Origin of the sequence: Nocardia rhamnosiphila NBRC 108938 (assembly GCF_000720425.1) — a bacterium.
Lineage (GTDB): Bacteria > Actinomycetota > Actinomycetes > Mycobacteriales > Mycobacteriaceae > Nocardia > Nocardia rhamnosiphila.
On the sequence record NZ_JOAJ01000002.1, the window covers coordinates 171801 to 228383 of the forward strand.

The following is a 56583-nucleotide window of genomic DNA, read 5'->3' on the forward strand; positions in this document are numbered from 1 at the left end:
GAGTGTTCGAAACCCGCGTACCCGGATCCACCGCCTTCAACCAGCCCTCCACAGCGGCCCGTCCGCGATCGGACGGCGGCGGCCACGGCCGGCCCGGCCACGACGATGCACCCGCTCGTCCGGAGCCGCGCACACCGGTCCGGTGTGGTCCGGCCGGATCGCGGCACGCACCGTCGACTGCCCGGCACCGAGCATTCGCGACCGGGGCACCGGCGCTGGGAACATCGCCGGTCACCACGGCGGTCGTTCCGGTAGTGTCCGCGCTTCCTGTCGTTGCCCGAACCGCCGAATGTGAGGTTGCTCTTCCAGATGACGAATACCGACGACGACCGGGCACGGCGCGAATTCGCCTTGCAGGTGTTCGGGCATATGCGCGCGGCAGGTATCACCGATGTCTCCTACGACACCGACGAATTCGCCGTCCGATACGACGGCGGCGACGCTGTCCTGCATCTCGCGAACCTCTTCACGGAGACGCGCGACCGATCGCCGGAGGAAACGCGGGAGTGGCTGGCCCGCATCGTGCCCGCGCTCGTGACGCCCGCGGCCCCACCCGAGAGCTGGGAAGAGGTACGCCCGCTGTTGCGGCCGGTCCTGCGGCCGTCGACCTACGCACTGGAGGACGAGGGTTCGCGGATACGGCGCCCGCTCTTCCCGTTCGTGGACGAGTTGCTGGCCATCGACTACCCGGATGTCATCGGCTTCCCCGACGAGACGAAGCTCGCCGAATGGGGAGTGTCGGCGGACGAAGCGTTGACGGTGGCCCGGGAGAACCTGGCCGCGATGGTGCCGGTGGCGGAACTACCCGGCGACGGCATCGTGAAGATAGCGGTCGACGAAGCCGACTACCTGTCGTCGTGGATCCTCGTGCCGGATTGGCTGCTCGTCTCGACGACGAACTTCGAGTATCCGCCGGTCGCGTTCATCCCGGATCAGCAGAGCCTGCTGCTCGTTCCCGGCGATCCGGAGTTGCTGTCCGAGGCCTTCGAAGCGGTCGAACAGGAGTACCGGGAGGCGGCACGGCCGCTCTCGCCCCAGGGGTACACCCTCGACGAGTCCGGCCTGGTGATTCCCCTGGACCGGGTGACCACCGCGAACGACGCCGAAGTCGCCCGGGCCCGCGCGGTGCTGGCCGGGGCGGAATACCACGCCCAGCAGCAATGGCTCGAGGAGCGCTATCGCGACGACCTGGAGGCGATCTACGTGAGCAGCCTGATGGTGGCCGAACGCGAGGACGGTATCCATACCGTCACGGTCTGGGGGGAGGGTGTCGACGCCGCCCTGCCGGTGGCCGATTTGCTCGCGTTCGCCACCGACGACGAACGGACCATCATGGTGCCGTTCGACACCGCCGTCGATCTCACCGGAATCACCCCGATGCCCGGTATTCACCCGCCGCGCTTCCGCACCGGCGGATGGCCCGATCCCGCGGTGTTCGAGCGTCTCACGGAGGCCGCGGTCGCGTTCTGACCGCGGCGAAACGACGGCGGTGGCCGCGGGATCGGTCCGGCGACCGCTCACTCATTCCCGGAGTTCGGAACGGATCACGTTCTTCAATACCTTGCCGACTTTCGAGCGCGGTAGATCCGGCCAGATCTCCACCTGCTTGGGCGCTTTGACGCTGCCGATGCGCTGCTTGACGAACGAGATCAGTTCGTCGGTGGTCACCGTGTGCCCCGGCCGTAGGCGCACCACCGCGGTGACCCGTTCACCCCATTTCTCGTCGGGCAGGCCCACCACCGCGCTCTCGGCCACCGCGGCGTGCGCGAGGACGGCCTGCTCGACCTCGGCGGAGTAGACATTGAATCCACCGGTGATGATCATGTCCTTGGCGCGGTCGACGACGAAAAGGAAATTGTCCTCGTCCAGATAACCGATATCGCCGGTATGGTGCCAGCCATACGCGCTGACTTCCGCTGTCGCGGCGGGGTTCTCGTGGTAACCGTCCATCACCAGCGGACCCCGCACCACGATCTCGCCGCGCTCGCCGGGCGGCAGCAGCGTGCCCCGCTCGTCCACGATGGCGACCGTCGTCAGTGGCGTGGGCCGGCCGGCCGAGGCGAGACGCTCGGTGGCGACCGAGCCGTCGGGCCGGAAATGATCGGCCGGTGCGAGGGTGGCGATCATATTCGGTGCCTCGGTCTGGCCGAACAACTGTCCCAGGACCGGGCCGATACGCGCCAGTGCCTCTTCGAGCCGGGTCGGCGATATCGGTGCGGCGCCGTACCACAGGCACCGCAGCGACGAGAGATCGGTGGTATCGAGATCGGGGTGATCGAGCAGGCCGTAGATCACCGTCGGTGGCAGGAACGCGTGCGTGATCCGGTGTCGCGCGGCGAGGGCGAGGAACTGCCCGATATCGGGCGCCGGCATGATGACGATCTCACCGCCGAGGCCGAGGATCGGGAAGGTGAGCACGCCCGCCGAATGAGTGAGCGGCGCGAGAGCGAGGTAGCGCGGGCGATCGCCGAACGGATAGCTCATCAGCGCCAGCGCGGTCGAGGTCATCATATTGAGCTCGGTCAGCCGCACCCCCTTCGGCCGGCCGGTGGTCCCGCCGGTTCCGGCGAGCATGCACAGCCCGTCCGCCGGGCGCCGGCGCATATCGGGTTGGGCGCGGTGTGCGGCGAGCCACGTATCGAACGCGATCGCGCCCTCGGTGTCGCCGTCCAGGCAGACCAGCCACTCCAGCCGCGGTAGGTGATCGCGGATCCGGGCCACCAGGCCGGCGAAGCTCTTCTGGAAGAAGAGCAGCCGGCAGCCGAACAGCTCGAAGAGCCGACGGTTCTCCTCGGCCTCGTTGCGCGGGTTGACCGGGCACCACACCGCACCGGCGCGCGATATACCGAAGACGCAGGTCAGGGCGAGCGGATCGTTGGCCGACAGGACCGCGACCCGGTCCCCGGCCGCGATCCCGGTGTGCTGCAGGGCGCCGGCGACGGCCACCGAATCGTCATATACCTCGCCGTAGGTGCGGGTTGTTCCGCCGGAGGTGAGGCAGGGGGCCTCGCGGCCGAGCGAGGCCCCCTTGTCGAGATAGTCCGCGAGTCGCATCGACGGCCTCAGCGGTGCACCGTGACGATGGGATCGAGGACGAGCCCGAACGCGCGCAGCGTGCCGAGCAGTTCCCGATGCCCGAATGCCTGGCAGCTCGAGGCGAACCCGGTCACCCGCGGGATCTGCTGTAGCAGGGCGGCCGCGGCGTGGGCGTTGAGCAGCGCGGTCTGCTTGTAGTTGCAGTTGCCGTGGATCAGGCAGTGTGCCCGGCCCAACGGCCCGGAGGCGTACACCGAGTCGAGCGAGGTGTTGATCCGCGGATTCTCCCGCGGCGGCATCTCGCTACGGATGGCGGCGGACTGTTCGTCGATGATGCGGTACTTCTCCGCCTCCGACTTACCGTCCATCTGTGCCAGGGCCGCCGCCACCAGTTGGGGTACACCGAGCATCAGCGGGCGGTTCATGACGCCGCCGAGGGCGCGCACATTCGCGACCCGCGGATCGTTCTTGAACCACACCGGATGCGAGGTACCGCCCCACGGCAGCGCCAGGCCCAGTTCGTGCTGACCGGGCACTACCACCTGGTAGAGCCCTTCGTCCACCGGCCACTCCACGTACTCGTTCTGCTCGAGGTAGTAGGCCTCGGCGAACGCGGCATTGGTGAGAATCGTATTGGTGGAGGCGACGGTCGGGTGTCCCTTCCAGAACACCTCGATATCGAGGGTGTCCAGGCCGGGGTTCTCCAAGCAGATATTGGCCGCGATCTCACCGATCGTGTACATCTGCGCCAGGCCCGGAGTGAGCAACAGTCCGCGAGCGGCGAACTCGGCGCCGTAGCGCTCCTGGGCGTCGATCATCCAGTTCTGCTCACCGTTGGTATCGGTGTAGTGCGCGCCGATCTCGAGGCACGCCTCGACCACCGGATGTCCGTACCGGGCGAACGGACCGACCGTGTTGAGCACGACCCGCGCGCCCCGGAACGCGTCGGCCAGGGCGGTACTCGTGTGCTCGACCTCGGCGATCTCGTGGTCCACGGTGTCGATACCGGGTACCGCGTCGACCGCCGCTTTCAGCCGCGCGTGGTCGCGGCCCGCGGCCAGGAAGGGAATACCGTACTCGCGCAGGTATTCACAGATCAGCCGGCCGGTGTAGCCGGACGCGCCGTAGACGACGACCTGTTTGTCGGTAGGCATGGTGGTGTTCTCTCCTCGTCATCGGATGGAAGGTGGGCGGTGGGCCGAACGGGGCTGCCGCTACATGCCCATTCCCCCGTCGACCGGCAGTCCGGCACCGGTGATGAATTTCGCCGCGTCGGAGGCGAGGAATACGACCGCGTCGGCCATATCGTCGACCTGGCCCAGCCTGCCCAGCGGCGTGAGTTCGGCGACCGCCTGAGCCGCCGCCTCCGGGGAGGGGAACAATCCCAGCTCGGCGCAGTCGACCGCGAGTTTGTTCCCCATCGCGGTGGGGGTCAGGGCGGGATAGATCGAGTTGACGCGCACGCCGTAGCCGAGCTTCCCCGATTCCGCGGCGGCCACCCTGGTCAGCCGGTCGATACCCGATTTGGTGGCGGAATAGACGCTGATTCCGGGAAACGCGATCGTCGCGGCGACCGAAGCGATGTTCACCACGGCCCCGCCCCGCCCGGCGGTCCCGCCCGGCCGCATGGCCCGGAACGCGTGTTTGATCCCGAGCGCGGTGCCGAGCAGATTGACATCGAGCATGGTGCGGGCCTGGTCGGGATCCAGATCGGCCAGCAGGCTGGTGACCTCCACGCCCGCGTTGTTGACCACGATGTCCAGCCCGCCCAGCGCGCCGACGGTGGTGGTCACCGCGCGTTCCCACGCACCGTCGTCGGTGACATCCAGCGAGACGAATTCGGCCCGGCTCCCCTGCGCTTGCAGTTTTTCGACCATCGTGCGGCCGCCGTCGGCGTCGATATCGGCGATCGCCACCGCCGCGCCGGCCTCGGTCAGCGCTTGGGCCATCCCCGCACCCAGGCCGCGCGCACCTCCGGTGACCAGCGCAGCCCGTCCGCCCAGGTCGTAACTCGTCATATCCGTTCCTCTCTCGAAAGCAGCCGACACTGTGATCTGAGCCACAAAACCGATGTGGTGTGTCGCATGACACAGTAGGGCGATATCTTGACAGTCGTCAAGAAAAATCTTGACAGTCGTCCAAAGATCGGAAGTCGTCGTACGCTTACACTCAGGAGAAGCCGGGCAGGTGAGATCCGAACCGAGAAGAATGCAAACGAGTGACACAGGCCGCTGATCCCAGATCCCGCATAGACGAACGCGCTCGCGACAAATTCGCGGCGAAGCGCACCGAGCTGGCGCTGGCCACCCTGCACACGCTCGCCGAGCGTGGCTACGCCCATACGAGCCTGCGGGAGATCGCGCAGAACTCCGAATACTCCCACGGTGTCCTGCACTACTATTTCCGCGACAAGATCGACCTGCTCGTCCATGCCGTCCGGCAGTACGAGGCGGTCTGCGTGACCCGCTACGACGATGTCATCGCCGCCGCGCGCGACGCCGACGAGCTGCGCGCCGAATTCATCGCCACCTTCTCGGCCACGCTGGTGGCCGACGCGGCCATCCACCGGCTCTGGTACGACCTGCGCAACCAGAGCCTGTTCGACGATTCGTTCCGCGCAGACGTACTCGAGATCGAGGCCCGCCGCGAGGACATGATCTGGCGGGTCGTCTCCCGCTACTGCGAACACCGGGGCAGCGTCCCCACCTTCACGCCCGCCGTCGCGTACACGACCATCGACGGGATCTTCCAGCGCGCGCTGCTGCACCGGCTGGCCGGGCGTACCGACGGCACCGAAACCGTTCGCGATCAGCTGGATTCGGTATTCGAACTGCTAGGCGCGGCACAGTAGCGAGACCGGATCGGCGCCGAGCGTGCCGCTACATCAGCGCGAGCAGGTCCTCGATCCGGTCGAGCTGGCCGGCGACATCCTCGAAATGCACCGAGAGATAGGCACCGTCGACATAGTGACTCAGGCCCACCAGGCGATCCCGGCATTCCGACGGTGTACCGATCACCGCGAACCTGTCGAGCAGATAGGTCTCGATATCCGGCCGGTCGGCGAACATCGTGGCATTACTGGTGTTCCCGGCTTTCCCGTGGGCGGCGTAGTCGTAGTGCCGATACCGCTCGGTGAGGACATCCTGGAACTGCGCGGGCACGTTCTTACCGGCGAAGGTCGACGCGAACGCGAAATGCGACGCGCTGACCGCCCGCGGGACGAAGGCACGCCGGAGCCGCTCCACCTCGTCGCCGGTGCGCCCGACCGCGAGGCGCACGGAGGCCCAGATCTCGATCCGCCCGCGATCGGCGGCCCGTTCCGCCCCCGCCGCGCGGGCGAGCTCGCCGAGCGCGCGCGGATCGGTCCCGACCCCGGCGATGACCCCGTCGGCGACCCGGCCCGCCATCCGCGCGGCCGCCGGACCGCTCGCCGCGACCAGCGTAGGTACCGCGGGGACGGCGGCCCGGAAGGCGACCAGGTCCTGTTCGAAGTCGCGTAGGGCGGCGGGTTCGAGCCCGAACGTGCGGACAGCGGAATCACCGCGCCCCATCCCGAGCCGGAATCGTCCCGGATGGGCGGAGTCGAACGTGCGCGCGGCACCGGCGTGGACCGACCAGTGCCTGGTCACCGGGTTGGTGACACTGGTCGACACTGTGAGCGTGGAGGTGGCCGCCAGCGCGTCACCGCAGGCGGCGTACAACTCGCCGTAGTTCGGTGAATCACCGATACCGAGTCCCCAGATTCCCAGCGCTTCCGCGCGACGCGCGACCGCGCGGGTCAGTTCCGGCCGCAGCGGAAGCCAATTGATGCAGAGCCGCATGAGCGCTCCTCCAGCTCGACGAGGTGAGTGTCCGGCGCACCTTTTATTCGCCCGCGCCGGGCTCGGCCGGACGCACCGGCGACCGGGGGCCGATGATCGACGCCGCGTCGGCGACCAGCCTGTCCATGAGATCGGCGACCGTCGGAATGTCGTGGATCAGCGCCTGGGACAGGCCCACCGTCCAGATACCGGCCTCGAGGTCGCCGGTTTCGAAAACCCGGCGGCCGCGACTTCCGGCGACGAGTTCACGGACCGCGTCGAACCGCGGCCGCTCGCCGAGCCGGCGCACCACCTCGGCGCTGACCGTGTTCCGCGCTACCCGGGCGGTATTGCGCAGCGGCCGGAAGATGAGTTCGGTGTCCCGTTCGGTACCCGCGACGATGCGTTGTTTGACCCTCTCGTGGGCGGGCGCCTCGCGGGTGCACAGGAACCGGGTCCCCATATTGACCCCGTGCGCACCCAGGGCGAGCGCGGCGGCCAGGCCCCGGCCGTCGGCGAATCCGCCCGAGGCGACGAACGGGATATCCAGCAGGTCGGCGGCACGCGGCACCAGCACGAGGCCGGGTACATCCTCTTCGCCGGGATGACCGGCGCATTCGAACCCGTCGATGCTGAGGGCGTGCACCCCGCGCGCCCGGGCGCTGAGCGCGTGGCGCAGCGTCGTGCATTTGTGCAGCACCCGGACGCCGGCGTCGAGCAGGACGTCGAGTACGTCGGCGGGCAGGCTGCCCGCGGTTTCCACGATATCGATACCGGCGGCGACGATCGCGCGGGCGATGCCCGGATAGTCCGGCGGTGAGATCGCGGGCAGCATGGTGATGTTCACGCCGAACGGGCGGCTCGTCATCTCCCGGCACCGATCTATCTCGCGGCGCAGCGCGTCGGTATCCGGTTGTGTCATCGCGGTGAGGAAGCCCAGTCCGCCGGCTTCGGCGACCGCCGCGGTGAGTTCGGCCCGGCCGATCCACTGCATACCGCCCTGCACGATCGGGTGATCGATACCGAACAACGCGGTGAACGGGGTCGGCAGCGGGGGCCGCGGGCGATCCGGCTCGCTCACAGCTGCCACCTGCCGCTGAAGGTTACGGCCGTACCCGCGGTGAACGCGGCCTTGGCGGCGGGCGCGTCGGTCGCGAAATTGACGAGCTGAGCGACATTCTCGGCGGCGACGGCCTCCCGGAACGTGCGCTGATGGGCGTGGTCGAGCAGCGCCTTGTCCAGCCGCAGGGCCACCGGCGGCGCCGCGGCGAGTTCCCGGGTCAACCGGGCCACCATGTCGTCCATTTCGCCGTCGCCGACCAGCCAGGTCACCAGGCCGAATTCGTATGCTTCGCCCGCGCTGAGCATTTCCGCGAAATAGGCCAGCCGCTTCGCCGTGTGCAGGCCGACGAGCCGTGGGAGCAGCCACGATGCTCCGGTATCGAGTGACAGGCCGCGGCGCGCGAAGATCTGCGAGAAGCGGGACCGGCGGGTCGCGACGACGAAGTCCGCGCACAGCGCCAGACTCCAGCCCGCTCCGACCGCCACCCCGTCGACCGCGGCCAGCACCGGTATGGGCAGTTCGTGCAGGGCGATGAGCGGGCCGGTGATGCGATCCATGCGGTCGAGCGGATGCCGCTCCCCGCCGGCACCGGAGCCCAGATCGGCACCGGCACAGAAATCACCGCCGGCACCGGTCACCACCAGGACCCGCGCCTCGGACGCGGCCACCGCCGCCACCGCCGCGCCGAGTTCGGACCAGTGGTCCGGCGTCAGCGCGTTCTTGGTCGCGGGGCGGTCGAGCGTGAGGGTCGCGACCCCGTTCTCGACCGCGAGTCGTACAGGGGCATCCGGCGGCGGGGCTGTCATGCCCGGAATTCAAATCGCGCGCGCCCCATCGGGCAAAGACTCGTTTTCGAAGGGACCTATCGGCGATCCCTATGCCCGCCGACGGCGGCCGGTATCCGGCGGCCACACCCGGACTGCCGCGGCGGGAGGGCTCCGGTGTGACCCTTGACATATCCGCACCCAGCCCCGATGATTGCCGTCAGCAGAAGTTGATTTCGCTGAGTCGAATTTTGGAGCGAATGTGTCCGATACGCACACCGTCACCGACGGCCCGCCCGAAAGGCCGGGAACCCACCCCGAACAGGCGCGGACAGCCGACAAGATCCGGATCGAAGGCCTCGACTACCGCTACCGCCCCCGCGGCCGCGACGAGGTCGTGGCGCTCGCGGACGTGGATCTGACCGTGCGGCGCGGCGAATTCCTCTCCGTGGTCGGTCCGTCGGGTTGTGGGAAATCGACTCTGCTGCGGGTGATCGCGGGGCTGCAGCAGCCGAGCGCGGGCCGCGTCCGCCTACACCAGGAGAATCCGGCGAGACCGCTGGTCGCGCCGGTGTTCCAGGAGTACAGCATCTTTCCCTGGCGCACCGTCGAGGACAATGTGCGCCTCGGCCTGGACGCGGCCGGCGTCGAACGCCGGACGGCCCGGGACCGCGTACACGGCTGGCTGGAGCGGGTCGGGCTCCGCGGCTTCGAGAAGGCCTTCCCCGGGAACCTGTCGGGCGGGATGAAGCAGCGGGTGGCCCTCGCGCGGGCCTTCGTGGTGGAACCGGAGATCCTGCTCATGGACGAGCCCTTCGCTGCCCTGGACGCGCAGTTGCGCAAGGTGCTGCAGGAGGAGTTGATCTCGATCGTCCGCGAACACCGGTACACGGTCTTCTTCGTCACGCACAACCTGGACGAGGCGATCCTGCTCTCCGACCGGATCGCCCTGATGTCGGCCCGGCCCGGACGGATCCAGCAGCTCATCGACGTTCCCTTCGGGCACCCGCGTAAGCCCGAACTGCGCCAGGACCCCGAGTTCGTCCGGCTGGAGGAGGACCTGTGGTCCAGGTTGCGCGGTGAGGTGCACGTCGCGACAGGAGGAACCCGATGACCGACCGTACGGCGCAACCGGACACCGATACGCAGGACCGATGGATCGAGCGCGTACCGGAGAACCGGACCCGCTCGGCGAACGAGCAGGCACGACGGGACCTGGTCCTGCGCATTCTGCTCGGACTCCTCCTGCCGGTCGGGGTCCTGATCGCCTGGGAACTCTCGGCCCGGGCCGGGTGGATCGACGCCCGCTTCTTCAGCCACCCCACCGCGGTGGCGAACAAGGCATTCGCCGACGCCACCTCCGGGATGCTGTGGAGTGAACTGCGGGTCACCGTGGGCCGGCTCCTGACCGGCTACGTACTCGGCACACTCGCCGGGATCGTGGTGGGCCTGGCCATGAGCCAATCCCGGGTGCTGCGCTGGATGCTCGAACCGATCGTGCGCGGTCTGTACGTCATTCCCAAACTGGCGCTGCTCCCACTGTTTCTGCTGGTCTTCGGCCTCGGCGAGATGCCCAAACTCGTGTTCATCGGGCTCGGCACCTTCTATATCGTCGCCTTCACCACGCTCTCGGCCGCCATGATGATTCCCACGGCCTACCACGAGGTGACCAGGTCCTACGGGCTCTCCCGCGCCCAGCGGTTCCGCTGGATGATCATTCCCACCTGCCTGCCGCAGATCGTCTCCAGTCTCAAACTCGCCTCGGGCATCTCGATGCTGCTCGTCATCGCCGTCGAATTCGTCAACGCCAACAACGGACTGGGCTACTACACCTGGCATGCCTGGCAGGTGTTCGTCCCGGACCGGATGTACGTCGGGGTCGTCACGATCTCACTGCTGGGCGTCCTGTTCAGCGCCGTGATCGGGCTGATCGGCGGGCGGCTGGTCCGCTGGGCCGACGACGAATACGGCGGGCAGCGCTGAGGAACGCCACCGGCTCGAACCGATCCGGCCGGCTCCGCACATCCGCCTCCTCACCACGAAGGACCAAGTCCATGAGCACTACAGACACCCGCCCCCGCAGTGCCACCGACGACGCGCCGGACGAACTCCACCGTGCCGCTGGGAAAGTCGCCGGACTGCCCGGCCGGGGCGTCGACCCGCGTCGTACCCGGGAGGGTCGCCGATGACCGAACTCCGGACCGTGGTCGTCGTCGACGGCGTGCGGACCCCGATGGGCCGCGGGAAACCGGGCGGGGCCCTGAGCGGGCTGCATCCGGTCGACATGCTGGCGCAGACGCTGACCCATCTCGTCGACCGGTCCGCCCTCGACCCCGGCAGCGTCGGTGATGTGATCGTCGGCTGCGTGAGCCAGGCGGGCGAACAATCCGCGACCCCGGGCCGGATGGCCTGGCTCGCCGCCGGCTACCCCGTCCATGTGCCCGCGACCACGGTCGAGCGCAAATGCGGGTCGGGCCAGCAGGCGATCGAGTTCGCCGTCCAGGGGATCGCCTCGGGCCGGCACGAGATCGTCATCGCCGCCGGGGTCGAATCGATGAGCCGGGTACCGATGGGTATCGCCCGGCTCGACCAGGACCCCTGGGGCCCGTCCGTACGAGCGCGGTTCCCGGATCTCGTCCCCCAGGGTGTCGCCGCCGAACGTATCGCTCAGCGCTGGTCGCTGTCCCGGCGAGATCAGGACGAGTTCGCCGCCGCGTCGCATCGGCGGGCACACCGGGCCGCGGTGGACGGCGGGTTCGGCACCGAGATCGTGCCGCTCACCCTCCCCGACGGCAGCACGGTGACCGCGGACGAGACCATCCGGCCGGCCACCACTGCAGAAGGGCTCGCCGCGCTTCGGCCCGCCTTCCGCAGTACCGACTACGACCGGCTGCTCCCGGACCACGAATGGTCGGTGACCGCGGGGAACTCCTCACAGCTCACCGACGGCGCCGCCGCCGTACTGCTCATGGACGAGCGGAAAGCCGTGGAGCTGGGGCTGCGGGCCCGGGCCCGGGTGCTCGGGTCGACGGTCTGCGGCGACGACCCCGAAATGATGCTGACCGCACCGATTCCGGCCACCACCCGCCTGTTCGAACGCACCGGCGTCACCCTCGCGGATCTGGACGCCTACGAGGTCAACGAGGCCTTCGCGACCGTTCCGCTGGCCTGGGCCCGGGCCTTCGACGCCGATCCCGAGCGGTTGAATCCGCGCGGGGGCGCCATCGCGCTCGGTCACCCGCTCGGCGCCTCGGGCTGCCGCCTCTTCGTGACCCTGCTGAACCACCTGGAGCAGACCGGCGGCGCCCTCGGGCTCCAGACGATGTGCGAGGCGGGCGGTCTCGCCAACGCCACGCTTCTCGAACGTCTCTGATCACCATCACCACCGCCGCTCCGGCGAGAGGACACCTATGAACATCTCCGACAGCTCCGCCCTGGTCACCGGGGCGGCCTCCGGCCTCGGCCGCGCCACCGCCCGCCGCCTCCTCGACGCGGGCGCCCGGGTGGTGCTGGTCGACCTGCCCACCAGCGCCGGCGCCGCGGTGGCCGAGGAACTGGGCGTGGGCGCCTCGTTCCATCCCGCCGATGTCACCGACGACGCGCAAGTGGCGGCCGCCGTATCCGCCGCCGAGGAGCGCGCGCCGCTCCGCGCCCTCGTCCACTGCGCCGGACGCGGCGGGCCGGTGCGGGTGATCGAGCGCGACGGCGGCCCCGGCTCGATGGACACCTTCGAAACCGTGGTGCGCACCAATCTGTTCGGTACGTTCAATGTGCTGCGGCACGCCGCCGTCGCCATGGCCCGCCACGACGACGAGGACGGCGAACGCGGGGTGTGCGTCCTGACGGCATCGGTGGCGGCGTGGGAGGGCCAGATCGGGCAACTCCCCTACGCGGCATCCAAAGCCGGCGTGGTGGGGATGACCATCGTCGCGGCGCGTGACCTGGCCCGCCATCACATTCGCGTGTGCACGATCGCGCCCGGCCTCTTCGACACCCCGATCCTCGCCCGTGTTCCGGACGATGTCCGCGAGCGGCTGGCCGCGTCGGTTCCGCATCCGGCGCGGCTGGGCGACCCGGTCGAATTCGCCGATCTCGCCGCGCACATCATCGGCAATCCGATGCTCAACGGCGAAACCATCCGGCTGGACGGCGCCATCCGAATGGCCCCGCGCTGACGCGGCCCCCGTGCCGACCTTCTCACCTCCGCTTTCCGAAAGGCCAGTGACAATGACCCTCGACGCCGTGCAGGCCGCCGACGATGTGATGTTCGACCCGACACGGGATGTATGGGAGCCGGCGCTGCTCGACCCCGAGATCTCCTGGGACGGTATGTGGGCGGAACTGACCCCGCGGCAGCGGGAGATCCGGGAGACCGCCCGCCGGGTCGCGGTGGAGGAACTGCGTCCGCGCGCCCATCGCTGGGACGAGTCCGAGCAGTTCCCCCGGGAGACCTTCGAGGCCGTCTGCGAAGCCGGACTCATCGGCCTCACCGTGCCGCGGGAATTCGGTGGTCAGGGCGAGGGCCTGCTCGAAGGGTGCATAGTCGTCGAGGAACTGGCGCGGGCCTGCCTGTCCACCGCCATGGCGGTACAGCCGTTCCTCAACGGCCCCTGGCGGGCGATCAATGTGCTCGGCAGCGACGAGCTACGGGGCCGGCTGCTACCCGGGGTGGCCACCGGCACGAACCATTTCGCCATCGCGATGAGCGAACCGGCGGCGGGCAGCGCGGGCACCGATCTCCGGACGACCCTCACCCCGGACGGCGACGGATTCCGGCTCACCGGTACCAAATGCTGGATCACCGGTGGCCGGGAGGCGCACACCACGATCGTGTTCTGCCGGCTGGCCGGTAGTGCCGGCCCGTACGGGATCGGCGCGGTCGTGGTCCAGGGCCGGCCCGACGGGATGAGCGATTTCGTGGTGGATCCCAAGATGGGTATCCGCGGCGTGGGCGAATGCCTGGTGCGTTTCGAGAATGTGCGTATCGAACCGGAGAACGTCCTGTTGTGGCCGCACCTCGATTCGAAAGAGGGTGCGGGCGTCCTGGTCAACCAGTTCAATCCGGAACGCTGCGGTAATGCCGCGATGTGCACCGGTCTCGGCCAGGCCGCCCTCGACGCCAGCGTCGGGCATCTGAACGCCCGGCAGCAGTTCGGGCGTTCGCTGGCGAGTTTCCAGGGATTGCAGTGGAAGATCGCCGATATGGCGATGGACGTCCACGTCTCCCGCATGCTGCTCTGGCGTGCCGCCCGGACCGGAACCGACGGCTTCCCCGACCAGACCGCGACGCTGATGGCCAAACTGCACAGCAGCGAGATGGTGCAGCGGGTGACCAACGAGGCGATCCAGATCCACGGCGCCCGCGGCTATTCGCGCCGGTGGCCGATCGAACGGTATTTCCGGGACGGGCGCGGGCTCTCGATCGGTGGCGGCACCGCCGAGGTGATGCGCAATGTGCTCGGCGCCCAGGTGCTGGGCGTGAGCGGCAGCCAGCGGCACAAATGAGCGCCATGGGCACCGGCTACGCCGAACGGGACGTCTACGGCGGCGACCATACCGATTTCGCCGGGAGTGTCGCGGGATTCCTCCGGCAGGAGGTGACCCCGCGGGTCGCCGAATTCGAGCGGGCCGGGATGGTGCCGCGGGAGATCTACCGGGCCGCCGGCCGGCTCGGTCTCGTCGGCCTGCAGATCCCCGAGGAGTTCGGCGGGGGCGGGCAGCAGGGGTTCCTGTTCAACTGCGTGGTCACCGAGCAGGTCGCCTATCAGCGGGCGACCATGGGGTCGCTGCGCGTCCATACCGATGTGGTGACGCCCTACCTCCTCACTCTCGCCACCCCGGATCAGCGGCGACGGTGGCTACCGGGGATGGCTGCCGGTGATCTCATGACCTCCATCGCGATGACCGAACCGGGTGCCGGATCGGATCTCGCCGGTATCGGGACGAGTCTGCGCCGGCGGCGCGGTGACTGGGTGCTCAACGGGTCCAAAACCTTCATCACCGGCGGCGCCCAGTCCGATCTGATCCTCGTCGTCGCCCGTTCCGAGGAGGCGGCCGACCGCCGGCACGGGCTCACGCTGGCCGTCGTCGAGGCCACCATGCCCGGGTTCACCCGGGGCGCGCCGCTCGAGAAACTGGGCCTCAGGGCCCAGGACACCACCGAACTGTTCTTCGACGACATCACCGTGCCGGCGGAGAACATCCTGGGCGAGCCCGGGCAGGCATTCGGGTACCTGTCGGCCCATCTGGCCCAGGAGCGACTGTCGATCGCGGTGAACTCGCAAGCGCAAGCCGTCGCGGCACTGGAGCTGACCTGCGCCTATGTACGCGAACGCCGGGTTTTCGGGAGCGTGCTCGGCGGTTTCCAGAACACGAAATTCGTCCTGGCCGAGCTCGCCACGCAGATCGGCGCCGGCCAGGCGCTGGTGGATCGGGCGATGCGGCGGCACGAGGCGGGTCGCCTGACACCCGCCGAGGCGGCGCAGGTCAAACTCTTCTGTACCGAACTGCACGGCCGGGTGGTCGACGCGTGCCTGCAGTTGCACGGCGGCTACGGCTACACCTGGGAGCAGGACATCTGCCGGATGTACGCCGACGCCCGGGTGGCCCGCATCTACGGCGGCACCTCCGAGGTGATGAAGGCCATCGTGGCGCGAACGCTGGACCTGGCCCCCCGCTGATCCGCGCCGCCACGCGGGTTCTTCCGGATACCCGCGCGGCGGCGTTACGTCGGACATTCAGCGCGGCGGCGTTACGTCAAGCTTCCAGCGCGGCGCTGCGCGTCCGGGTGCCACCCAGGCGTCGGGTCATCGCGTCCGCCTCGCGTACAACCGCTTCGACGGCACGCTCCTGCAGCGCCTCGGCCCGGCCCGCCGGTACCGAGACACCCAGCGCACCCACCACCTGGCCCGAGGCATCGAAGACCGGTGCGGCCGCCGCCCACAGGTCCCGCCACTGCATCCCGGCGCCGCTCGCGTAGCCGTGGGCCCGGATATCCGCCAGCTGCGCGACGATATCCCCTTCCTCGGCGACCTCGCCGGTGGCCCGCTGTTCCGCGAGCGCCGTCGCGACCTGCTCGTCGGTCAGCCACGCCAGTACGGCGTGGCCGGTGACCGTGGACAGCAGACCGTAGCGGCGGCCGAGCCGGACGTGCGCACGGACCGGCTTGGTGGGCTCGGAGTGCGCCGCGTAGGTGATGGTGCCCTGTTCGTGGACGGCGTACACGGAGGTTTCGTCGAGTTCCGTCGTCAGGATGTCGGTGTGTTCCCGTGCCAGGGCCGAAACGCCCACCGAGGCGTTGACCGCGCACCCGAGACTCCAGACCAGCATGGTGCCCCGCCACGTGCGGTCCGGCAGCTGGGTGACATAGCCCTCTTCGGCCATCAGGCGCAGGATGCGCAGCAGAGTGGGCGGGGCCAGGTCGAGCTGATCACCGAGCGCCTTGAGGGACTGCGGCCCCTTGGCGCACACCGCCTCGAGGACGCGCAGCGTCCTGGCGATCGATCCTTCTGCCACCGCACACACCCCACTGCTCTCGGCCGGATTCCGTCGCCGCATCGTAGCAAGATTCCGCCAGACTGAATAATATTCAGGTGAGCGGAGCCAACTGGGTGCGCAGTGCTTCGGCGACCTCGCCCCGGTGATGGGCCGCGGACCCGAACAACGCCGCACCGGCAATACAGCGTTTGAAATAGTGGTGCAGATCGTATTCCCAGGTGAAACCGATACCGCCGTGCAACTGGAAGGCCCGGGCGGCACATTCTTCGGCGGCCTCCGAGATGAATCCCTTCGCCGTGGAGACGAGCAGTTCGGCCGAGGTATCCCGCTCACCGCCCGCCGGCGCATCCGCCAACTCCAAGAGCAGAGCCCGGCTGGACTCGACCCGGGCGAGCATCTCCGCGCAGGCGTGTTTGACCGCCTGCCGCGACGCGATCGGCTGACCGAACTGCACCCGCTGCCCCGCGTAGGCGACGGTCGTATCGAGCAGCCAGGACATCGCGCCGACAAGCCCCGCGCAGTGGATCGCGGTACCCAGGTGCCGCACCCGCGCCAGCGCGGCCGTCAGGGCGTCCCCCGCGAGCGGGAGCACGCGCGCCGCGGCGCCGGTGAACTCCAATGCGCTCATCGGCTGGGTGGCGTCGAGGGTCACCAGTGCCGTGGGCGTCGCGTCCGCGACGCGCAGCACCACCGCGCGCGGATCGGCGCCGGTGATCGCCACCACCGTGCGGGATATATCGGCGTCGGGCACGAACGGCAGCCGGCCGTCCACCCGGGAGTCCCGCAGGCACAGCCGTGATGCGGCGAAGGTGCCCCGCGCACTGAAGAAACCGAAGGTCGGCGCGTCCTCGTCGCCGGATGAACCGCCCAGCGCCGAGATCGCCGCCCGGCCCACCGTGCGCGCCAGATACGGAACGGGCGCCGCGAAACGCCCCAGCGCTTCGGCGATCAGGCAGGCGGTGAGCACATCGCCGTCGTCCAGCGGTTCGAGCACCCCGACGGCTTCGAGATCACGCCACAGATCCTCTTGCGGCGCCCGCGATCCCGGCCCCGCCCGCAGGCCGCGCAGCGGATCGTGTGTGCGCAGAATCGCCTCCACACTGGCGACGAACTCGTACTGTTCGGCCGACGGTAGTCTCATGTGCCCGCTCCCGAGGAGTCGATGAAGGAACGCCAGGACCCGGTCCGGCCGGGGTCGGTGCCGCGGGGCATTCCCAATGCCCGCTCGGCGATCTGATCGCGCAGGATCTCGGAGGTGCCGCCGGCCACCGTTTTCGGCTGGACGCGCAGAAACGCCCAGATGTCCTGGGCGGCCCCGCGATCGCCGGGCACGTGCGCCAGCAGCGGGAGCCCGCCGAACTCCAGGAACGCGCGCTGCAACCGTTTGGTGTGCTCGGCCTGCATGACCTTGTTGTAGGGGGTGCCACCGGCCACCGGGGGCAGTCCCGCCGCGCGGTGCAGCGCGTGCCGGCGGTTGTTGCACGCGATCACCCGCGCTTCCATCCACAGCCGCGCGATGGTGTCCGCCTCGACCGCCGAGGAGTCCGGCAGAAATTCGGTGACGAGTTCTTCGATGGTGCGGCCGACCATCGACCCCGGGGTCGCCGCGCCCGCCCCGGACCCGGCCATCCGCTCCAACTGCAGGACGGCGCGCACGATCTCCCAGCCCTGCCCGGCCACGCCGAGCCGGTACCGGTCCGATACCACCACCTCGTCGAGCTCGACCTCGAAGAACTCGGCGTCACCGGTCATCTGCCGGATCGGCCGGATCGTGACACCCGGCGCGGCCATATCGATCAGGAAACAGGTCAGGCCCGCGAGTTTGGGCACCTCCGCGTCGGTGCGGGCGACCGCGAGGCCCCATTCGGCCCGGTCGGCGCGACTCGTCCAGATCTTGCGCCCGGTCACCGTCCACGAGTTGTCGCCACGCCGGGCCCGGGTGCGGACCGCCGCGAGGTCCGATCCGGCGTCCGGCTCCGAGAACAGCTGACACCACAGTGTTTCGTTGCGCGCGATCGGCGGCAACAGTTCCTGCGCGACCTCCGCGCTCGCGTATTTCAGGATGGCCGGGCCCACCCAGCCGGTCCCGATGGCGCTTTCGACGGTGCCGACCCGCCAGCGGGCCAATTCCCGCCGGATATCCACTGTCTCATCGGGGGTGAGCGCCCGGCCGCCGTACTCCCGCGGCCATTCGGGCACCAGCCAGCCCTCGCGCGCGACCCGCCGCACCAGTTCGGCGATGTCGGCGGTCTCCGTGGCGGCGAGGATTTCGGCGAGCCGCTCGCGGTCGCCGGCCTCCACGGCCGCCGTCCATGCGCCGGGCAGCGTCCGGGTCAGGGCCGCGCGCAACTCGTCCACGGCGCTCATCGGACCACCCGCGCGTCCAGGGCCACGGGTCTGCCGTCGTGCCAGCCCAGCGGGTTGCATTCGACCAGGGCGGCACCCGTGCGCGCAGCAAGGCCGGCGAGCCGGGTGGCGACCCGGGCCAGCGCCGGCGCCACCTCGTCGTAACGACCGGGCACCCGGGCGAAGAGCACCTCGTCGAGCCGCTCGGCGAGGTGCTCTTCGCCGAGGAAGACGGGCAGGGCGACGGTGCGGTTCAGCAGTTCGATATGCGCGCCACCCAGTCCGGCGGAGACCACCGGACCCCACCGGGGATCCTGGCGGATACCGACGAAGAGTTCCAGGGAACACCGCAGTTGCCGCGCGACGATGACCGTGCCGCTGCCGGCGAGCAGTTCTTCCGCGGTCCGCCGCACCGTCGGCCGATCGATATCGAGCGCCACCCCGCCCGCGCGGGCCTTGTGCACTCCGGCCGCCACATCGGATTTGAGCACGACGGGCCAGCCGAGCTCCGTGCCGATCCGTTCGGCCGCCTCCGGGGTGTGCGCCGGTTGCCACGGCGCGACCTCCACCCCCGCCTCCGCGACGAGACGCAAACTGTCGGAAGCGCGCGGTTCGTCCGGCAGGGCCGGGCGCGCGGGAGCGGGCCGAAGGAGCCGGGGACGTGTCCACGGCCCGGTGTCGTGCCCGGTCGCGGCCGACAGTGCCCGGCAGGCCGTATCGAGGTCCGGAAGGACGACGTGACCGTTCTCGATGAGCGGGCGCACCGTGCGCGGTTCCCGGTCCAGGGTGGCCAGCACTGTCGGGATCGCGGCACCGGCCACCGCGCCCACCGCCGCGGCCTGGTTCTCCCGTCCCACGACGAGCACGGCGTCGACCTCACCCGAGGCGCGCAGGATGTGGCACACCCGGCCCAGGGTCTCGTCGTCGCCGATGGTCTGGGCGGTGACGTCGACCGGGTTGGCCGTCGACGCGATGGCGGGAAGGTGCTGCGCCAGCTCCTGCCGGGTGGCCGGACTCAGCGCCGGCACGCTCGTCCCGGCCGCACCGAGTATGTCCGAGGCGACGACCCCCGCCCCGCCGGAGCCGGTGACGATCCCGATCCGTCGACCGCGCACCGGCCCGAGCAGGGCGAGGCCGAGCGCGCTGACGACGAGGTCGCGGTCCGAACCCACCAGGACGGCGCCGTAGGCGCGGAACACTTCGCTCGTCACCGCCGCGTCGGCGCTCACCGCCGCGGTATGCGAAGCCGCCGCGGTCGCACCGGCGGCGGAGAGCCCGCCCAGCAGGCAGACCACTGGGACACCGGCGTCGCGCGCGTCCGCCAGCAGCGCCTCGAGCGCGTACGTATCGCGCAGACCCTCCAGATAGAGCATCAGCACCCGGGGCCGCGCCGCCGCGAGTACACCCCGGGCCAGGGTGCACGCATCGAGTTGTGCCTCGTTCCCGGTGCCGGCGAACCCGTCGAGATGGAACCCGTACCGGGCCGCCGCGCTCACCACCCGGGCACCGAAAGCGCCGCTCTGTGACACCAGGAACGCCCCGCTACCGTGCCGGCAGTCCACCAGGGTGTCGAACGCCTGGGCAAAGGTCAGTACCGCCCGCGCCGGCGCGTAGTACAGCCCGACGGTATTGGGCCCTATGAGGATCGTGCCGCGCGACGTACGCGGCGCGGTGGCACCGACCTCCTCGAATCCCGAGCTGTACACCACGGCGAACCGGGCCAGGCCGTCGACGGAGTCCAGCACCGCGGGTACGGCGGCGGCCGGAACACTGATCAGTGCCACATCGACCTCCTCCCGCAGCGGTTCGTCCGCGGAAGGGGTCACGACGGCGCCGGAGAATCCCGCGTCCCGGAGATGCGCCAGGGTCCGGCTGCCGAGGCCGGTCGGCTTCGACGTCGCGCCGACGACCGCGATCGACCGGGGGGACAGCAGCCGGGTCAGGTCGGGTACGTCGGGCGCGGCGGCGGGCGGCACCGCGCCGGCGGCGGTGCTCATCGCAGATCCGCCGGCAGGGTGGTGTGCTTGGTGGTCTGCCACTGCGGGGCCCTCTTCTCCTTGAACGCCGCGATACCGCGCAGGGTCTCGCCGAGTGTCCGTACCCAGTTCAGGGCGCGGCGCTCGTGGTTGTAGGCGTGCAGCCGATCCTCGGTCTCCAGGAACTCGTACATCAACTGCTTGGTCACGGTCAGCGACGCGGGCGCGCACCGCTGCGCCATCTCTTCGGCGAGGGCGAGTGCGTGGTCGAGGACGTCGCCGGCCGGTACGCAATGCGTGGCCAGCCCCAGCCGGGTGAACTCGGTGCCGTCGACGGTCCGGCCGGTCAGCAGGAGATCCATCGCCACCCCGAATCCGGCCAGGCGCGGCAACAGCCACATCGAACCCCGGTCCGGGATGATGCCGACGCGGTTGAACGAGAAGGCCAGCCGGGCGGTCGCGGCCACGACGCGGATATCGGCCTGCATGGCCCAGGTCAGGCTGACCCCGATGGCGTCACCGTTGAGCGCGGCGATGATAGGAGTCCGCAGCCGCCAGGGGGCCTGGTCCGGCCGGGACAGCGACTCCACCGCGTGCGCGTCGACATCGCGCCAGTCCAGGCCCAGGTCGGCGCCGACGCCGAAATGCGCCCCGCGGCCGGTGACGACGACGGCGGCGATACCGGGATCGGCGTCGAAGTCGACCAGCGCCTGTTGCAGCTGGTTGGCCATCAGCGGCGTATAGGAATTGCGGCGATCGGGACGGTCCAGGTAGGCGATGCCGGTCCGCCCCCTGGTCTCGACGGTGACGTGACGCTCGGTCATAGGTCCTCCGGGAACGTAATCGGGCTTGCCAGACCACTGTCGTCCCGCGCGGACCGTTCGGGCAAAGACGTAGTTTCGGGAGCATCCATCGGCGAAACCTATGGCGGGTTACCGTGACGGTATGGATCTCCGGTCGCTCCGCTATTTCCTGGCGGTCGTCGAACACGGCGGCGTGACCAAAGGCGCTGCGGCGCTGTACATCAGCCAGCCGTCGCTGTCACAGACGATCCGCCGGCTGGAAGCGGAGGCCGGGGTACGGTTGCTCGACCGGTCCGGCCCGGCGGCGGTCCCGACAACCGCCGGACTGGAGATGGCCGAGGTGGCCCGCCGTGTCCTCGCGGAACTCGACAACGCCCGGGAGCGGGTGCACCGGGTCACGAACCTGTCCGTCGGCCGGCTCGTGGTCACCACGGCATCGACATTGTCGGTGTATCCGCTCACGCCGATCGTGGCCGCGCTGCGACGCCGGCATCCCGGCCTCGAGGTCCATGTGCGCAATGCCGGTACCGGACCCAGCGTGCTCGACAGTATCCAGCGCAACACCGCGGAGATCGGCGTCCTCGATCTTCCCCTGGAAGACCCCCGCTGGGCGGTGCGCCCGCTACCCCGCGAAGAAGTCGTCCTCGTGACCGCGGCGCACGGCCGGGACGGCGAATCCGTCGCGCGCGAGAGCCTGGGCGCGTTCGACCTCGGGGTGGCGACGGTGGATCTGGACACCTCCTCCGAACTGGGGGCCCTGCTCGCGGCCACGGCGTCACGCGCCCGGGTACGCACCGCCCACCGCCAGTTGCTCTGGGAGGTCGTCGCGGCGGGCGTGGTGTCGACGGTGATGGGCCGGCGCAGCGCCGGCCAGGTGCTGCCGGGTGCGGCCGTGCGGCCGCTGGAACCGCCGCTGTGGCGGACCCCGGGCCTGGTGTGGCGCCCGGGCGCCCTCTCACCCGCGGGCGAGGCGCTGCTGGCCGCCGCGGCCGACGTATTCGACCGCGGTGTCGATGAATGACCGGGCGACCGAGCTGAGCTGATCCGGGTCGAAAACCAGCCCCATCTCCTCACGGAACCGGGGGGCCAATCGCCGGACGTGCGCACCGCCCGCGCGCGCGGTCCGCGCGAGCGCCGGGCCGACGATCGTCGCGCCGACTCCCCCGAGCATGAGCGAGGTCCGCGCCTCGCGCTGCTCCACCACCGCGGCGACCTCCAGCGGCTGCCGGGCCGTCTCCCGCTCGAAGTCGGAGCGGCGGCCGGGCGGAACGAGCACCATCGGAACGGCGGTGAGATCGGCGAGGTCGAGGACACGGTCCGGCGGGGTCTCGGCGCCCGGCGGAAAGGCCACGTGCAGATCCCCGGGCCCCAGGGGCAGCACCCGAAGGGCGCCGGCCGGGGCGACCGCGAGCGGCACGCGGGTACAGACGATTTCGATGGACCCGCCGGTCAGTGCCTCGACGACCTCTTCCTCCCGGGCGAGATCGTGGACGTGCACCCCGGCCCCCGTGGTATCGGTGAGCCACTGCGCGATCAACTCGGCCAGGGGCCCGCTCACCGCGGTCGAGAGTGCGGCGATCTCCAGCCGTCCCGACACCCGCCGGCCCGGGTCCGCCGCTACCTCGATCGACTGGTCGCATTCGCGCACGATCCGGCGGGCCGGGCCGACCAGCGCATGCCCGGCCGGGGTCGGGACCATACCCCGGCCGACCCGATGGAACAGCCGGGCGCCCAACTCCCGTTCGAGGCCGCGCACGGCCGTCGAGACACTCGACTGCCCCACGCCCAAGCGCGCCGCGGCGGCCATGGTGCTACCACCGTCGCGGACCGCGAGGAAATACCTCAGCTGATAGAGCTCCACACCCGGACCGTAGCCCAGCTCATCGGCCCGACCAGCGCGGTGCGCGTTTCTCCGCGAAGGCCCGCGCACCCTCCTGCGCGTCCGCCGAGGCGAATACCTCGTCGACATGGGGCCGCTGCCGCGCGAACCGCTCGGTGTGCGGCCAGCCGCGCGACTCCACCAGAATCCGCTTGCTGGTGGCCACGGCGAGGGGCCCGTTGGCCGCGATCCGGCCCGCGAGATCCAGCGCCGCGTCCCGCGCGCCGCCGGCCTCGGTGAGCCGGTTCACGAACCCCAGCGCGTACAGGCGGGCCGCGTCGATCGGTTCCCCGGTGAGCGCCAGCTCCGCGGCGATCACCTCAGGCAGCCGGTCGGGGAGCCGCAGCAGTCCGCCCGCCGCGGCGACGAGTCCGCGGGTGACCTCCGGAATCCCGAATCTCGCGGTCTCGGCCGCCACCACCAGGTCGCAGGCGAGGACGAGTTCGAAACCCCCGGCCAGGGCCCAGCCCTCCACTGCCGCGATCAGCGGTTTCCGCGGCGGCGCCTCGGTCAGTCCGCCGAAGCCGCGACCGGGAACGCTCGGACGTTCGCCGCGCAGGAAGCCCTTGAGGTCCATTCCCGCGCAGAAGCTGTCGCCGGCGCCGGTCAGTACCGCGGCGGCGAGATCCGCACTCGCGTCCAACCGGTCCAGTTCCGCCGCGATCCGCTCGGCCATCGCCCGGGTCACGGCGTTCTTCGCCGCGGGCCGGTTCAGGGTCAGCACGAGGACACCGCCGACCACTGTGGCAACGACCTCCGACTCCGCATCCTGGTTCATTCGACGGTCCCTTCCGCGGTGGCGACCGCCTGGCAATCGGTATAGACATCGAGGGCGTAGGCGCCGCCGCTGCGGCCGAGACCGCTGGCTCCCAGCCCGCCGAAGGGCAGGTCGGGGTGGCGGGCGACGGTATTGATACCGACCTGGGCCGAGCGCAGCCGTCCGGCGATCCGCTCGGCCGCCGGACGGTCGCGGGTGAAGACATAATTGGACAGGCCGAAGCGGGTGGCGTTGGCCGCGGCGACGGCCTCCTCGTCGTCGGCCGTTCGCATCACGCAGAGCAGCGGCCCGAACGCTTCCTCCTGCATCGCGGTGTGCTGCGGTGCGCATTCGGTGAGCAGGGTGGCGGGGTGGAACCACCCCCGTTCCGGGGCGCCCGGGGCCTGTGCCACTGTGGATCCTTCGGCGCGCGCCGCGGCCACCAGCCCCGCCACGTGCCGGCGTTGCCGGTCGCTGATCAGCGGGGTGATATCGGTGGTGGGTTCGGCCGGATCGCCGTAGCGCAGCGCGGTCAGCCGGTTCGTCAGGAGCGCCACGAGTTCGTCGTGGACACGGTGGTCCACCAGGATCCGCGCCGTGGTCAGGCAGACCTGTCCCGCCTGGACCGTCCAGGTCCGGGTCGCGCTGCGCACGACCGCGTCGAGATCCGCGTCGGCGCGCACGATCATGGCGCCCTTGCCGCCGAGTTCGAGCAGCAGCCGTTTCGTACTCGGCGCCGCGGAGCGATAGATCTGTTCCCCCACCGCGGTACTGCCGGTGAAGCTGACGGCCCCGACATCCGGGTTGTCCACCAGTGCCGCACCCGCCCGCGCATCAGCACCGGTCACGAGATTCACGGCTCCCGCAGGGGCGCCCTGCGCACGCAGGGCGCCGGCCAGGGCAAGAGCCAGGCGATGCACGAGAAGAGGGTCTTGGGGGGCGGGTTTCATCACGACGGCATTTCCCGCGAACAGCGCGGGCGCCACCTTGCCGATCATGGCGAGCAGCGGGAAATTGTACGGAGAGATACAGGCGACGACGCCGACCGGGATGCGCCGGACACTGCCCGTCAGGCCGGCCGCCGGAGGTGGGCCGGCCATGGCCAGCGTCCGCTCGTCGCGGCGCGCCCACGCGCGCAACCGGGCGACGGCCGCGTCCACCTGGAGGTCCGCGGCGACCGCGCAGGGGGCACCGGTATCCCGGATCGCAAGGTCGACCAGTAGATCACGCTCCCGCTCGAGCGTCTCGGCGGCGGTATCGAGCACCGCGCGCCGTCGTTCCAGCGGTGCCGCCGCCCACGCGGGCTGCGCCGCACGGGCCGCCTCGACCGCCGCGTCCGCCTCCGCGACACCGCAATCGGCGATCTCGGCGAGGGTCGCCTCCGTATACGGGTTGTCGATCGTATACGTCCCGGCGGTGGTGACCGCGTCCCCACCCACCAGCGCGGCGACAACGCCGGTACTCGAATCACTCATCGCCGTCCCTCACCTCCATCTCGACGAATCCCCGGTCGAGTCCACCCGCCTGCAGGTCGTCGACCAGTTCTCCGAGATCGCGCAATGGCAGAATCTTGCTGACCAGCGGAGAGAGATCTATCTCGCCCTCGTGTACCCGCCGGGCCAGCCGCGGCAGCGCGGTGGCCGGGTCCACCGAGCCCATCCGGCACCCCAGCAATGCCTTGTCGTGGAACAGCGCCCGGGGCCGGATACCGGCGACCGCGGCGGCGTCGGGAAGCCCGACGATCACACAGCGGCCACCCCATGCCAGCGATTCCACCGCGGCCGCCAGGATCTCCGGCCGCCCGACGCATTCGATGGCGGCCTCGAAGCCGTCGGCCGCCACGGCCGCGGCGGCGTCCCTGATCTCTGCGGCGTCGCCGATCACCGCGAAGTCGGTGGCGCCGCACCGCCGTGCGACCGCCTCCTTGGCCGGGTTCCGGTCGACGACCAGGATCCGCTCGGCGCCGGCGGCCCGGGCCGCGATGACCGCGTTCAATCCGATACCACCCGCTCCGGTCACCAGGACCCGATCCCCCGGGGCCACCCGCGCCCGTTCCTCGACGGCGCCGAAGCCGGTCACCGAGGCGCACCCGAGCATGGCCGCGATCGGCGCGTCGATCGGGGCCGTAATCGGCACCGCCTGGCGTTCGGCGACGACCGTGCGGGCCGCGAAGGCGCCGGTGCGGACGAATTGGTGGACCGGGCGGCCGCGCCAGGTGAACGGCGCGGCGGCCGGGGTGCCCGAGACCCGGCACACCGTCGGCCGGCCGGCCCGGCAGGCCCGGCACACACCGCAGCTACGCAGGACCGACAGCACGACACGAGCCCCGAGAGGTAGCGACGCACCCGGCCCCACGGCGCTCACCACTCCGACGGCCTCATGGCCGAGAACCACCGGCAGCGGCTGCTCGATCACGCCGTCGACGGGGTTCAGATCGCTGTGGCACAGACCCGCGGTGTCGATATCGACCGCCACCTCGCCGCGCTGCGGCGCGCGTACCTCGAGGTCGTCGATATGCCGGAAAGCCCGGCCGTCCCACAATGCCGCTCGTACCTCGGTCACTGCCACGTCCTGGTTCTCAACACACAGCGGAGGCTAACACAGAGATTCAGTTCAGTGGAATACGAATATGCTCAGTGGAATTTTTCCGCCCTGAGGTCTTGACATCGAGTGAGTGGCGTCACATTGTTACCTTCAGCGGAATCGAATTCCGCCGGTGCAAATCAGCGTGGCGGCCGCCCGCGGCACGTGGTTTCGAAGGAGTCCCGAGGTGAAGAAGCGAGCTCTACGCCGTGTGCTCACCGGCGCCGCCGGCGCCGTCCTGGTCTGCGGCGTCCTCGCCGGATGTGCCACCCCCACCGGAAGCACAGCCGGTGACAGCACGCCGGCAGACGCCATGTGCCCGACCCCGGACACCGCCGGAAAGATCACCATCTCGATGAGCTCGCCGCTCGCGGTTTTCGCACCGCTGCTCCTCGCTCTGGAAACCGACGCGTTCGCCGGCACGGGCCTGGAAGTGACGACCGAACCGCTCAAAAGCGCCGAAGCCATCCCGCTGGTCGCCCGCGGCGAACTCGACGCGCAGATCTCCTCGCTGTCGGCCGCGCATTTCAACACCGTCGACTCCGGGGTGGCCATCAAATGGATCGCACCGATGGACCTGCAACAGGAGATCCCGCAGGGGCAACCCGTCGCCGGTTACTGGGCCCGCGCCGACCTCGTCGGATCCGCGACCGACCCGGATCTCGCGGCGCTGCGGGGCGCCCGGGTCAGTACACCGACCGGCGGTGGCGGTATCAGCGGCCTGATCCTCGACAATGCCCTGTCGACAGTGGGGCTCGGGATCGAGGATGTGAACCTCACCGCGCCGCTCGTCGGGCCCGACGCGCTGACCGGGCTCATCAACGGATCGGTCGACCTCGCGTGGGTCTCCGCGCCTCTCGAAGTCCAGGCGGCCCAGCACCCCGAACTCGTCCCCGTGGCCGGATACGAACCCGGCGTGACCGGTACATCCATTCTCGCCGGCCCCGGACTGCTCGACCGGCCCGAGGTCACGGTCAAATTCCTGCAGGTGCTGCGGAAAGTCACCGAGCGGTACCTGAGCGGCGACTACCGCAAGAACCCCGAGACGGTGGCACTACTGGCCGCGGCACAGGAAACCGACGAGAACACGATCCGCAACGCCGCCCCGCTCACCTTCGATCCCGAGTTCGGGATGGATGGGGCCGCGCAGTTCGCCGAAACGTTCCAGGAATTCTCCATGACCCGTGGCGAACTCGAATACGCGGAGCCGCTCGATATCAACCGGCTCGTCGACACCCGCTTCTCCGAAGCACTGCAGATCTGCGCGGATACCGTCGGATGAGTGCCGGCGAGCATCCCGCGGCCGTCTGCGGCGCGTCCGCACGGTGGTGCGGAGTTCCAAAGGCGCCCCTCGGCGCCGGATCCCGGGCGTGAAGCGCGGCCACAAAATGCCGGGCACACCGTGTCGCTCGATGAGGGGGCTACCCGGTGTGCCCGGTCCGCGGCCGGAGGAGGCACCGCGACAGACGCGTTACTCCGCGGCGGCGAGTCGCACGGTGAGCGGTGTGGCCATGGTGAAACCTGCGGGTGCGTGGGCGATTGCACGCGAAGGCGGGATCTCGGACCCGATTCCGTCGGCGAAACGCCGATCCAGATGCCTGCGGCTCCAGCCACATTCGTCCACGGGCGCGGCGATCGGAACCCTCCCGCGCGTGCAACGCACGCCCGGCAGTCGTTCCTCGCTCACCATCCGACTGTAGAGCCGCGGATTCCCGCCCGCTCGGGCACTTACACTCGCCATCATGAGTAGCTGGGTACTTCCCGCCTTCCTGGGGTTGGGACTCGCGGCCGCCTGCGGGTTCCGCGCTTTCCTGCCGTTGCTGGTACTCAGCGCTGCCACGCATTTCGGTGTGCTCGGCCTGGATCTCAACGAGTCCTTCGCCTGGATCGGCTCGACCGGGGCGCTGCTCGCGTTGTCGGTCGCGGCCGCCGCCGAGATCCTGGGCGATCTCGTCCCGTTCGTCGACAACGCCTTGTCGCTCCTCGGCAATGTCAGCGGCCCGATCGCGGGAGCGATAGCCGCCGGGTCGGTGTTCGAGGCGGCGGATCCGGCCACCGCGGCGATCGCGGGAATCATTGTCGGCGCACCCACCGCACTCACCTTCAGCGCGACCCAGACCGGTGTCCGCGCGGCCAGTACCGCCACGACGGGCGGCATCGCGAACCCGGTGGTGTCGGTCGTCGAGGATGTGCTGGCCTTCGTCCTGGTCGCCCTGGCGATCGTGCTGCCGATCCTGGTACCGATCGTGCTGGGCGCGTTACTGTTCATCGCCTGGCGTGCGGTGCGCGGATTCCGGCGCCGGAGACCGGCGTCCACGCGGCCGGTCGTGACGCCGTCCTCGCGAACAAGCTAGATCCTGGCTCCGCAACGACATTCTGCACGCCGACGCGGGCGGGCATACCGGGGTGCCATGGTCCGAGGTCGAGAGCGCGCTGGAGTTCTTCCTCTGCTTCTCGGACGGGCCGCAACCCGACGAGTCCGACGCGGCCCGACGATCGGCGACCCAGGTCAGGAGTCGGAATCCGGCAGGTCCTCGGTGGGGATGTACCGGTTGAGTTGATCCGGATCGAGGTAGGGCTCGGCCTCGGTGACCACGCCGTCGGCGAGCATATGCAGTACCCATTGCGCCTTACCGTTGTTCTTGGCGCGGTACAGACCTGTATCGGCGGCGTCGATCAGGGTTTCCGCCTGGCCGCTCTGCACAGTGGTCAGCACGGCCCCGATACTGGCCGAAACCTGCACCCGGTGACTGTTGGTGGTCACCGGATCGGTCAGGGCGCCCAGCAGGCTGTCCGCCACCCGGCCCATCTTCCAGGCGTCGACCGGCGGCGGCACCAACGCGACGAACTCGTCTCCCCCGATCCGGGCCACCAGGCAGTCCATATCCTGCACACTCGTGTGCAGGCGGTCGGCGACAGCGGTGAGCACCCGGTCACCGGTGCCGTGGCCGTACCGGTCGTTGATGTGTTTGAAGCGATCCAGGTCCACGAAGCACAAACCGATCTGTTCGTGACCCCCCGCCTCGTTCATCACGGTGTCGAGCCGCTCCAGCAACTGACGCCGGTTGGGTAGGCCGGTCAGTGGGTCGTGCCGGGCCTGGCGGTGTAGCTCCTGGCGCATGCGGTGCTGTTCGGTGACGTCCTCGCCCACCGCCAGCAGGTAGTTCGGGTGGCCCGCCGCACCCTCGACGAAGGTGATGGAGAAGGAGGCCCACCCGTAGCTGCCGTCGACGCGGCCGATCTGCTGTTCCAGTTTCACCGTGCCCCCGCGTTTGGGCACCAGCTTTTCGTAGACGAGTCTACGAATACGCTCCCGGTCCTCGGGGTGGGCGAATTCGTAGACCGAGATACCGCGGAGTTCGTCGACCGGGACGCCGATCATATCGGCGAGTTTCTGGTTGGCGTCGAGTAGAACGCCGTTGGTGTCGCCCACGGCGATGGCCACTGCCGCGTTCTCGAACACCACCCGGTACCGCGCGTCCGACTGCCGGGTCGGCTCGACCTGTTCGGCGTGGTGGGCGGCGAACCGCTGCTGCCGGTGCGCTCCGTACCCCTCGCCCAATTTGGTGAGGAGTATCGACATCCGCGTCACGGCGGTGGGGCCGGCATCCGGCTCGACGAGACCCCACAGGATCGGCGCCGAAACGGCCGGTACATCGTCGACGCCCACCTCCACGGTGGCCAGGGCCGCGCCGACTCTGGCCCCCGCGGTGGCGTCGAACCGGGTCGAGGTGAGGGCTTTCGCCAGATCGTCGACCAGCCAGTGCAGGAACTGGTCGGCAGCCGGGTCGGCCGGGGCGGAGTCGCCGGGCGCCCGCAGCGCTCGAGACCACGAGCGGACCAGTTCATCGTGCCCCGACCCGTCCATCACACCCCTTCGTTCATCCACTGCCCGACACCACCGCAGCTACACGTCACCCCGGCCGGGCATCACCACCCCGACTGAGGCCATCCTTCCCTATCAGGCCGCATCGTTGCTACTCGGCCGGAGGTTGTTCTCGGCAAATATGCCGACACCCTTGTACCGGGTCGTCATCAGTTGCCACACCCAGGTGGCCTGGACGCAGCCGTCCAGGTCGGCGAGATGGGTCCGGACCGGCCCCGCCAGGCCGCTGTCGATACCGGGTTCGGCGCAGCGCGCCGTGAGCGCGGCGTGCAACCCGCGGAATTCGGTGAGCCGGTCGCGGACCACGCCGGCGGCGGCGTGCACGGCATCGGCCAGCGTCGCCTGCGGGTCGTTCAGGAAGCACACCGGTATCAGATTGAAATCGGAGCGGTCGACTATGCACTCCTTCTCGAAGGAGAACATATCGTTCATCAGAGCACCGATCTCCGCCGTCACCACCCGTAATCGGCGCACATCCTCCGCGAGCCCCGCGGCGGCCAATCGCTCCCGGTCCAGGTAGCTGTCCCGCCCGAATTCGCACAGGGCGATGGCCGGGAACATGCCCGACACCTGGGCCCGGAGATCGATGTATTCGTCCGTGGTCAGCAGGTCACGGCGGGACCGGGCGTTCTGGTCCCGGATCGCGGTGCGCAGATGCTCGACGGTCGACTCCAGGAACAGATCGAGCCACCGCGGATCCGCGTTCTGAGTGTGCAGCCGGGAGAGGAACTCGACCGTCGCCATTTCGATCGGCGCGGCGTCCTCCGGCGCGGTTCGTGTTTCGAGCAGGCGGCACAGCCGGTCGAGTTCGGTGCGCGCCCGGTGTTGTTCACCTCTGGACAGATGCCCGAACTTCTCCCGGCCCACAGTGTCGTTGAGCCAGAACAGGATCGCGTTGAACAGGCCGATGGTGGTCAGCCGGTCCGCACTGATGGGGCCGGGATGTAGATACGGCGTCATACTGTTGTAGTGCGCGCCGCCCGGCTCCAGCCAGATGCCCTGGGCGCGGCAATATTCCTCCACCTCCGCGCAGGATCGCGCGCCGAATCGACTCGGCCTGAACTCCCTGCTGTACTCTGCGATATCGCAGTCGGGTGTGCTGAACAGTTCCTGTAGCGACCAGGGCCTGTTCGCGCGCACCCGAGTATCCCGTTGCGCGCGCATATCCGCGATTCTCTGCTCGAGTGCCGATGTGTATCGAGAAGCCATGACGCTCTCCTCCCGCATGATCCAAACCCTTCAAGCTTGGTACACAGCGGCGGTCGTGTCACCCCATCGGCCTTCCCGCACACAGGATTCCGCACAGCACGGTCCCGCCGCGACGCGGGACCGGCCCCTCCGCTAGCCGCGATAGACCTCGACATAGGCGTTGGTCGCCACCGCGACGACACCGGGACCCATCCCGGTACAGCCCGTGGTGATGCGCCGGCCCGCCGGCGTGAAGGGATAGCCGATCGCCGCGTAGGGGCCGACGGCGTACAGCGGGAACGGACCGCTGGCGTAGAGGCCGACACAATCGACGTGCAGGACGTAGTTGCTGCCTCCGTCCGGACCGCAGGTCGCCGACGCGCCGAACAGGTCTCGTTCGACGACGCAATCCTGCGGTGCCGCCGCCGCGGTGCCGGAACCGACGACCGCGACGAAGGCCAGGCCCGAAACACCGGCGGCCGCAACGCGTGCGGCGGTAAGGATCTTCTGTTTCATGAGGACTCCTTTCGGAGAGAGCTTCGGCCGGGAGCGGCTCCACGTTACTGCGGCGGGAATCCGGTCCACTGTGTCGCGAGGCCGGGCGGCCTGTCGGGCGGCCGCTTTCAGCTCGCGCCGGCGGGACCGGGCGGACGGTGACCGCCCCGGGTGTCACCGCTCTCGGCGCTCTCACCGGATGCCGCCACCCGCACCGGGTGGCTCTCGTCGTCGGTGAGAAACGACGCCAGATCCCGTCCTTGTTCGGCGACCGCGGTGCGTTCGGCTCGGGAGAGGCGGCGCAGCGGCGTGACGGTCAGGGCGTCGGCACGGCAGGTCCAGGTCGCCGCGACCCGGCCGTCGACCAGCACGACCCGTTCACCGGCGACCGAGAGGCCGCGGTGGGCATGATCGATGATCCGGCCGCGGTCGTGGTAGCCGAGGATCGCGTTGTCGAACGCGGGCAGGAACCGCACCGGGGCGGGAGTGTCCGGATCGGGGCGTGGTGCGTCCGGGAGGTCGAGGAGTTCGCGGCCCCGCTCATCGCGGAAGGTGAGCAGTTCGTCGCGGATCGCGGCCACCGCGGCGGGAAGCCCGGCGAGGCCGCACCAGGCGCGCAGATCGGCCACCGAGGCGGGCCCGAACGCGGCGAGATAGCGCCGCACCAGCGCTTTTCCGACCGGATCGGTGCCGTCCGGTGCGGGCGGGTCGACCTCGCGCCCCAGCCAGGCGGCGAGGGGCACGGTGCGTGCGCCCGATGTGCGGCGCCACAACCCGCGCGGCGGCAGCTGCACCGTCGGGACGAGTGCGGCGATCACCAGTTCGCCGAGTGGCCGCGGCCCGGCGGCCGGCCAGCGCACGGCGAGCTCCCGGCCGAGTTCGGGCATTGTGCGGGATCGTCCGTCGGACAGTAGTTGCCCGGCCGCCGTCGCCAGTTCGTCGAGGTCGACTCCGGTGAGCTCGCGGCGGTAGACCCCGATCACCTTCTGGCGCAGCATGGCGTCGTGGCGGGCCCGCCACGCCAGCGCGTCGGCGGCGGTGACCAGATGGACGGTGCGGCGCATGAGCTGGGTGCGCACCACCCGCCGTGTCGTGAGCAGCTCGTCGAGGTGCGCCGGATCGAATGCCCGTAGCCGCGACCACAGCCCGACGAATGGTTCCTGCGGTTCCTGGGCCTGCAAGCCGCACAGATGCGCGACAGCATCGGATACCGGTAGATCGGCACGGTCCAGCAGGAACTGACGGGCGAGGGCGGCCCGGTTGAGTGCGCGGGCGGAGAGGACGGTCATCGGGTCAGGCCGCCGCACGCTCGGCTGCCGGACGCCGCCGTAGCGCGGGGAGTTCGACGGCGGGTGGCACGTAGGCCACATCGAGCGGGCCGAGATCCGTACCGGGCGCGACGATCCGATCTATCCGGTCGAGCACCTCGTCGTCGAGGGTGACCGCGGCACCGGCCAAGAGATCGTCGAGCTGGGGACCGAACATCATGGTGCCGAGGCAGTAGGGGCCGACCTGTATTCCGGTGCGACCGAGGGGGCGGGTTCTCATCGTGGTGGTGTCCTGTCGGTGTCGATTCCCGGGCATGGCGGACGGCGGTGGGCCACCGGCGCAGAGGCCCCGGCGGCCCACCGGGTCAGCCGTTGTATTCGCTGATGACGTCGAGGACCCAGACGACTCCGAAACGGTCCTGCAGCATCCCGTAGGCGGGTGCCCAGCCCGCCGGGCCCAGCGGGACGACGACTGTCGCGCCCGCGGTGAGCTTTTCCCAGTACCCGGTCACCTCGTCGACGGTCTCGCCGCGCACCGAGACGAAGAACGCGTTCTTGCCCGGGTTGTGGGCGATCGACGAGGGAACGTCGTAGGCCATCACGTGGAACCCGTTATCGGCCTGCACCTGGCCCCAGGAGATCTGTTCGGCCTCGGACTCCGAGGTAACGCTGCCGGCGTCTTTGTGGGTCACGGCGGCGAAGTGACCGCCGAACACCGACTGGTAGAACTCCAGCGCCGCGCGGGCGTCGCCGCGGAAGTTCAGGTGGGTGGTGGTGGTGAGGGACACGGTTGCTCCTGATTCGGCTCGGTGGCTTACCGGAGCAACATTCGCAGGGGTAGTGGACAGGATGTGTCCTCTACTTCGGACAGAATGAAGAAATGCCGAAAACGTCCGCCCGGCTGCTGGCCCTGCTGTCCCTGTTGCAGGCACGCCGGGACTGGCCGGGAACGCTGCTGGCCGAACGGCTGGAGGTCAGTGCCCGGACCGTACGCCGCGATGTCGACCGTCTGCGCGGGCTGGGCTATCCCATCGTCACCACCAAGGGCCCGGACGGCGGATACCGGCTCGGCGCCGGCAGCCGGCTCCCGCCGCTGCTGTTCGACGACGAGCAGGCCGTCGCCCTCACCGTCGCACTGCAGCTCGCCACCACCGCGGGCGCCGGTATCCAGGAATCCGCGGCGCGCGCGCTGAACACGATCCGCCAGGTGTTGCCCGCGCACCTACGCCACCGCATCGACACCCTCCGGATCACCACCGTCGCACCACCGGCGGGCCGGCCCGCGCCGGAGGTGCGCACCGGCGTTCTCACCGTCCTGGGCGCCGCCGTCCACCACGGCGAAGTACTGCGCTTCGACTACGCGGCCACCGCACCGCGGACAGGTGACGACCGGGCCCCGACCCCGCCCCGCCGGGTAGAGCCCCACCATCTCGTCACCTGGGGTGGACGCTGGTACCTCGTCGCCTGGGACCTCGACCGCGCCGACTGGCGAACCTTCCGTGCCGACCGGATCCACCCGCGCACCCCCACCGGCCCGCGCTTCGCTCCCCGCGCGCTCCCGACAGGTGATGTCACCACATTTCTGACCAGCAGATTCCGCGGCACGGACGCGACCGGCGACTGGCCCTGCCGCGGCGAGGTGATCCTGCACCTCGCCGCGGCCGACGTGGCACCGTTCATCCACGACGGAGTGGTGGAGGCGCTGAGCCCCGACCGATGCCGGGTCGCCGTCGGCTCGTGGTCGTGGACGGCACTCGCCAGTGCCCTCGGCACGTTCGACGCCGATATGGAAGTCCTGGGCCCACCCGAACTCACCGCCGCGTTCGCCCGCCTGGCCCGCCGCTACACCGAAGCGGCGAACAGCGGATCCGGCACGCACCCGAGGCCGGCGTCAGCGCGCGACGGCGAATCATGAGGTCGTCCGACCGCGCTCCGCGTCCGCCGGAACCGTCGGCGCGACCCACGGCGGCATAGGAGATCTTCCACAGCCGGCGCGCCACCGCGCGCGTTGCCTCGATCGTCAACGGCAGCGGCCGGAAATGGTCGGTGAACTCGTGGACACCACGGCCGAACATTTCCGGCGCGGAGCCCGGCCGACCCAGAGGTACTCGACCCCGCGGCCGCGGACAGGCACGGACCTGTCAGAAGTCGAAACCACCGCCGTCGAAGCCGCCGCCGTCGAAGCCACCCCCGTCGCCGCCCCAATCGTCCTGGCCGCCGGCGTCGCCGCCCGGTCCGCCGTAATCCTGTTCTCCGGCGGCGAGTCCGTCCGCATAGCCCTCCCCGAAGCCCTGTTCGAAACCTTCGGCGCCGTAACCCACGCCGGCCATCCCGGAGAACAGTGAGGTGAACAGCAGGGCCGAGCCCACTCCCCAGACACCGGCGATCATGGCCGGTTTCCACCAGGGCTCGGAATACCAGCCGGCCGGGACCGGCCGGCCCGCGACGCGCCCGCCCGGGTAGTAGTTCGGCGTCCCGGCCGAAGGGCGCGGGGACGCGGCGATCCGGCGGTTGTCGAAGTCGATCACCCGGTCTTCGCTGACCTCACCCGCGCCGGCCTGCCCCGGCAACTCGGGTACGGCGGGGCCGGGATCCATTTCCATGGCGATCCGGGCGGCCCGGATGTAGTAGAGCCCCTCGAGCGCGGTCTGTCTCGCCAGCCGGGCCTAGACCGGGGTCCTGGCCTGGTCGACCTGCGAGCCCGCCGCGGTGTGGCGTTCCGCGGCGTCGGCCAGCGCTTGCCGCGCGGCCGGGTTGCTACCGGACAGGTGGTAGATCTGACCGCCGAGGCGCTCGTTGACCTGGCGCGCCTCGGCGAGCGCATCGGCCAATTCGGTCGCCGCGCGCAGACTGTTCCGCCGGGACCGCCACACCAGGATCGACGCCACCAGCACGACCGCCACCGCGATCAGTAGCCACTCCATGGTCACGCACTCCTCTTGTCGGCGGAGCACCGTGCCGACCAGCGTACTCGCCGGCCGGCGGCCCACGGCCCGGCCGGACCGGCGGGCACCGCGACGACCACCCGGCCGGGTCGAGCCGGCGCCGGGGGGCGGGCGGAAACGCCGCGGAGAACACCACAGCAAGTAAGGTTAGGGTAACCTTCACGGGGAACGATCTTGGTCTGCCGAACGCCGCGGCAGACCATCCAGATGAAACCAGGGGGTTCCCGATGACCGTCGGCCAGACACTCGACCGCGCCGAAAGCGCTTCCAGCAGAGACCACGACCTCTCCATCGACATCGGCCTGCTGATCCTGCGGCTGGCCTTCGGGCTGCTGTTCGCCGCCCACGGCGCACAGAAGCTGTTCGGCTGGTTCGGCGGCGAGGGACTCGCGGCCAACAATGCCGGGTTCGAGCAGATGGGCTTCAACCCCGGCACCCTCTTCGGCACCCTGGCCGGACTCAGCGAACTCACCGGTGGGCTGCTGCTTGCCTGCGGAGCGTTCACTCCCCTGGGGGCGGCAATGGTACTGGGCACCGGAATCGTCATCGTCGACACCGGATTCGGCAAGGGACTGCTCGGCGGCTACGAGATGGGCCTGCTCTTCGCGGTGGTCGCGGCAGCGGTCGCGTTCACCGGCCCCGGCCGGCTGTCGGTGGACGCGGGCCGGCCCTGGGCGCGCACCGGACCGGCCTGGGGCGCGATCTCGGTGGGTCTCGCCGTGGTGGCCGCGGTCATCACTTTGGTTTTCAAGGCAGTGCTGTAATCCCGGGCGCCGAACCCGCCGGTCCACCGGGTCGGTGGGTGCGACGGGTCCGTGGAAAACACATTTCGCGAAATCCATCACCGCCGACTCCGAACACGCACCAATTAGAAGACTGGACGGTTCGCGTCGAATTCGCCCGCACCCGGCGGGAATATTACTGTGCGACTCCCGGAGAGGACTCGGTACAACAGTGATTCGGGACGGCTGGTCACAACACCTGCCGCACAGACCATCTCGAGTGCACAACGTGGCGAGAAAGCTCAAAAGTTGATCTAGATTGCGGTCCTCTTCGTTGCTAGGCTGTTGCTGCCGACGAGGACGGTCACATGCACTCGGCGGCACGAACCCAGTTGGTACCAGGAGCCTTTCACCACGCGTCGCTGTTCGGCGATCCGTCACCCATTATTCGGCAACGTGTCCGAAAGGCGTCCTATCGATGCAGAAGGCCGCGGAGATTCGAGACGAGAATGCTCCGCCGGTCCAGGAGTTTCCACATGAATCTGGACGACGCACTACGTGAGGGAATGTCCGTGGACGGTGCGATCGGTATCGCACTCGTCGATGCGGGCAGCGGAATGCTGCTGGCGAAACAGGGCGGCAGTTCCGTTTTCGATCTCGATATCGCCGGCGCGGTGAACACCGAGGTCCTGCGCGCGAAGCTGCGTGCGATCGAGGCATTGCAATTGAACGACTCCGTCCAGGACATCCTCGTTTCCCTCGACGCCCAGTACCACATCATCATGCCGCTGGCGCGTAACGCCGAAGAGCAGCTCTTCCTCTATCTGGCGCTGGACCGCTCCCGTGCCAACCTGGCCCTCGCCCGCCACCAGCTCCGTCGCGTCGAACAAGCGATCAGACTATGAACAGCGGCCCCGGACGCCGGGATGTGCTGCTCAGCGACCCCGCGATCGTGGGCCGCCTGTTGCAGCAGGCGTGCGACGAGATCGACGGCATCGAGCACGCCATCATGACCAGCCGCGACGGGCTCCTCATCGCCGCGAACAAGGAGGCCGGTGACGACGCCGCCGATACCCTCGCGGACCGCGCCTCGGCGATGGCCGCGGCCGGTGCGGGAATCGGCGACCATTTCACCCAGCTGGTATCCCACGGCCGGCTACAAGGTTCCATTTTCGAGGCAGAACAGGGCTGCGTCGGCGTATTCCCGATCAGCACCACCCTGTTGCTCGTCGTGACCAGCCGGACCTCGGTCAGTATGGGCCGCTTCAGTGTTGCCGCCAAACGGACGTTGCAGTTGCTGCAATCCCCCGACCCCTGACCCGGGTGCGACGGGCCGGGTCACCGGCCGGGTTCGTCGATCACGAGGGGCCACGCAGCGGCCGCAGCGAGGCCAGCAGCCCGATCTCGGGGGCGAGTGCGCCGTCCTGCCCGAGCGCACGGAAGTCGTCCGCGACCGGACCCGGATCGAGTTCTCCCGCCCGCACCGCCTGATAGCGCACCTGCGACCACACGAAGGTGTCCAGATCATCGAAGCGGGTGCCGCCTTCGAGAACCTCCTCCTCGTGGAACCAGATCGCCACCTGCCCGCTGGTGAGCAGCGTGTACAGGTTGCCGCCACCGTCGGCGCCGAGGGTGTACACGTCGTCGTCGGTGAGTTCGGTGCGGTAATCGCTGTCCAACAGTCCGCACTGGTTGGCAGCGAAACCGAACCCGTAGGACCAGTCGTAGATATCGAGGAACTGCGGCATGGTTCCGGACCGCACCCGGCGATCGAATCCGGCGAGCGCGGCGGCGGCGGTGGGGTCGAGCCGTTCCAGGAACGGCTCGACCGGCCGGACCGCGGATCGGGGGATCTCGACGCGCGGCCGTTCGGGGAACCAACGCGTCAGGTCGGCGTCGAGATCCCGCTCGATGTAACCGGTCAGGTCTGCACGGGTTATCGGCATCGCCGGATCGTATGCGGCCGGGTGCGGTGGCGCCACCGGCGCCACCGCACCCGGCACCACGACGGCGGGCGGCCGAAGGGCCGCGCGGGCAAGCGGGCAGAATATGCGCGGTGAGCGCAACCTTGCAGGCCAGCGGACTGTCGGCCGGACACGCCGAACGCACCCTGTTCGCCGACCTCGAATTCACTCTCGCACCCGGCGACGTGGTCGGCCTGGTCGGCGTCAACGGCGCCGGCAAATCGACGCTGTTGCGCATGCTCGCCGACGGCGCTCCGGACGAGGGCACGATCACCCTGAGCCCGCCGGATGCCACCGTCGGCTATCTGGCCCAGGAACCCGAACGGATCGACGGCGAAACCGTGCTCGGATTCCTCGCTCGCCGCACCGGCGTCGCGCATGCCCAGCGGGTCATGGACGCGGCCGCCGAACGCCTCGGCGAGGGTGGCGCCGACGACTACTCCCCTGCCCTCGAGCGCTGGCTCGCGCTCGGCGGAGCCGACCTCGAGCAGCGCGCCGCGGAGATCGCCGCCGACCTCGGGCTCACCGGTAACCTCGCGGGCGGATTGGCGACGCCGATGACGGGCCTGTCCGGCGGCCAGGCGGCCCGCGCCGGTCTCGCCTCGGTGCTGCTGTCGCGCTTCGATATCCTGCTGCTCGACGAACCCACCAACGACCTCGATCTGGACGGTCTCGAACGCCTCGAACGTTTCGTCACCGGGGTCCGGACCCCGCTCATGATCATCAGCCACGACCGGGAATTCCTGACCCGCACCGTGAACAGCGTGCTCGAACTCGATCTCGCCCAGCAGCAGATCGGCTTCTACGACGGCGGCTACGACGCCTACCTGGCCGAGCGCGAGATCACGCGCCGGCATGCCCGCGAGGCCTACGACGAATACGCGGCCACCCGAACCGGACTGGAAGCCCGGGCGCAGATGCAACGCAACTGGCTGGAACACGGTGTACGCAACGCACGCCGTAAGAGCAAGAACGACTCCGACAAGGCCGGTCGCAAAACCCGCGCCGAATCCACCGAGAAGCAAGCCGCCAAGGCCCGCCAGACACAACGGCGTATCGAACGGCTCGATGTTGTGGAGGAACCGCGCAAGGAGTGGGAGCTGCGGATGACGATCGCGACCGCGCCGCGCAGCGGTACCGTCGTCGCGACCGCCGGTGCTGCCACTGTCACGCGCGGTGAGTTCACGCTCGGGCCGGTGACCACCCGGATCGACTGGGCCGACCGCATCGTCGTGTCCGGCGCGAACGGCTCCGGCAAATCCACTCTGCTCGCTTTGCTGCTCGGCAAACTCGCGCCCGAAACGGGTACGGCGACATTGGGTTCCGGCGTGCGGATCGGCGAGGTCGACCAGGCACGTGGCCTGTTCCGCGGGGAGGCCACGCTCGCGGCCACCTTCGGTACGGCGATGCCGGACTGGCCGGATGCCGAGGTGCGCACCCTGCTCGCCAAATTCGGCCTGCGCGGCCCGCACGTCAACCGCGCCTGCGACACCCTGTCCCCCGGCGAACGCACCCGGGCCGCACTCGCACTGCTCCAGGCCCGCGGCGTGAACCTGCTCGTCCTGGACGAGCCGACCAACCATCTCGATCTGCCCGCCATCGAACAGCTCGAGCAGGCCGTCGACTCCTTCACCGGCACACTCCTGCTGGTGACGCACGACCGGCGGATGCTGGACTCGGTGCGCGCGACCCGGCGCTGGCACCTGGCCGGCGGGCAGCTCATCGAGGAGTAGATGGGTGCCGAGGGCGGCCCCGGCACCGTCCTCAGCGCCGTACGGGTTCGTCGATCAGTTCGGACGGAGCCTCCCCCGACGCGAACGCGGCCACCGCGGCCAGCTCATCGCCGACCGATTCGTGCGTCTTCTCCTCGGCCGCCGCCTCCTTCGCACGACCGTCGGTGAAGAACGAGAAGATGGCACCGAGTACGCAGCAGACGAGCGCGAAGGTGAAGGCGGCGCTGAGACCGTCGGCGAACGGGTCGCTGATCAGGTGGGGGAAGAATTCCAGCCCGGTCAGGTGATCGATGGCGGTCTGCGGCAACCCCTGCAGCGCCTCGCCCCCGACCTGCTGGATGGGGTTGTAGCCGAGGAAGGCCGCGAACAGGATGCCGACGGTCGGCAGCGCGGCGATCCCCTGAGCGGGTGCGTCCGCCATACCGCCCGCGGTCAGCCCGTCGAACATCGCGGACGGCAGGTGCGCGCTCAGTCCGGCGATCATCAAGGAGAAGAACAGTCCGATCGACAGCACCATCGCCGCGTTCTGGAAGGTCGTCATCATGCCGGCGCCCGATCCGCGGGAGGTGTTCGGCAGCGAGTTCATCACCAGGGCGCGATTCGGCGAGGAGAACAGACCCATGCCGATGCCGTTGATCAGCAGGATCAGCGCGAACACCGAGTAGGAGAAGTCGACGGGCAGAGCGATCAGGGCACCGAAGGTCCCCGCGGTGATGATCATGCCGGTGGTCGTGAACCCCCTGGTACCGAGCCGGTCCGAGAGTGCGCCGGAGAGCGGGGCGCTGAGCAGGAAGCCGATCGTCATGGGCACCATGTAGATACCGGCCCACAGCGGAGTGCGGGAGTAGTCGTAGCCGTGCTGCGGCAACCAGATGCCCTGCAGCCAGATGATCAGGATGAACTGCAGGCCACCGCGGCCGATCGATGCCATCAGATTGGCGGCGTTACCGAACGCGAAGGCGCGGTTCCGGAACAGCGACAACTCGAACAGCGGACTCTCGACCCTGGTCTCGATGTACACGAACACGCCCAGTACGACGGCACCACCGATGATCGCCGTCAGTACCCAGGGGTTCGCCCAGCCCATATCGGAGTCCCGGTAGGGCTGGATGCCGTAGGTGATGCCGACCAGGATCGCGACGAGACCCACCGCGAACGTCGCATTGCCCCACCAGTCCATCTTCGCCTTCTTCCGCACCCCGGTGTCGCGGAGCTTCAGATAGGCCCACACGGTGCCGACGACGCCGAAGGGCACCGAGACGAGGAAGATGTAGTGCCACTGGATCGGCGCCAGCACACCACCGACGAGCAGACCCAGGAACGAGCCGGCGATGGCGGCGACACCGTTGATCCCCATGGCGAGTCCGCGCTGGTCGGCGGGGAACGCGTCGGTGAGAATGGCGGAGCTGTTGGCCATGAGGAAGGCGCCGCCGATGCCCTGGACCACTCGCCAGGCGATCAGCCAGATCGCCGCCGCGGGGCCGTCGAACCAGGTGATCGCCAAAAAGATCGACGACACGGTGAAGATGGCGAAACCCATGTTGTACATGCGGGCGCGGCCGAACATGTCACCGAGGCGGCCGAAGCTGACCACGAGTACGGCGGTGACGACGAGGAACCCCATCATCATCCACAGCAGATAGCTGGTGTTCCCGGACTCCAGTGGGTTGAGGTCGATGCCCTTGAAGATATCGGGCAGCGCGATCAGCACGATGGACGAGTTGATCGTGGCGATCAGCATGCCGAGGGTGGTGTTGGAGAGGGCGATCCACTTGTAGTGCGGTCCGGGATCCGCCGGATCCGCTGCTCGTGTGACGGGCGTGGTCATGGATGGTTCCTCCGAGCGATGGTTCAAGGAATGGCTGCGCCGCGCTGCGCATCGTCGGTAGCTACCGGGCGGGCCGGGTCATCCCGAGCGCGCCGGCCAGGATCGCGATCCCGCGGCCGACCGTCTCGCGATCGTCCGGGCCGAGGCTGTCGACGGCGTCGGCGAGCACCTGTGCTCGCCGGGTCCGGGCATCGGCGATCAGTTCGATCCCGGCCGGAGTCGGATTCAGCAGGCGGGCGCGACCGTCGTCGGGGTCGGGGGTGCGTTCGACGTATCCGTGCCCCTCGAGCACGGCGACGATCCGAGAGATCGTCGGCGCCGAAACCGATTCCCGTTCGGCGAGGGTGGACAGCCGGATCGGGGCGTGGTTGATGATCGTCCACAGCGCCGAGGCGACGCCCGCGCTGAGATTCCGGCTCTGGCCGCGCGTCCGCAGCGTTCGATTGATCCGGGTGAGCAGGTGATACAGGGTCGCGACCTCGGCGGGAGTGCCGAGCGCGCCGGTTGCCGAGATGCCCTCCATCGCGCCCATCTTTCATTCGTTCGATCGCACGAGATATGCGCTCGTGGCCAATTAGTTGCTTCCGCTAAGTAATCACACTGTAGCGCGCCCGGAGACGCAGGGCGCGGACGGTGTCCGCCGTCCGGGGCCGGGCATGTGGGCGTTGCCGGCGGTGCAACCCACGGGAGCAGCGGTTTTTCGTGCGGCCCGGTGGTGGATATCGCGGATCCGAGCCGATGCCGCAGACTGACCGGTAATGGAACTGCCCGCACTCCCCGACCTACCGATTCGTGACGTTCTCGATCATGTCGTCGAGACGTTGACCGAACGCGGGACCGCCGTGCTGGTCGCGCCGCCGGGGACCGGGAAGACGACCCTGGTGCCCCTGGCCCTGGCACAGCGTGCCGCCGGGCGGGTGCTCGTGGCCGAGCCGCGACGGTTGGCGGCTCGGGCCGCGGCCGGGCGGATGGCCGCGCTGCTGGGCGAGCAGGTGGGTGACACCGTCGGCTACTCGGTCCGGGGGGATCGACGAGTAGGGCGGCGGACCCGGATCGAGGTCGTCACGTCCGGATTGCTGGTCCGCCGGTTGCAGGACGATCCCGAGTTGACGGGGGTCGAGACGGTCGTGCTCGACGAGTGCCACGAACGGCATCTCGACGCGGATCTGCTACTGGCGCTGCTGCTGGACGCCCGGGCCGGATTGCGACCGGATCTGCGGGTGCTCGCGACCTCGGCGACCGTTGCCGCCGAACATCTTTCGACGCTCTTGGACGGGAACCACGCGGCGCCGGTCGTACAGGCCCTCGGTCGCACCCATCCGGTGGACACGACCTATCTTCCGTCTTTGCCACGGGAGCGGATCGAAGCACACGTCGCGCGCGCCACCCGGGCCGCACTCGCCGGGACCGCGGGCGATGTACTGGTCTTCCTCCCCGGTGCGGCCGAAATACGCCGGGTGACAGCGCTGCTGGGCGGGCTGGACGATGTCGATATCGTGCCGTTGCACGGCAGACTCTCGGCGACGGCGCAGGACACGGCGTTACGGCCCGGGCTCCGGCGGCGGGTGGTACTGGCCACCGCGGTGGCGGAGTCGAGTCTGACGGTGCCGGGAGTGCGGGCGGTGGTGGATTCGGGACTCGCCCGCACCCCACGGATCGATCGAGCACGGGGGCTGTCCGGCCTTGCCACCGTGCGGGTCTCGGCGGCAGTGGCCGAGCAGCGAGCCGGGCGGGCCGGGCGGGAGGCTCCCGGGTGCGTATGGCGATGCTGGCCCGAATACGAGCACGGCACCCTGCCGGCCTATCCGGAACCGGAGATCCGGACAGCGGATCTGACGCGATTGGCGCTGGAGCTGGCGTGCTGGGGCACGAGCGACGGACAGGGCCTCACCTGGTGGGATACGCCACCGTCCGGCGGATTGACAGCCGGCCGGGAGGTACTGCGCGCCTTGGGAGCCGTCGGCACCGACGGTGCGGTGACCGACCGTGGGCGGCGCATGGCCCGGATCGGACTGCATCCCCGGCTGGCGCGGGCATTGCTCGACGGCGCGGCTGTGGTCGGTCCGCGGGCGGCCGCGGAGGTCGTCACCGTCCTCGACGACGACACCCACCTGTCCGGTGTCGATCTCACGGCCGGTCTGCGGATGCTGCGCCGCGAACGACCGGCGCGCTGGCGGCGGGAGGTGGAGCGGCTGGCCCGCTCGGTCGAGGGGCCGGAAGGGGACGACGATCCGGCACTCATCGTCGCGCTGGCCCACCCGGAACGGCTGGCCCGGCGGCGCGGTGCGGGTTCGAGCAGTTATCTCATGGCCGGCGGTACCGCGGTGACGCTGCCGCCCGGCGCCGGCACAGGCGATGCCGAGTGGCTGGCGATCGGTGTCGCGACGCGCGATCCCGGGCGAGCCGAGGGCGTCGTCCGGTTGGCCGCGGTCGCCGATGAACAGTTGGCCCGCCGAGCCGCATCGAGCCTGCTGACCACCGTCGACGAGATTGATTGGATCGAGGGCGATGTGGTCGCGCGGCGTATCGAGCGACTGGGCGCGATCATCTTGTCGGCCACCGCCATTTCCGACCCCGACCCCGAGCTGCTCGGCGCGGCGATACGGCGCGGGCTGAACTCGACCGGTCCCGGTCTCCTGTCCTGGAATTCCGCGGCGATCGCCCTACGTCAGCGCCTCGACTTCCTGCATCGCACGCTCGGCGCCCCCTGGCCGCCGGTCGACGACGCGTCACTGCTCGCCGCCGCGGACAGCTGGCTCGGCCCTGAACTCGCCGCCGCCCGCCGGCGCGCCGACCTCGAACGGATCGACGCCGGCCAGGCGCTGCGTCGCCTGCTGCCCTGGCCGGAGGCCGCCCGCATGGACGAGCTGGCTCCCGAACGGGCCGAGGTCCCTTCCGGCAGCCGCCCCCGGCTCGACTACTCGGCCGACCCGCCGGTACTCGCGGTCAAGGTGCAGGAAGTCTTCGGCTGGACGGACACACCACGCCTGGCCGACGGCCGGGTGCCCATCGTGCTGCATCTACTCTCCCCTGCCCAGCGCCCGATAGCGGTGACCGCGGATCTCACCTCGTTCTGGCGGACCGGCTGGCCCGGGGTCCGCGCCGATCTGCGCGGCCGCTACCCCAAACATGCCTGGCCGGAAGACCCGGCCACCGTGCCCGCCCACCGGGGCACCGCCCGCAATGCCGGGCGTGACCGGCCGGGACCTACGCGCTGACCCCACGCTCCGGCCGCCGGGACGGCCCCGCCGGCCCTCGCTCTCCGGTTACGCCGCCGGCGGCGACCGGCCGAAGGCAGCGGGGTGATTGCGCTGTGATTGCCGGTACGCGCAGACTTGGGGCCGGGCATCGGTCCGGCTCAGCGCGCACCGGGAGGTCAGGGGTGACGATCCATCGCACGCTCACGCTCGTCGCAGCCGTGTTGCTCGCCGTCGCGGGCTGCGGTGACGATACCGGCACCCGGACCGGTGACGCAGGAGCTCCGGCGGCACCCACCCCGCCGCCGGAATTCTGGTCGGAATCCGCCGCCACCCCGCAGCGGCATGCGGCCGTCGCCGCGGCGACCCGGCAGATCGACGTCTGCGCGCTGATTCCCCGCGACACCCTCGATGAGCTGGGACTCGGAGATATCCAGAGCGTCACCGTCGGCCTGTATTCGTGCCGGGCCGCCCTCGACCCCGCGGCCGCGGGTGAAGCCGCCACGCTCACCTGGCATTCGACCCTGCTGCCCACCCTCATCCCGAACCGCGGCCGCAGCGAGCAACTCGGCGATGTGAGCACCCTGGTCGTCCCCGGCCGGGACGGCGATCCACGTGCCTGCGGCGCCACCGGCCGCTTCCCGGCAGGCGCCGCCTTCTACCTCAGCGTCTCGGCTCCGTACCGTGACTCGTGCGCGGTCGCCGACAGTGTGCTACCCGGCATGATCGAGCGCTGGCGGCAGTCACCGGCCCAGGGCACCTCACCCGACACCGTGCCCACGGTACTGCTCGGTGCCGACCCGTGCGCGGTACGCACGGAACTGCCCGGCACCGCCGATACCGATGAGCGCCGGCTGACCCAATGCCTGTTCCGGTACCGGGACGAAACCGTCACGGTGGTGTACGACTACCGCGTTCCCGACCAGCTACGGACCCGCAGCACCGAAGAGAAGATCGACGACCACGTCGTCTTCCGCTCCACCTCGCTCTACGACAGCAGTATCCCGATCTACTCGACCGTTGTCGGACCCGAATTGCCCTCCGGCAGTACCGCTTTCGTCTCGCGCATTCCGGTGGTCGAGGTCACCTCGGCCACCGATGATGTCGCCCGCGAGGTGATGTCGAAGGTGCTGACACTCTTCCCGCAGTGAGGATCCCGGCGGCCCGCCCTCCCTGCGTTGTACGCGCGGGCCGCTCCGGGTCTACTGCGTCCGCGGCAGGAATCGGAGCGGCGCCGATCCGGCAGGACGACCGGCACCGCCCTGGCGTCCACTCGGCGCCGATTTCCCAGCTCGTCTCTGGAGTCGGCCGGACCGCAGTGGTACGGCCCGCGCGGTGGGCACGAGGCGGGGCACCCGACAGCCGGCCGCGCCGACAGTTCAATATCCCGCGGCGGTGAGCCGGTAATCGGCTTCGAACAGCATCCACCCGCTCAGCTGCACCGAGAGATCGCGGCTCAGGTTCGCCGCGGAAGCAGGGGAGAAGTCCGTGAGCCGAGGAAATGCCCCGGGCTGCTCGGGCACCGTCACCGCCCGGGTCCAGTCCGCACCGAACAGTGGCAGGCCCTCCACCTCCGCCCGATGATCCCAGGCCGCCCGCGCGGACGCGTGCACGATGGCCGCGGCGGTGGTGTCGCCCAAGGACAATGCGGCCACCGCGAGATATCGGGCGAGGATCCCCATGAACAGGCCGGTATCGTCCTCGGCGGCCGCGACGATCACCCCGGCGTCGGTGAGCCCGGCCTCGGCCGCGTGGACCAGCGCCGCCACCCGGCGGCGACGTCCGGCCTCGCCGGTGCGGACGGCCAGCTCGGTTTCCAGGCCGATGGCCACGCCCTGGCAGTAGGTGTGCACGGTCCGGTCCACACGTCCGCCGGGTTCGTGGACACCGTCGAGGACCAGACCAGTACGGGTGTCGCGCAGCCGGTTGTACAGGAAATCGGCGAGCCGACCGGCGTGCGTCACCGAACCCAGACGCGCCAGCGCGATACCGGCCGGACCGTTCGTCGGGGCGTTGTAGTAGTCGGCGCCGAACCGCCACGGCAGCGCGCCGACAGCCGGATTCCAGCCCTCGATCAGGGCTGCCCGCAGTTCCCCGACGGCGTCGCCGAACCGGATACCGAGCAACCGGTCGGCCCGTTCGAGCGCCAGCGCCAGCCACGCCATATCGTCGTAGTACCGGTTGGTCCAGCCGGTGATATTGCGGGCACGGATACCGCGCGCGAGGGAAGCGACCCGGTCGACGCGTTCGGGGGTACGGGCACGATACGCGGCGTCCACCGCACAGTCGAGCAGGTGAGCTTGCCACCAGTAGTGCCACCGGACGAACGACCGCTCCGGTAACGAACCCGGCCAGGTGAGCGCGCCCAGCTGCGTCCGCGGCAGGCCCCAGAGGGTGCGCACGTGCCGCGTCACGACCGCCCGCTCGGCCAGATCCGCCCGTTGTCCGGCGGTTCCGGGGCGGGCGGACACGGTTCGGATGATCGGCCCCGCCTGTATCGGCTGGGCCAGTACGGTGAGTGCGATCCCGGCGCCGGCCGCACACAACACGCTGCGCCGGCTGATCTCCGTGTTCCGGCGATCCATCCGCCCGGACTCCCTTGCTGAACGACGACCCTCGGAGCTGGAAAACCGTGCGCTGAAAGTTTAACCCGGCACGACCCCGCCGGCACGGCGTCGAATACCTGCCCAACGGCGCACCGGCCGGACATCTCGGGCCGGCGCCCGGGCCACCGAGCACTCGAGCCGGACAACGCCCGGATGCGCATATCCACATATCGGCAAATAGGATCGACAGCCACGGTTCGGCCGCTGTCCGGCCATTCGACCGCTCCATGCACCGGATCAGATGGCGCGGACGTCGTCCGGAACCTCCGCAGCGGCAGCGCGGCGGCCGGCCGAGTCCGCGAGCAGTACGGCGAATCCGTCCAGATGCCGCGCGAGTCCGTACTCGAACAGTCCGTCCAGATCCGCGGTCGTCTCCTCCGGAGTCGCCGCGAGCAAGGGGAATCGGCCGGTGCCCAGCAGCTCGTGAGCGCGGGCACGCGCTGCCGCCCGCCATCCGTCGAGCGTGACACCGGTGTTCTGTTCGGCCTCGGCCTCCTCCGCCACCGACAGCGCCGCGGTGAGCACAAGCGAGTGCAACGTGAGGGCTTCACGCATCCGTACCTCCGCGGACAGCCCCGACCCGTCGAGGGCACGAAGGACCCATTCGGTCTGTGCCATCGTATTGAGCGCGAGCAGGGGCCGGGTGAACGAGACGACCCGGGGTAGCCAGAGATGCCGCCGGCACAACTGCCATTGCAGGCGGGCGATCCGCTCGAGATCGGCGCGCCAACCGAGCGCACCGGGCTCCGGGAGGTCGAGTTCCCCGAATGCCGCGTCGGCCATCTGGGTCAGTAGTTCGTCCTTGTTCGCCACGTACCGGTACAACGACATCGGGCCGATGCCGAGCTCGGCCGCCAGCCGGCGCATCGAGACCGCCTCGAGCCCCTCGGTATCGGCGATCGCGATGGCCGTACGCAGTAGACGCGCACGCTGTGGCTCGCCGCCGGCGGGTACCGCCCGCCGCGGCGCCCGGGTGATCACCGGGCCGGCCGCGGACGTGCCGGACGCGCTGACCACGGTGCCCGCACCGACCCTCGATTCGACCAGGCCCTCCGCGCGCAGCACCGCCGTCACCTTGGTCGCGGTCGCGACCGCGACCCCCCACCGCCGGGCGATCTGCCGCACGGAGGGCACCCGGTCCCCGGGCCGGAGTTCGCCCCTTTCGATCCGAATACGAAGCTGCGCGGCGATCGCCCGATACGGCGGTTCCGGTTGCTGCGCCTGTGCAGACATAATCCTCCCTCTTTCGGGTGCACTATCCGGGTCTCGCGCCGAGTGTACTAGTCCACACGGCAACCGCACTAGTTCACTATTTTCAGCCAAAACTGGTGTAAAACAATGGCTTGAACCTATTCTTGCGCCGTGTCCGATACGCCGTATCAGTACACCGTAGTAGCGATCATTCGCACGGTCGCCGTCCCTCCCCCGTTCCCGGAACCACCCGGCCTGGACGGAACGGCGGCCTCGACGGGAGAGCAGGAGAAGCGATGAAGAACCGGAGCATTCTCATATCCGGCGCCGGGATCGCCGGGCCGGCCCTGGCGTTCTGGCTACACAGATATGGTTTCCACCCGACCGTGGTCGAGCGCGCTCCCGCGCCCCGCACCGGTGGCCACCCGGTGGATATCCGCGGTACCGCCCGGCACGTGGCCGAGCGGATGGGGATCGTCGACCGGGTCCGGGCGGCGAACACCGGAGCGCGGGGTATGGCCTTCGTCGACGCGGCGGGCAACCGGGTGGCGACGATGGGCACCGAGGTGTTCGGCGATTCGGGCGGACCCGTGGCCGAGATGTCGCTCCTGCGGACCGATCTCGCCCGGATCCTCTACGACACCACCCGCGCCGACATCGAATACGTTCACGGCGACGCGATCGGCGCCGTCGCACAGGACCGTACGGGTGTCCGGGTCGGCTTCGAACACGGTGCGCCCCGGCGGTTCGATCTGCTGGTCGGCGCGGACGGAGTGCACTCGAACGTCCGGCAGCTGGTATTCGGACCGACACAACGCTACCTGCGCGACCTCGGTTCCTACCTCTCGCTGTTCACCACCACCACCGAGCGGGATCACGACGGCTGGCGGTTGATGTACACCGTGCCCGCGGGCAACGGCCGGCCCGGCCGGACCGCCGCTCTCTATCCGAAACCCGAGCCCGGCACCGCACTGGCCGGGTTCTTTCTGCGTTCGGCGCCGCTGTCCTACGACCGGGACGATATCGACGAACAGAAGCAGATCGTGGTCCGTGCCTTCGAAGGGGACGGGTGGGAGGTCCCCCGCATGCTCGACGCGATCCGGGATGCCACCGACTTCTACTTCGACAGAGTGGTCCAGATCGAGGTGGACACCTGGTCCCGGCAGCGGACGGTGCTGCTCGGGGACGCCGGTTACTGCGCGTCGCCGATGTCCGGTATCGGTACCAGCCTCGCACTCGTCGGCGCCTACATCCTGGCGGGCGAACTCGCCGCGGCCGACGGCGACCACACGGTCGCCTACCCCACCTACGAGGCGAAGATGCGCCGGTTCGTGGACCGCGCCCAAGAATTCGCACGCAATGCCGGCGACGGCGGCCTCATGCCGGACTCACGACTACAGCTCTGGCTGCGCAACCAGGCGATCCGCACCCTCCGGTATCTGCCGAGACACCTCGTCGGGCGCGGCATGGAGAAGGTGGCCCACACGGTCGAACTCGACGACTACCGCACCCCCGCCCATCACTGAGAAACCCGATACGAAGGAGAAAGACCATGCAAGCGAGCACATTCCTGTGGTTCGACGGGCACGCCGAGGAAGCCGCCGAACTCTACACCCGCGTGGTCGCCGGGTCGGCGATCCTGGACCGGCAACGCGACACGGACGGCCGTGTCGTCACCGTCGTCTTCGATCTCGGCGGACAACGCTGTATCGCCCACAACGGCGGACCACAGTTCACCTTCGGCGGTGGTATCTCGCTGTACCTCGACTGCGAGAGCCAGGAGGAAGTCGATACCGCGTGGGCGGCCCTCACCGAGGGCGGGAAGGAGGGGCCGGGCGGTTCGCTGACCGATCGCTTCGGGGTCACCTGGCAGGTCGTCCCGACCGCGCTCGCGGACCTGCTGACGGCCGCCGACCCGGCCGCGGCCGACCGTATCCTCACCGCGATACACGCCATGACCAGGATCGATATCCAGGGTCTGATCGAGGCACGCGACCGATGAGCGACCGGCCCGGGTCCGCGGCACCGCGGCCGGCACGGTGGTCTCCGCGCTCGGGGCCGGCGGTGCGGGACCGGGACGGACCGCCGGAGCAGGGACGCTTGCGCGCCGCGTGGACATTGGTGCTGCTGACCACCCTGTGCGCGGAGCTGACCTTCACCGCTGTCGCCGTCCCCTTCACCTGGCTGCTCCTGCCGCTGCTGATGGTGATGTACGGTGCCGGCGTCCTCGTGGTCCGCGAGGCCGTCACCCGGGCCGGCGGCGGGTGGCCGAGCCTGGTCGTGCTCGGCCTGGCCTATCAGCTGGCCGAGGACGGGCTCGGGTTACAGGCCCTGACGAGCCCGCACATGTACGGTGCCGCCGACTGGGGGTGGCGGGCATTCGGGGTGAACTGGACCTACTGGGAATCGCAGATCGGGGTGCACGTGGTGTTCAGTGTGCTCGTCCCGATCATGCTCACCGACCTGATCTTTCCGGCGCATCGCCGGCGCCCGTACCTGGGCACCCGCGGACTCGCGGGGATCGGGGTGCTGGCGGTGATCGGAGTGGTCGGGCTGCGGCTCGTCATCTCGGCCACCGAGGACCCCGGCTACCGGACCCCGTGGGCGTGGACGGCCGGATTCCTCGTCGCCATCGCGACACTGGGCTGGGCGGCGCTGCGCGTTCTACCGGGCCGGCGAATCCCCGGTCCGGCGTCCGCGCCGGCCGCACCACGGGTCGCGCTCGCCGGCGGTGCGGCCGCGGTGGTGACCGTCGCGTTCCTGGCCCTGCTGCTGCCGCCCGGACTGGGACCCGAGCCGGTTTTGGGTGCGGGCGTCCCACGCTTTCTCCCGCCGGCCCTCGCGGGTGCACTGGCATTCGGCTCCGGATGGCTGCTGCTGCGGTGGCAGGTCACGCCCGGTTGGAGCGACCGGCACCGCCTGTGGGTGGCCGGGGGCATCCTCACCGGTCACACCGTGTTCATGATGCCCGCGTCACCGGTCGCCGTGGTCACCGGCGCGGTCACCCTGGTGGTGGAGGTGGTCCTGCTCGGGCTGCTGGCACGACGACTGCCGAGCCGGTGAGGGTCACGGCGCGGCCGGAGGCGCGACAGCGGCCCGCCCGTGGCATCGGCCACGGTGGCCGGACCGCCGTTCACGGCCCGGGCTCGGCCGCGGGGGGCTCGGCGCGCAATGCGGCCAGCGCGAGCCGGGCATAGCGACGCCAGATATCGGCATCCCGGATATCGAGATCGATCAGGGCGCGCGCCGCACCGGAGACCAGGACCTGAACATCCATTCCGGTGGCGTCCGCGCGCAGGCTGCCCTGCGCGCGCCCCAGCGCCAGGATCTGCTCCAGATGCCGTTCCAGGCGTTCGTCGCCGAACCCTTCGACCCCGCTGAGGACCTCGATCATCAGCCGGTCCTCGGCCAGCCGGGTGGTGACCTGTTCCAGCAGCGCCTCGAGCGCGCGGTAGGCGTCGGTGCGCGCCGCCTCGGCGGCGTCGGTGGCGAGTTGATGGAACCAGTCGAGGTGCATCCGCGCCAGCGCGCGCACCAGATCCGACTTGGTCGGGTAACTGCGGTAGACGGTCGCCTTGCCCACGCCGGCGCGTGCGGCCACCTGCGGGATGGTGGCCCCGATGCCGTACTCGGTGAACACTTCGATCGCCGCGGTCAGCACGCGTTCGTGGTTCTGCCGGGCATCGGCCCGCCGCCCGGCCCAGCTCTCGGCGTCGTCGGTGTTCGTGGCGTCCCGCTCGGAAGTCGGCATGGTGGTCATCGTGCCGCCCGCAGGCCCGCCGGATGCGACGGTTCGGACTGAGACCCACGTCTCATCGCGGGGGTCGAGGTGAGTTGCTCCACATCTGCCTCCCTGAAGTGGACCCTCGGGTCCGGTTGCTCCTACCCTCGAGCATAACCGGACTACATGGTCCACATAATCACTTGGAGGAGCACCCATGGCGTGGCAGTTGTTCCGGCTCGGCCGGTGGTCGTTCGTCCACCGCAGGGTGGTAGCGGCCGTCTGGGTGGCGCTGCTGGCCGTCCTGGCGGTCGGGGCGGCGACATTGTCGGGGAAGACAAGCGAGAAGTTCGAGCTGCCCGGTATCGAGTCCACGCAGGCGTTCGAACTCATCGAGGAACGCAGTCCGCAGGCGAAACCCGACGGCGCGACCGCACGGGTGGTGTTCGAAGCGCCCGCGGGCCGGTCGCTGACCGAACCCGGCTACAGCTCGGCGATCACCGCGGCACTGCGCGGGCTGACCACCGAGAATGTGCAGTCGGTGACCGATCCGGTCACCGGGGGCACGATCTCCGAGGACGGCCGGGTCGGCTACGCCGCGGTCGGTTACAGCAAGACATCCAACGAACTCCTCGATTCCGACCGGACCGCGCTGGAAGACGCGGCGCACGCCGCGCAGGACGCGGGGCTGCATGTCGCCGTCGGCGGTGACGCGCTCACCGAATTCGAGATGCCACTGGCCGAGGTGATCGGCGTCGCGGTCGCGCTGGTGGTGCTGGCGATCACCTTCGGATCGCTGGTGGCCGCGGGCATGCCGCTGCTGACCGCGCTCGTCGGCGTCGGAATCGGGATGCTCGCCATCACCACCCTCACCGGATTCGTCGAACTGAGCTCGGTGACCCCGGCACTGGGCACCATGCTCGGACTGGCGGTCGGCATCGACTACGCGCTGTTCATCATGTCCCGGTACCAGAGCGAGGTCCGCGCGGGCCGCTCGCTGGAGGAGGCCGCCGGCCGCGCGGTCGGTACCGCGGGCTCGGCGGTGGTCTTCGCCGGACTGACCGTCGTCATCGCCCTGGTCGGTCTGGCCGTGTGCAATATCGGGTTCCTCACCCAGATGGGTCTGGGTGGTGCGTTCACCGTCGCGATCGCCGTGCTCATCTCACTGACCCTGCTCCCGGCCATTCTCGGCTTCGCCGGCGACAAGGTCATGCGCGGACGCCCGCGCTACCTGGCGAAGCAAACCGGTGGCACGGAGTTCCGGACTCACGGTCGCCGCTGGGTGGAGGGGATCTCCCGGCACAAATGGCCCGCACTGGCCGGCGGTATCGCCCTCGCCGCCGTGGCCGCCCTCCCGATGGCGTCCATGCAGCTGGCACTGCCCGACGACTCCAGCAAGCCCGCCGGGAGCGACGCCCGGGTGGCCTACGACCTGATCGCCGACAATTTCGGCGCCGGCGCCAACGGTCCGCTCGTCGTGGTCGTGGACACCGCGAACGCCCCGGACCCGGCGGCGGCCGTGCAGACGGCCACCGACCATCTGCAGGCACTGGCCGCGCGGGCGGGCTCGGATATCGCGACCGTCGTGCCGGCGGTCACCAGCGCCGCCCCGCAGGCGCAGCAGGCCTTCACCCAGCAACTCGCGACGGTCCGGTTCGCCACCCTCACGGTGATCCCCGGCTCCGGTCCCTCGGACCAGGCCACCAAGGATCTCGTCGCCGAGATCCGCGCCGCCGTCGCCGATCTGCCCGCCGAGACCGGCGCCCGCGCACTGGTGACCGGTCAGACCGCGGTCGGCGTCGATATCGCCAACAAACTGACCCAGGTGTTCCCGATCTACCTCGCCGTGGTCGTGGGGCTGGCGATCTTCCTGCTGATCGCGGTGTTCCGCTCGATCTGGGTGCCGATCAAGGCGGCGCTGGGCTTCCTGCTCTCGGTCGGCGTCTCGCTCGGCGCCACCGTCGCGGTCTTCCAATGGGGCTGGCTGAACCAGCTCATCGGCCTCGACAGCACGAGCCCGGTCCTGTTCATCCTGCCGATCCTGTTGACCGGCATCCTGTTCGGTCTCGCCATGGACTACGAGGTGTTCCTGGTCAGCCGGATGCGCGAGGCCTACGTCCACGGCGCACCGGCCCGCCGCGCCGTGCTCGAGGGGTTCACCCACAGCGCCCGCGTGGTGGTCGCCGCCGCGATCATCATGGTCGGCGTCTTCGCCGGATTCGCGCTCACCGACGATGTCATCCTCAAGACCATCGGTTTCGCGCTGGCGGTCGGCGTGCTGGCCGATGCCTTCCTGGTGCGCATGCTCATCGTGCCCGCGTTCATGTTGATCGTGGGCGAGCGGATCTGGTGGATGCCGAAGTGGCTGGCGCCGCTGGTGCCCGCCTTCGATATCGAGGGCGAGAAGCTCACCGAACGGCTCGACGGCGCCTCCGGTGAGCCCGCCGAGGAACGGGTCCTGGCCACCCAGTGATCCGGCATCCATTGCCCGACCGGCCGGACCGGCCCGCTCGCCGCAGTGGTCCGGTGCTGCCGCGGTCGCCTTCGACGAGGCGACCGCGGTCCGGTCGCGTTCCGAACCCCGATCCCCGGACTCACCGAACGGCTGCGGCTCCGAGCGGTCGAGACCGGGCACTTCCACACCGCGGTGATGCTGCGCTCGGAAGCAGAGCTACGCCGAGCACCGGCGGGCGACGGCCGAGCGTGGCGCGAGGACCACGACTCGGCTACGCCGGTGCATGCCTCGTGGCGCGCGGCCGAGGAGCGGCGCCCGCAGTCCCGGCCCCCTGGATTCGCCCGGCGGAGCAACCGCGATTCGGCTTGACCTGGAGCGCACTCCAACTTCTAGCCTGTGGGCATGCGATTCGCGTTCAAGACCTCACCGCAGGACACCACCTGGGCCGATATGCTGGCCGTCTGGCGGGCCGCCGACGATATCGAGATCTACGAATCCGGATGGACCTTCGACCACTTCTATCCGATCTTCTCCGATTCCACCGGGCCGTGCCTGGAGGGCTGGACCACGCTGACCGCACTGGCCCAGGCCACCGAACGCCTACGGCTCGGCACCATGGTGACCGGTGTGCACTACCGGCATCCCGCGGTACTGGCCAATATGGCCGCCTCGCTCGACATCATCTCCGGTGGTCGTCTGGAGCTCGGGATCGGCGCCGGCTGGAACGAGGAGGAGTCCGGCGCCTACGGCATCCCGCTCGGCACGATCACCGAGCGCATGGACCGGTTCGAGGAGGCCTGCCAGGTACTCGTCGGAATGCTGAGCCGGGAGACCACCGATTTCGACGGCAAGTTCTATCAGCTGACCGGTGCCCGCAACG

51 protein-coding genes and 1 pseudogene (1 of these 52 cut by a window edge) are annotated in these 56583 nt (G+C 69.8%); 24 read left to right on the top strand and 28 right to left on the bottom strand.

Translation table 11 applies throughout. From position 1 onward, the window contains the following. The first annotated feature begins 309 nt into the window (after positions 1 to 309). Positions 310 to 1470 (top strand): DUF1444 domain-containing protein, encoded by a 1161-nt coding sequence (locus tag IG75_RS0109605; protein ID WP_030520844.1) that lies wholly within the window; start codon positions 310 to 312, stop codon positions 1468 to 1470. Positions 1471 to 1521: 51 nt separating this feature from the next. On the opposite strand, the gene IG75_RS0109610 is transcribed toward IG75_RS0109605, so the two are convergent. From IG75_RS0109610 to IG75_RS0109620, 3 genes are read right to left on the bottom strand one after another with little or no spacing between them, the layout of a single operon-like run. Next, positions 1522 to 3054, bottom strand: a complete 1533-nt coding sequence (locus tag IG75_RS0109610; protein ID WP_030520845.1) for an acyl-CoA synthetase — start codon at positions 3052 to 3054, stop codon at positions 1522 to 1524. An 8-nt stretch (positions 3055 to 3062) separates the two neighbouring features. After that, complete coding sequence (locus IG75_RS0109615; protein ID WP_030520846.1) at positions 3063 to 4190, bottom strand: DUF5938 domain-containing protein; 1128 nt, start codon at positions 4188 to 4190, stop codon at positions 3063 to 3065. A gap of 60 nt (positions 4191 to 4250) precedes the next feature. Next, positions 4251 to 5054, bottom strand: a complete 804-nt coding sequence (locus tag IG75_RS0109620; RefSeq protein ID WP_030520847.1) for an SDR family NAD(P)-dependent oxidoreductase — start codon at positions 5052 to 5054, stop codon at positions 4251 to 4253. A 200-nt stretch (positions 5055 to 5254) separates the two neighbouring features. On the opposite strand from IG75_RS0109620, the gene IG75_RS0109625 reads away from it, so the two are divergent. Then, complete coding sequence (locus IG75_RS0109625; protein WP_030520848.1) at positions 5255 to 5887, top strand: TetR/AcrR family transcriptional regulator; 633 nt, start codon at positions 5255 to 5257, stop codon at positions 5885 to 5887. Positions 5888 to 5915: 28 nt separating this feature from the next. On the opposite strand, the gene IG75_RS36200 is transcribed toward IG75_RS0109625, so the two are convergent. Genes IG75_RS36200 through IG75_RS0109640 form a run of 3 tightly spaced genes read right to left on the bottom strand, consistent with a single transcriptional unit; the run spans position 5916 to position 8705 of the window. Next, entirely contained in the window at positions 5916 to 6857 is a 942-nt protein-coding gene (locus IG75_RS36200; protein ID WP_036513247.1) for an LLM class flavin-dependent oxidoreductase, read from the bottom strand. Positions 6858 to 6900: 43 nt separating this feature from the next. Then, complete coding sequence (locus tag IG75_RS0109635; RefSeq protein WP_281181627.1) at positions 6901 to 7917, bottom strand: NAD(P)H-dependent flavin oxidoreductase; 1017 nt, start codon at positions 7915 to 7917, stop codon at positions 6901 to 6903. Further along, the gene (locus tag IG75_RS0109640) at positions 7914 to 8705 is read right to left on the bottom strand and encodes an enoyl-CoA hydratase/isomerase family protein (RefSeq protein ID WP_030520850.1); all 792 of its coding nucleotides are present in this window, start codon (positions 8703 to 8705) and stop codon (positions 7914 to 7916) included. The genes IG75_RS0109635 and IG75_RS0109640 overlap by 4 nt, the downstream gene beginning before the upstream one ends. A 220-nt stretch (positions 8706 to 8925) precedes the next feature. Between IG75_RS0109640 and IG75_RS0109645 the strand changes: the two genes are divergently transcribed. The 7 genes from IG75_RS0109645 (at position 8926) to IG75_RS0109670 (ending at position 15343) form a co-directional block, all read left to right on the top strand. Further along, positions 8926 to 9777 carry an ABC transporter ATP-binding protein gene (locus IG75_RS0109645; RefSeq protein WP_210436796.1) on the top strand — a complete coding sequence of 284 codons (852 nt, stop codon included), beginning with the start codon at positions 8926 to 8928 and terminating at the stop codon, positions 9775 to 9777. Beyond that, a complete protein-coding gene (locus IG75_RS0109650; RefSeq protein WP_051714443.1) occupies positions 9774 to 10646 on the top strand; it encodes an ABC transporter permease in 873 nt (290 codons plus the stop codon). The genes IG75_RS0109645 and IG75_RS0109650 overlap by 4 nt, the downstream gene beginning before the upstream one ends. A 71-nt stretch (positions 10647 to 10717) precedes the next feature. Further along, positions 10718 to 10852 carry a hypothetical protein gene (locus tag IG75_RS40590; protein WP_281181626.1) on the top strand — a complete coding sequence of 45 codons (135 nt, stop codon included), beginning with the start codon at positions 10718 to 10720 and terminating at the stop codon, positions 10850 to 10852. Continuing rightward, a complete protein-coding gene (locus tag IG75_RS0109655) occupies positions 10849 to 12036 on the top strand; it encodes a thiolase family protein (protein WP_030520853.1) in 1188 nt (395 codons plus the stop codon). The genes IG75_RS40590 and IG75_RS0109655 overlap by 4 nt, the downstream gene beginning before the upstream one ends. Before the next feature lie 37 nt (positions 12037 to 12073). Continuing rightward, a complete protein-coding gene (locus IG75_RS0109660) occupies positions 12074 to 12838 on the top strand; it encodes an SDR family NAD(P)-dependent oxidoreductase (protein ID WP_030520854.1) in 765 nt (254 codons plus the stop codon). Positions 12839 to 12890: 52 nt separating this feature from the next. Then, positions 12891 to 14168 (top strand): acyl-CoA dehydrogenase family protein, encoded by a 1278-nt coding sequence (locus IG75_RS0109665; protein WP_051714444.1) that lies wholly within the window; start codon positions 12891 to 12893, stop codon positions 14166 to 14168. Next, positions 14165 to 15343, top strand: coding sequence for an acyl-CoA dehydrogenase family protein (locus IG75_RS0109670; protein WP_245713303.1), 1179 nt, complete (start codon positions 14165 to 14167; stop codon positions 15341 to 15343). Before IG75_RS0109665 ends, IG75_RS0109670 begins: the two co-directional genes overlap by 4 nt. 76 nt (positions 15344 to 15419) lie before the next feature. Here IG75_RS0109670 and IG75_RS0109675 read toward each other — a convergent pair whose 3' ends face one another. The 5 genes from IG75_RS0109675 to IG75_RS0109695 all read right to left on the bottom strand — a co-directional run bounded on the left by IG75_RS0109675 (position 15420) and on the right by IG75_RS0109695 (position 21306). Further along, the gene (locus IG75_RS0109675; RefSeq protein WP_162183783.1) at positions 15420 to 16178 is read right to left on the bottom strand and encodes an IclR family transcriptional regulator; all 759 of its coding nucleotides are present in this window, start codon (positions 16176 to 16178) and stop codon (positions 15420 to 15422) included. 73 nt (positions 16179 to 16251) lie between these two features. Next, positions 16252 to 17301 (bottom strand): acyl-CoA dehydrogenase family protein, encoded by a 1050-nt coding sequence (locus IG75_RS37280; protein WP_051714445.1) that lies wholly within the window; start codon positions 17299 to 17301, stop codon positions 16252 to 16254. Next, the gene (locus IG75_RS0109685; RefSeq protein WP_162183784.1) at positions 17298 to 18527 is read right to left on the bottom strand and encodes an acyl-CoA dehydrogenase family protein; all 1230 of its coding nucleotides are present in this window, start codon (positions 18525 to 18527) and stop codon (positions 17298 to 17300) included. The genes IG75_RS37280 and IG75_RS0109685 overlap by 4 nt, the downstream gene beginning before the upstream one ends. Beyond that, a complete protein-coding gene (locus tag IG75_RS0109690; RefSeq protein ID WP_030520860.1) occupies positions 18524 to 20503 on the bottom strand; it encodes an acetate--CoA ligase family protein in 1980 nt (659 codons plus the stop codon). The genes IG75_RS0109685 and IG75_RS0109690 overlap by 4 nt, the downstream gene beginning before the upstream one ends. After that, positions 20500 to 21306: an enoyl-CoA hydratase/isomerase family protein gene (locus tag IG75_RS0109695; protein ID WP_030520861.1), complete on the bottom strand. Its 807-nt coding sequence runs from the start codon at positions 21304 to 21306 to the stop codon at positions 20500 to 20502. Before IG75_RS0109695 ends, IG75_RS0109690 begins: the two co-directional genes overlap by 4 nt. A 121-nt stretch (positions 21307 to 21427) precedes the next feature. On the opposite strand from IG75_RS0109695, the gene IG75_RS0109700 reads away from it, so the two are divergent. Further along, positions 21428 to 22306 (top strand): LysR family transcriptional regulator, encoded by an 879-nt coding sequence (locus IG75_RS0109700; protein ID WP_030520862.1) that lies wholly within the window; start codon positions 21428 to 21430, stop codon positions 22304 to 22306. Here the strand turns inward: IG75_RS0109700 and IG75_RS0109705 are convergent. The 4 genes from IG75_RS0109705 to IG75_RS0109720 are packed head-to-tail and all read right to left on the bottom strand — an operon-like array spanning position 22241 to position 26483. Continuing rightward, positions 22241 to 23146 (bottom strand): LysR family transcriptional regulator, encoded by a 906-nt coding sequence (locus IG75_RS0109705; protein WP_051714448.1) that lies wholly within the window; start codon positions 23144 to 23146, stop codon positions 22241 to 22243. The genes IG75_RS0109700 and IG75_RS0109705 overlap by 66 nt on opposite strands. 19 nt (positions 23147 to 23165) lie before the next feature. Further along, positions 23166 to 23942 (bottom strand): crotonase/enoyl-CoA hydratase family protein, encoded by a 777-nt coding sequence (locus tag IG75_RS0109710; protein WP_030520864.1) that lies wholly within the window; start codon positions 23940 to 23942, stop codon positions 23166 to 23168. Next, positions 23939 to 25396: an aldehyde dehydrogenase family protein gene (locus IG75_RS0109715; RefSeq protein WP_030520865.1), complete on the bottom strand. Its 1458-nt coding sequence runs from the start codon at positions 25394 to 25396 to the stop codon at positions 23939 to 23941. The genes IG75_RS0109710 and IG75_RS0109715 overlap by 4 nt, the downstream gene beginning before the upstream one ends. Further along, positions 25389 to 26483, bottom strand: a complete 1095-nt coding sequence (locus tag IG75_RS0109720) for an alcohol dehydrogenase catalytic domain-containing protein (protein WP_030520866.1) — start codon at positions 26481 to 26483, stop codon at positions 25389 to 25391. The genes IG75_RS0109715 and IG75_RS0109720 overlap by 8 nt, the downstream gene beginning before the upstream one ends. A gap of 208 nt (positions 26484 to 26691) precedes the next feature. On the opposite strand from IG75_RS0109720, the gene IG75_RS0109725 reads away from it, so the two are divergent. Further along, on the top strand, positions 26692 to 27786 hold the full coding sequence (locus IG75_RS0109725) for an ABC transporter substrate-binding protein (protein WP_030520867.1): 1095 nt from the start codon (positions 26692 to 26694) through the stop codon (positions 27784 to 27786). Between the two features lie 460 nt (positions 27787 to 28246). Continuing rightward, entirely contained in the window at positions 28247 to 28858 is a 612-nt protein-coding gene (locus tag IG75_RS0109735; RefSeq protein WP_036513252.1) for a DUF4126 domain-containing protein, read from the top strand. A gap of 155 nt (positions 28859 to 29013) precedes the next feature. On the opposite strand, the gene IG75_RS0109740 is transcribed toward IG75_RS0109735, so the two are convergent. The 6 genes from IG75_RS0109740 to IG75_RS0109765 all read right to left on the bottom strand — a co-directional run bounded on the left by IG75_RS0109740 (position 29014) and on the right by IG75_RS0109765 (position 34129). After that, complete coding sequence (locus IG75_RS0109740; protein WP_156058796.1) at positions 29014 to 30393, bottom strand: diguanylate cyclase domain-containing protein; 1380 nt, start codon at positions 30391 to 30393, stop codon at positions 29014 to 29016. 72 nt (positions 30394 to 30465) lie between these two features. Next, positions 30466 to 31599: a terpene synthase family protein gene (locus tag IG75_RS0109745; RefSeq protein ID WP_051714508.1), complete on the bottom strand. Its 1134-nt coding sequence runs from the start codon at positions 31597 to 31599 to the stop codon at positions 30466 to 30468. A gap of 132 nt (positions 31600 to 31731) precedes the next feature. After that, positions 31732 to 32094: a hypothetical protein gene (locus tag IG75_RS0109750; protein ID WP_030520871.1), complete on the bottom strand. Its 363-nt coding sequence runs from the start codon at positions 32092 to 32094 to the stop codon at positions 31732 to 31734. A gap of 107 nt (positions 32095 to 32201) precedes the next feature. After that, on the bottom strand, positions 32202 to 33362 hold the full coding sequence (locus IG75_RS0109755) for a winged helix DNA-binding domain-containing protein (protein ID WP_081876815.1): 1161 nt from the start codon (positions 33360 to 33362) through the stop codon (positions 32202 to 32204). 4 nt (positions 33363 to 33366) lie between these two features. Continuing rightward, on the bottom strand, positions 33367 to 33621 hold the full coding sequence (locus IG75_RS39015) for a hypothetical protein (protein WP_051714449.1): 255 nt from the start codon (positions 33619 to 33621) through the stop codon (positions 33367 to 33369). Between the two features lie 85 nt (positions 33622 to 33706). Beyond that, entirely contained in the window at positions 33707 to 34129 is a 423-nt protein-coding gene (locus IG75_RS0109765) for a VOC family protein (RefSeq protein WP_030520874.1), read from the bottom strand. A 92-nt stretch (positions 34130 to 34221) separates the two neighbouring features. On the opposite strand from IG75_RS0109765, the gene IG75_RS0109770 reads away from it, so the two are divergent. Continuing rightward, positions 34222 to 35256 carry a helix-turn-helix transcriptional regulator gene (locus tag IG75_RS0109770; protein ID WP_036513255.1) on the top strand — a complete coding sequence of 345 codons (1035 nt, stop codon included), beginning with the start codon at positions 34222 to 34224 and terminating at the stop codon, positions 35254 to 35256. A 226-nt stretch (positions 35257 to 35482) separates the two neighbouring features. Here IG75_RS0109770 and IG75_RS39555 read toward each other — a convergent pair. After that, positions 35483 to 36265: pseudogene (locus tag IG75_RS39555) on the bottom strand (DUF1542 domain-containing protein). A gap of 248 nt (positions 36266 to 36513) precedes the next feature. Between IG75_RS39555 and IG75_RS0109780 the strand changes: the two are divergent. From IG75_RS0109780 to IG75_RS37285, 3 genes are all read left to right on the top strand, one after another. Continuing rightward, positions 36514 to 37050 (top strand): DoxX family protein, encoded by a 537-nt coding sequence (locus tag IG75_RS0109780; protein WP_030520876.1) that lies wholly within the window; start codon positions 36514 to 36516, stop codon positions 37048 to 37050. A gap of 494 nt (positions 37051 to 37544) precedes the next feature. Further along, positions 37545 to 37913 (top strand): roadblock/LC7 domain-containing protein, encoded by a 369-nt coding sequence (locus IG75_RS0109785; protein ID WP_030520877.1) that lies wholly within the window; start codon positions 37545 to 37547, stop codon positions 37911 to 37913. Further along, positions 37910 to 38326 (top strand): roadblock/LC7 domain-containing protein, encoded by a 417-nt coding sequence (locus IG75_RS37285; RefSeq protein ID WP_051714450.1) that lies wholly within the window; start codon positions 37910 to 37912, stop codon positions 38324 to 38326. The genes IG75_RS0109785 and IG75_RS37285 overlap by 4 nt, the downstream gene beginning before the upstream one ends. Positions 38327 to 38366: 40 nt before the next feature. On the opposite strand, the gene IG75_RS0109795 is transcribed toward IG75_RS37285, so the two are convergent. Continuing rightward, positions 38367 to 38954 carry a hypothetical protein gene (locus IG75_RS0109795; protein ID WP_030520879.1) on the bottom strand — a complete coding sequence of 196 codons (588 nt, stop codon included), beginning with the start codon at positions 38952 to 38954 and terminating at the stop codon, positions 38367 to 38369. A gap of 110 nt (positions 38955 to 39064) precedes the next feature. On the opposite strand from IG75_RS0109795, the gene IG75_RS0109800 reads away from it, so the two are divergent. Continuing rightward, positions 39065 to 40705, top strand: a complete 1641-nt coding sequence (locus tag IG75_RS0109800) for an ABC-F family ATP-binding cassette domain-containing protein (protein WP_030520880.1) — start codon at positions 39065 to 39067, stop codon at positions 40703 to 40705. A gap of 31 nt (positions 40706 to 40736) precedes the next feature. Here the strand turns inward: IG75_RS0109800 and IG75_RS0109805 are convergent, their stop codons facing one another. Together IG75_RS0109805 and IG75_RS0109810 are read right to left on the bottom strand one after the other, a co-directional pair. Further along, entirely contained in the window at positions 40737 to 42533 is a 1797-nt protein-coding gene (locus tag IG75_RS0109805) for an MFS transporter (protein WP_030520881.1), read from the bottom strand. A gap of 61 nt (positions 42534 to 42594) precedes the next feature. Then, entirely contained in the window at positions 42595 to 43065 is a 471-nt protein-coding gene (locus IG75_RS0109810) for a MarR family winged helix-turn-helix transcriptional regulator (protein ID WP_245713302.1), read from the bottom strand. Positions 43066 to 43291: 226 nt separating this feature from the next. On the opposite strand from IG75_RS0109810, the gene hrpB reads away from it, so the two are divergent. Further along, positions 43292 to 45751, top strand: coding sequence for an ATP-dependent helicase HrpB (gene hrpB, locus IG75_RS0109815; protein WP_036513258.1), 2460 nt, complete (start codon positions 43292 to 43294; stop codon positions 45749 to 45751). Between the two features lie 164 nt (positions 45752 to 45915). Next, positions 45916 to 46881 carry a peptidase gene (locus IG75_RS0109820; protein WP_156058800.1) on the top strand — a complete coding sequence of 322 codons (966 nt, stop codon included), beginning with the start codon at positions 45916 to 45918 and terminating at the stop codon, positions 46879 to 46881. Positions 46882 to 47109: 228 nt separating this feature from the next. On the opposite strand, the gene IG75_RS0109825 is transcribed toward IG75_RS0109820, so the two are convergent. Next, complete coding sequence (locus tag IG75_RS0109825; protein ID WP_081876773.1) at positions 47110 to 48315, bottom strand: glycoside hydrolase family 76 protein; 1206 nt, start codon at positions 48313 to 48315, stop codon at positions 47110 to 47112. 258 nt (positions 48316 to 48573) lie between these two features. After that, positions 48574 to 49569: a TetR/AcrR family transcriptional regulator C-terminal domain-containing protein gene (locus IG75_RS0109830; protein WP_051714451.1), complete on the bottom strand. Its 996-nt coding sequence runs from the start codon at positions 49567 to 49569 to the stop codon at positions 48574 to 48576. A 254-nt stretch (positions 49570 to 49823) separates the two neighbouring features. Between IG75_RS0109830 and IG75_RS0109835 the strand changes: the two genes are divergently transcribed. The 3 genes from IG75_RS0109835 (at position 49824) to IG75_RS0109845 (ending at position 52590) form a co-directional block, all read left to right on the top strand. Beyond that, a complete protein-coding gene (locus IG75_RS0109835) occupies positions 49824 to 51053 on the top strand; it encodes an FAD-dependent monooxygenase (protein ID WP_030520887.1) in 1230 nt (409 codons plus the stop codon). A 26-nt stretch (positions 51054 to 51079) separates the two neighbouring features. Further along, positions 51080 to 51529, top strand: a complete 450-nt coding sequence (locus IG75_RS0109840) for a VOC family protein (protein ID WP_030520888.1) — start codon at positions 51080 to 51082, stop codon at positions 51527 to 51529. A gap of 98 nt (positions 51530 to 51627) precedes the next feature. Beyond that, positions 51628 to 52590, top strand: coding sequence for a hypothetical protein (locus tag IG75_RS0109845; RefSeq protein ID WP_210436797.1), 963 nt, complete (start codon positions 51628 to 51630; stop codon positions 52588 to 52590). 70 nt (positions 52591 to 52660) lie between these two features. On the opposite strand, the gene IG75_RS0109850 is transcribed toward IG75_RS0109845, so the two are convergent. Beyond that, positions 52661 to 53278 carry a TetR/AcrR family transcriptional regulator gene (locus tag IG75_RS0109850; RefSeq protein ID WP_051714509.1) on the bottom strand — a complete coding sequence of 206 codons (618 nt, stop codon included), beginning with the start codon at positions 53276 to 53278 and terminating at the stop codon, positions 52661 to 52663. 187 nt (positions 53279 to 53465) lie between these two features. Between IG75_RS0109850 and IG75_RS0109855 the strand changes: the two genes are divergently transcribed. Both IG75_RS0109855 and IG75_RS0109860 read left to right on the top strand, forming a co-directional pair. Then, positions 53466 to 55721 carry an MMPL family transporter gene (locus IG75_RS0109855; RefSeq protein ID WP_030520891.1) on the top strand — a complete coding sequence of 752 codons (2256 nt, stop codon included), beginning with the start codon at positions 53466 to 53468 and terminating at the stop codon, positions 55719 to 55721. A gap of 384 nt (positions 55722 to 56105) precedes the next feature. Further along, on the top strand, positions 56106 to 56583 hold the 5' portion of the coding sequence (locus tag IG75_RS0109860; RefSeq protein WP_030520892.1) for an LLM class F420-dependent oxidoreductase. Its footprint extends 371 nt past the window's final position; the window shows 478 of its 849 coding nt (coding positions 1–478); the start codon lies at positions 56106 to 56108; the stop codon falls past the right edge of the window.

What these genes read in the sequence shown, in the direction of transcription:
- IG75_RS0109850 (WP_051714509.1), bottom strand. Translation starts at nt 53,278, where the DNA reads ATGCCGACTTCCGAGCGGGACGCCACGAACACCGACGACGCCGAGAGC.
- IG75_RS0109830 (WP_051714451.1), bottom strand. Translation starts at nt 49,569, where the DNA reads ATGTCTGCACAGGCGCAGCAACCGGAACCGCCGTATCGGGCGATCGCC.
- IG75_RS37280 (WP_051714445.1), bottom strand. Translation starts at nt 17,301, where the DNA reads ATGAGACTACCGTCGGCCGAACAGTACGAGTTCGTCGCCAGTGTGGAG.
- IG75_RS0109685 (WP_162183784.1), bottom strand. Translation starts at nt 18,527, where the DNA reads ATGAGCGCCGTGGACGAGTTGCGCGCGGCCCTGACCCGGACGCTGCCC.
- IG75_RS0109665 (WP_051714444.1), top strand. Translation starts at nt 12,891, where the DNA reads ATGACCCTCGACGCCGTGCAGGCCGCCGACGATGTGATGTTCGACCCG.
- IG75_RS0109605 (WP_030520844.1), top strand. Translation starts at nt 310, where the DNA reads ATGACGAATACCGACGACGACCGGGCACGGCGCGAATTCGCCTTGCAG.
- IG75_RS0109640 (WP_030520850.1), bottom strand. Translation starts at nt 8,705, where the DNA reads ATGACAGCCCCGCCGCCGGATGCCCCTGTACGACTCGCGGTCGAGAAC.
- IG75_RS0109835 (WP_030520887.1), top strand. Translation starts at nt 49,824, where the DNA reads ATGAAGAACCGGAGCATTCTCATATCCGGCGCCGGGATCGCCGGGCCG.
- IG75_RS39015 (WP_051714449.1), bottom strand. Translation starts at nt 33,621, where the DNA reads ATGAGAACCCGCCCCCTCGGTCGCACCGGAATACAGGTCGGCCCCTAC.
- IG75_RS0109710 (WP_030520864.1), bottom strand. Translation starts at nt 23,942, where the DNA reads ATGAACCAGGATGCGGAGTCGGAGGTCGTTGCCACAGTGGTCGGCGGT.
- IG75_RS40590 (WP_281181626.1), top strand. Translation starts at nt 10,718, where the DNA reads ATGAGCACTACAGACACCCGCCCCCGCAGTGCCACCGACGACGCGCCG.
- IG75_RS0109650 (WP_051714443.1), top strand. Translation starts at nt 9,774, where the DNA reads ATGACCGACCGTACGGCGCAACCGGACACCGATACGCAGGACCGATGG.
- IG75_RS0109660 (WP_030520854.1), top strand. Translation starts at nt 12,074, where the DNA reads ATGAACATCTCCGACAGCTCCGCCCTGGTCACCGGGGCGGCCTCCGGC.
- IG75_RS0109855 (WP_030520891.1), top strand. Translation starts at nt 53,466, where the DNA reads ATGGCGTGGCAGTTGTTCCGGCTCGGCCGGTGGTCGTTCGTCCACCGC.
- IG75_RS0109785 (WP_030520877.1), top strand. Translation starts at nt 37,545, where the DNA reads ATGAATCTGGACGACGCACTACGTGAGGGAATGTCCGTGGACGGTGCG.
- IG75_RS0109615 (WP_030520846.1), bottom strand. Translation starts at nt 4,190, where the DNA reads ATGCCTACCGACAAACAGGTCGTCGTCTACGGCGCGTCCGGCTACACC.
- IG75_RS0109805 (WP_030520881.1), bottom strand. Translation starts at nt 42,533, where the DNA reads ATGACCACGCCCGTCACACGAGCAGCGGATCCGGCGGATCCCGGACCG.
- IG75_RS0109690 (WP_030520860.1), bottom strand. Translation starts at nt 20,503, where the DNA reads ATGAGCACCGCCGCCGGCGCGGTGCCGCCCGCCGCCGCGCCCGACGTA.
- IG75_RS0109755 (WP_081876815.1), bottom strand. Translation starts at nt 33,362, where the DNA reads ATGACCGTCCTCTCCGCCCGCGCACTCAACCGGGCCGCCCTCGCCCGT.
- IG75_RS0109670 (WP_245713303.1), top strand. Translation starts at nt 14,165, where the DNA reads ATGAGCGCCATGGGCACCGGCTACGCCGAACGGGACGTCTACGGCGGC.
- IG75_RS36200 (WP_036513247.1), bottom strand. Translation starts at nt 6,857, where the DNA reads ATGCGGCTCTGCATCAATTGGCTTCCGCTGCGGCCGGAACTGACCCGC.
- IG75_RS0109715 (WP_030520865.1), bottom strand. Translation starts at nt 25,396, where the DNA reads ATGAGTGATTCGAGTACCGGCGTTGTCGCCGCGCTGGTGGGTGGGGAC.
- hrpB (WP_036513258.1), top strand. Translation starts at nt 43,292, where the DNA reads ATGGAACTGCCCGCACTCCCCGACCTACCGATTCGTGACGTTCTCGAT.
- IG75_RS0109810 (WP_245713302.1), bottom strand. Translation starts at nt 43,065, where the DNA reads ATGGGCGCGATGGAGGGCATCTCGGCAACCGGCGCGCTCGGCACTCCC.
- IG75_RS0109780 (WP_030520876.1), top strand. Translation starts at nt 36,514, where the DNA reads ATGACCGTCGGCCAGACACTCGACCGCGCCGAAAGCGCTTCCAGCAGA.
- IG75_RS0109795 (WP_030520879.1), bottom strand. Translation starts at nt 38,954, where the DNA reads ATGCCGATAACCCGTGCAGACCTGACCGGTTACATCGAGCGGGATCTC.
- IG75_RS0109750 (WP_030520871.1), bottom strand. Translation starts at nt 32,094, where the DNA reads ATGAAACAGAAGATCCTTACCGCCGCACGCGTTGCGGCCGCCGGTGTT.
- IG75_RS0109735 (WP_036513252.1), top strand. Translation starts at nt 28,247, where the DNA reads ATGAGTAGCTGGGTACTTCCCGCCTTCCTGGGGTTGGGACTCGCGGCC.
- IG75_RS0109745 (WP_051714508.1), bottom strand. Translation starts at nt 31,599, where the DNA reads ATGGCTTCTCGATACACATCGGCACTCGAGCAGAGAATCGCGGATATG.
- IG75_RS37285 (WP_051714450.1), top strand. Translation starts at nt 37,910, where the DNA reads ATGAACAGCGGCCCCGGACGCCGGGATGTGCTGCTCAGCGACCCCGCG.
- IG75_RS0109840 (WP_030520888.1), top strand. Translation starts at nt 51,080, where the DNA reads ATGCAAGCGAGCACATTCCTGTGGTTCGACGGGCACGCCGAGGAAGCC.
- IG75_RS0109620 (WP_030520847.1), bottom strand. Translation starts at nt 5,054, where the DNA reads ATGACGAGTTACGACCTGGGCGGACGGGCTGCGCTGGTCACCGGAGGT.
- IG75_RS0109695 (WP_030520861.1), bottom strand. Translation starts at nt 21,306, where the DNA reads ATGACCGAGCGTCACGTCACCGTCGAGACCAGGGGGCGGACCGGCATC.
- IG75_RS0109825 (WP_081876773.1), bottom strand. Translation starts at nt 48,315, where the DNA reads ATGGATCGCCGGAACACGGAGATCAGCCGGCGCAGCGTGTTGTGTGCG.
- IG75_RS0109700 (WP_030520862.1), top strand. Translation starts at nt 21,428, where the DNA reads ATGGATCTCCGGTCGCTCCGCTATTTCCTGGCGGTCGTCGAACACGGC.
- IG75_RS0109655 (WP_030520853.1), top strand. Translation starts at nt 10,849, where the DNA reads ATGACCGAACTCCGGACCGTGGTCGTCGTCGACGGCGTGCGGACCCCG.
- IG75_RS0109610 (WP_030520845.1), bottom strand. Translation starts at nt 3,054, where the DNA reads ATGCGACTCGCGGACTATCTCGACAAGGGGGCCTCGCTCGGCCGCGAG.
- IG75_RS0109770 (WP_036513255.1), top strand. Translation starts at nt 34,222, where the DNA reads ATGCCGAAAACGTCCGCCCGGCTGCTGGCCCTGCTGTCCCTGTTGCAG.